Source organism: Streptococcus sp. 10F2, assembly GCF_054331515.2.
Map to the genome: position 1 here is coordinate 1 of NZ_JBTGGE020000010.1, position 41,779 is coordinate 41,779.

General features: G+C 41.7%; 38 protein-coding genes, 1 other RNA gene and 1 pseudogene. 35 read left to right on the forward strand and 5 right to left on the reverse strand.

The annotated features are described in order from the left end of the window. Positions 1–105 precede the first annotated feature (105 nt). Complete coding sequence (locus ACXM1Q_RS03425; protein WP_458516195.1) at positions 106–660, forward strand: transposase; 555 nt, start codon at positions 106–108, stop codon at positions 658–660. 180 nt (positions 661–840) lie between these two features. Here the strand turns inward: ACXM1Q_RS03425 and ACXM1Q_RS03430 are convergent, their stop codons facing one another. Continuing rightward, on the reverse strand, positions 841–1,293 hold the full coding sequence (locus ACXM1Q_RS03430) for a universal stress protein (protein WP_458516197.1): 453 nt from the start codon (positions 1,291–1,293) through the stop codon (positions 841–843). A gap of 350 nt (positions 1,294–1,643) precedes the next feature. Between ACXM1Q_RS03430 and ACXM1Q_RS03435 the strand changes: the two are divergent. From ACXM1Q_RS03435 to ACXM1Q_RS03455, 5 genes and pseudogenes are all read left to right on the forward strand, one after another. Then, positions 1,644–1,736: pseudogene (locus tag ACXM1Q_RS03435) on the forward strand (LPXTG cell wall anchor domain-containing protein); the annotation flags it as partial. Positions 1,737–2,108: 372 nt separating this feature from the next. After that, a complete protein-coding gene (glyQ, locus tag ACXM1Q_RS03440) occupies positions 2,109–3,023 on the forward strand; it encodes a glycine--tRNA ligase subunit alpha (RefSeq protein ID WP_135038759.1) in 915 nt (304 codons plus the stop codon). A gap of 1 nt (position 3,024) precedes the next feature. Continuing rightward, on the forward strand, positions 3,025–5,049 hold the full coding sequence (gene glyS / locus ACXM1Q_RS03445; RefSeq protein WP_458516200.1) for a glycine--tRNA ligase subunit beta: 2,025 nt from the start codon (positions 3,025–3,027) through the stop codon (positions 5,047–5,049). A gap of 8 nt (positions 5,050–5,057) precedes the next feature. After that, positions 5,058–5,309: a DUF896 family protein gene (locus tag ACXM1Q_RS03450; protein WP_458516202.1), complete on the forward strand. Its 252-nt coding sequence runs from the start codon at positions 5,058–5,060 to the stop codon at positions 5,307–5,309. A 121-nt stretch (positions 5,310–5,430) separates the two neighbouring features. After that, positions 5,431–6,273 carry an aldo/keto reductase gene (locus tag ACXM1Q_RS03455; RefSeq protein WP_458516204.1) on the forward strand — a complete coding sequence of 281 codons (843 nt, stop codon included), beginning with the start codon at positions 5,431–5,433 and terminating at the stop codon, positions 6,271–6,273. Between the two features lie 53 nt (positions 6,274–6,326). On the opposite strand, the gene ACXM1Q_RS03460 is transcribed toward ACXM1Q_RS03455, so the two are convergent. Both ACXM1Q_RS03460 and ACXM1Q_RS03465 read right to left on the reverse strand, forming a co-directional pair. Next, on the reverse strand, positions 6,327–6,998 hold the full coding sequence (locus ACXM1Q_RS03460) for an NAD-binding protein (protein WP_458516206.1): 672 nt from the start codon (positions 6,996–6,998) through the stop codon (positions 6,327–6,329). Positions 6,999–7,009: 11 nt separating this feature from the next. Continuing rightward, positions 7,010–8,365: a TrkH family potassium uptake protein gene (locus ACXM1Q_RS03465; protein WP_458516208.1), complete on the reverse strand. Its 1,356-nt coding sequence runs from the start codon at positions 8,363–8,365 to the stop codon at positions 7,010–7,012. A 129-nt stretch (positions 8,366–8,494) separates the two neighbouring features. Between ACXM1Q_RS03465 and rsmH the strand changes: the two genes are divergently transcribed. From rsmH to nadE, 11 genes are all read left to right on the forward strand, one after another. Beyond that, on the forward strand, positions 8,495–9,442 hold the full coding sequence (gene rsmH, locus ACXM1Q_RS03470; RefSeq protein WP_458516259.1) for a 16S rRNA (cytosine(1402)-N(4))-methyltransferase RsmH: 948 nt from the start codon (positions 8,495–8,497) through the stop codon (positions 9,440–9,442). A 10-nt stretch (positions 9,443–9,452) separates the two neighbouring features. After that, complete coding sequence (gene ftsL, locus ACXM1Q_RS03475) at positions 9,453–9,764, forward strand: cell division protein FtsL (protein WP_458516210.1); 312 nt, start codon at positions 9,453–9,455, stop codon at positions 9,762–9,764. After that, the gene (gene pbp2x, locus ACXM1Q_RS03480) at positions 9,761–12,028 is read left to right on the forward strand and encodes a penicillin-binding protein PBP2X (protein ID WP_458516212.1); all 2,268 of its coding nucleotides are present in this window, start codon (positions 9,761–9,763) and stop codon (positions 12,026–12,028) included. Before ftsL ends, pbp2x begins: the two co-directional genes overlap by 4 nt. 1 nt (position 12,029) lies before the next feature. Next, positions 12,030–13,022, forward strand: a complete 993-nt coding sequence (gene mraY, locus ACXM1Q_RS03485; RefSeq protein WP_458516214.1) for a phospho-N-acetylmuramoyl-pentapeptide-transferase — start codon at positions 12,030–12,032, stop codon at positions 13,020–13,022. A gap of 81 nt (positions 13,023–13,103) precedes the next feature. Continuing rightward, entirely contained in the window at positions 13,104–14,444 is a 1,341-nt protein-coding gene (locus tag ACXM1Q_RS03490) for a DEAD/DEAH box helicase (RefSeq protein ID WP_458516216.1), read from the forward strand. Between the two features lie 17 nt (positions 14,445–14,461). Beyond that, entirely contained in the window at positions 14,462–15,220 is a 759-nt protein-coding gene (locus tag ACXM1Q_RS03495) for an amino acid ABC transporter permease (RefSeq protein ID WP_458516218.1), read from the forward strand. Between the two features lie 10 nt (positions 15,221–15,230). Then, complete coding sequence (locus ACXM1Q_RS03500; RefSeq protein WP_458516220.1) at positions 15,231–15,977, forward strand: amino acid ABC transporter ATP-binding protein; 747 nt, start codon at positions 15,231–15,233, stop codon at positions 15,975–15,977. A 2-nt stretch (positions 15,978–15,979) separates the two neighbouring features. Further along, positions 15,980–16,183, forward strand: coding sequence for a DUF4059 family protein (locus tag ACXM1Q_RS03505; protein WP_135035958.1), 204 nt, complete (start codon positions 15,980–15,982; stop codon positions 16,181–16,183). A 69-nt stretch (positions 16,184–16,252) separates the two neighbouring features. After that, positions 16,253–17,164 carry a thioredoxin-disulfide reductase gene (gene trxB / locus ACXM1Q_RS03510; protein ID WP_458516223.1) on the forward strand — a complete coding sequence of 304 codons (912 nt, stop codon included), beginning with the start codon at positions 16,253–16,255 and terminating at the stop codon, positions 17,162–17,164. 118 nt (positions 17,165–17,282) lie between these two features. Beyond that, positions 17,283–18,743 (forward strand): nicotinate phosphoribosyltransferase, encoded by a 1,461-nt coding sequence (locus tag ACXM1Q_RS03515; RefSeq protein ID WP_135035952.1) that lies wholly within the window; start codon positions 17,283–17,285, stop codon positions 18,741–18,743. Next, on the forward strand, positions 18,740–19,564 hold the full coding sequence (gene nadE, locus ACXM1Q_RS03520) for an ammonia-dependent NAD(+) synthetase (RefSeq protein WP_458516225.1): 825 nt from the start codon (positions 18,740–18,742) through the stop codon (positions 19,562–19,564). The genes ACXM1Q_RS03515 and nadE overlap by 4 nt, the downstream gene beginning before the upstream one ends. Positions 19,565–19,613: 49 nt before the next feature. Here the strand turns inward: nadE and pbp1a are convergent, their stop codons facing one another. Next, the gene (gene pbp1a, locus ACXM1Q_RS03525) at positions 19,614–21,827 is read right to left on the reverse strand and encodes a penicillin-binding protein PBP1A (RefSeq protein WP_458516227.1); all 2,214 of its coding nucleotides are present in this window, start codon (positions 21,825–21,827) and stop codon (positions 19,614–19,616) included. Next, positions 21,824–22,420 carry a Holliday junction resolvase RecU gene (gene recU, locus ACXM1Q_RS03530; RefSeq protein WP_458516229.1) on the reverse strand — a complete coding sequence of 199 codons (597 nt, stop codon included), beginning with the start codon at positions 22,418–22,420 and terminating at the stop codon, positions 21,824–21,826. Before recU ends, pbp1a begins: the two co-directional genes overlap by 4 nt. Before the next feature lie 65 nt (positions 22,421–22,485). Between recU and ACXM1Q_RS03535 the strand changes: the two genes are divergently transcribed. From ACXM1Q_RS03535 to ACXM1Q_RS03620, 18 genes are all read left to right on the forward strand, one after another. Continuing rightward, complete coding sequence (locus ACXM1Q_RS03535; RefSeq protein ID WP_458516231.1) at positions 22,486–23,019, forward strand: SLOG family protein; 534 nt, start codon at positions 22,486–22,488, stop codon at positions 23,017–23,019. 62 nt (positions 23,020–23,081) lie between these two features. After that, positions 23,082–23,444: a cell division regulator GpsB gene (gene gpsB, locus ACXM1Q_RS03540; RefSeq protein WP_135035937.1), complete on the forward strand. Its 363-nt coding sequence runs from the start codon at positions 23,082–23,084 to the stop codon at positions 23,442–23,444. A gap of 17 nt (positions 23,445–23,461) precedes the next feature. Continuing rightward, an RNA gene (gene rnpB, locus ACXM1Q_RS03545) (RNase P RNA component class B) lies at positions 23,462–23,828 on the forward strand. A 51-nt stretch (positions 23,829–23,879) separates the two neighbouring features. Then, positions 23,880–25,046: a THUMP domain-containing class I SAM-dependent RNA methyltransferase gene (locus ACXM1Q_RS03550; protein WP_458516234.1), complete on the forward strand. Its 1,167-nt coding sequence runs from the start codon at positions 23,880–23,882 to the stop codon at positions 25,044–25,046. A 10-nt stretch (positions 25,047–25,056) separates the two neighbouring features. Beyond that, positions 25,057–26,634 (forward strand): cell division site-positioning protein MapZ family protein, encoded by a 1,578-nt coding sequence (locus ACXM1Q_RS03555; protein ID WP_458516236.1) that lies wholly within the window; start codon positions 25,057–25,059, stop codon positions 26,632–26,634. Between the two features lie 685 nt (positions 26,635–27,319). After that, positions 27,320–28,927 carry a ribonuclease Y gene (locus ACXM1Q_RS03560; protein ID WP_458516238.1) on the forward strand — a complete coding sequence of 536 codons (1,608 nt, stop codon included), beginning with the start codon at positions 27,320–27,322 and terminating at the stop codon, positions 28,925–28,927. A 120-nt stretch (positions 28,928–29,047) separates the two neighbouring features. Further along, positions 29,048–29,674 (forward strand): guanylate kinase, encoded by a 627-nt coding sequence (gene gmk / locus ACXM1Q_RS03565; RefSeq protein ID WP_135035925.1) that lies wholly within the window; start codon positions 29,048–29,050, stop codon positions 29,672–29,674. Between the two features lie 25 nt (positions 29,675–29,699). Continuing rightward, a complete protein-coding gene (gene rpoZ / locus ACXM1Q_RS03570; RefSeq protein ID WP_458516240.1) occupies positions 29,700–30,014 on the forward strand; it encodes a DNA-directed RNA polymerase subunit omega in 315 nt (104 codons plus the stop codon). 108 nt (positions 30,015–30,122) lie between these two features. Continuing rightward, the gene (locus ACXM1Q_RS03575; protein ID WP_458516242.1) at positions 30,123–32,501 is read left to right on the forward strand and encodes a primosomal protein N'; all 2,379 of its coding nucleotides are present in this window, start codon (positions 30,123–30,125) and stop codon (positions 32,499–32,501) included. A gap of 15 nt (positions 32,502–32,516) precedes the next feature. Then, complete coding sequence (gene fmt, locus ACXM1Q_RS03580; RefSeq protein WP_458516244.1) at positions 32,517–33,446, forward strand: methionyl-tRNA formyltransferase; 930 nt, start codon at positions 32,517–32,519, stop codon at positions 33,444–33,446. Beyond that, complete coding sequence (rsmB, locus tag ACXM1Q_RS03585; RefSeq protein ID WP_458516246.1) at positions 33,439–34,752, forward strand: 16S rRNA (cytosine(967)-C(5))-methyltransferase RsmB; 1,314 nt, start codon at positions 33,439–33,441, stop codon at positions 34,750–34,752. The genes fmt and rsmB overlap by 8 nt, the downstream gene beginning before the upstream one ends. A 22-nt stretch (positions 34,753–34,774) precedes the next feature. Continuing rightward, positions 34,775–35,515: a Stp1/IreP family PP2C-type Ser/Thr phosphatase gene (locus ACXM1Q_RS03590; RefSeq protein ID WP_458516248.1), complete on the forward strand. Its 741-nt coding sequence runs from the start codon at positions 34,775–34,777 to the stop codon at positions 35,513–35,515. Continuing rightward, positions 35,512–37,434 (forward strand): Stk1 family PASTA domain-containing Ser/Thr kinase, encoded by a 1,923-nt coding sequence (pknB, locus tag ACXM1Q_RS03595; RefSeq protein ID WP_458516250.1) that lies wholly within the window; start codon positions 35,512–35,514, stop codon positions 37,432–37,434. The genes ACXM1Q_RS03590 and pknB overlap by 4 nt, the downstream gene beginning before the upstream one ends. Positions 37,435–37,540: 106 nt before the next feature. Further along, positions 37,541–38,227 carry a cell wall-active antibiotics response protein LiaF gene (gene liaF / locus ACXM1Q_RS03600; RefSeq protein ID WP_458516252.1) on the forward strand — a complete coding sequence of 229 codons (687 nt, stop codon included), beginning with the start codon at positions 37,541–37,543 and terminating at the stop codon, positions 38,225–38,227. Next, positions 38,224–39,237, forward strand: a complete 1,014-nt coding sequence (locus tag ACXM1Q_RS03605; RefSeq protein ID WP_458516254.1) for a sensor histidine kinase — start codon at positions 38,224–38,226, stop codon at positions 39,235–39,237. The genes liaF and ACXM1Q_RS03605 overlap by 4 nt, the downstream gene beginning before the upstream one ends. Then, complete coding sequence (locus tag ACXM1Q_RS03610; RefSeq protein ID WP_135035901.1) at positions 39,215–39,853, forward strand: response regulator transcription factor; 639 nt, start codon at positions 39,215–39,217, stop codon at positions 39,851–39,853. Before ACXM1Q_RS03605 ends, ACXM1Q_RS03610 begins: the two co-directional genes overlap by 23 nt. Before the next feature lie 8 nt (positions 39,854–39,861). Further along, positions 39,862–41,262, forward strand: a complete 1,401-nt coding sequence (locus tag ACXM1Q_RS03615; protein WP_458516256.1) for a Cof-type HAD-IIB family hydrolase — start codon at positions 39,862–39,864, stop codon at positions 41,260–41,262. Further along, positions 41,259–41,621, forward strand: a complete 363-nt coding sequence (locus ACXM1Q_RS03620) for a S1 RNA-binding domain-containing protein (RefSeq protein ID WP_135035895.1) — start codon at positions 41,259–41,261, stop codon at positions 41,619–41,621. Before ACXM1Q_RS03615 ends, ACXM1Q_RS03620 begins: the two co-directional genes overlap by 4 nt. The last annotated feature ends 158 nt before the right edge of the window (positions 41,622–41,779 follow it).

The following is a 41,779-nucleotide window of genomic DNA, read 5'->3' on the forward strand; positions in this document are numbered from 1 at the left end:
CTAACGCTCAAGGCCTTGACACCAAATCCCCTTCTCTTAGCTTTACAACTAGGCTCAACAGGCACCACTCTGCCAAATAAATTGGCCCATTTTTAGAGAAGTTGGTTGACAAATGGTAGAAAATTCATCCCCTCTAATCAAAGATTTGATTACCTTTCAACCTCCTGGGATAGAAATAGCCCACCGGAATACTACAATCTTGCATTTAGAATTGTGCGTCTTGAAATTGAAGAGGGGCATTACGAAACTTTAGTAACAAATACAGACTATACGGTAAAAAAATTAAAAAGCCTCTATGCCGATCGTTGGGGCATAGAAACTTCGTTTAGGGATCTTAAATATAGTTTGGGCTTGATAAATTTTCATTCAAAGAAAATGGAAGGCATTTATCAAGAAATATTCGCACATTTAATCATGTATAATTTTTCAAAAGCCATAAGCTCTCAAATAACTGTCCCCAACAGGCAAAGAAAATATGACTATCAAATCAATTTTACGGACATGACTTACGCTTGTCGATTACTTCTCTGTCAAAAAATGTCTTCCACTGATTTAGAAGCCTATGTCCAACGACACCTTACACCGATACGTCCCCATCGGACCACGAAGAGGAGAAAAACAACTCGATATGTAAGGGGCTTCAACTATAGAATAGCATGATTATACGAAAAATGCCAATAAAAAAATGAGAGGATAGCAACCTCATCTTCAGTGTGCTCAAAGAATGAAAAAAACACAATTGATTCTTGGATTCTGCTCCAATCAGTCAATTGTGTTTCATTGAAGTCTTTATCAACCGCCCTAACTTAATGACATTGCCATTAAGGCGTCTTTTTTGAACTAAAAGAGATCTTCTTGTTCACGAACCACAAGGAAGTCGACCTTGGCATGACGAAGAATGTATTCAGATGAAGAACCAACTAAGAGACGTTCGAAGGCATTGAGACCAGTAGCCCCTACCATAATCAAATCAATCTCATGTTCATCTGGAATGTCAGTTGCTAATAATGTTTTTGGATTCCCAAACTCAACTACTTGATGCACATCGGTCAGACCAGCTGCATGGGCTTGTTCCTCATATTCTCCCAACATTTTCTGAGCTTCAAGTTTTAATTGTTCATAAACTTCAGAATCGAAAGGGGTTACACTTTGAATAGCACGGGTATCCACCACGTGAACAAGGAACAGTTGAGCTTGGTTTCGTAAAGCTACATGAATGGCCTTATGTAAGGCTAACTCTGCAGATTTTGAACCATCTAAAGCAACCATAATATGTTGATAATGTTGAGTCATAAGAGTGCCCTCCTTTATATAGTTCTATTGTAACTCTTTTCCTAAAATATTTCAATCTATTATTGGTGTAATTTTAGAAAACTCCCAGGATATTTTTTCAAGTGTTTATGAAAAAATGAAATTTATTTCACAAAGAGTGATAAAATAAGGAGTAAGAAGATTGATTTTCGAATTTGGGAGGTTTGTGCAGATTTCTTTTATTTTGAAACAGTTAAATTGGTTTTTCAAATACATTTCCATAAAATTTTTAGAAGTTATTGCTTTTTTTTAGCATGTTAAACTGAATTAGTAAATGAACGAAAGCCAACAATTGAAGAAATGCATACTGCAAAAATTAAACACTTCCAAATACTGGAGAAGCTGGTTCAGCTCTTACCCTCGCTGGAATTAGTTTAATGACAACTTTAGGTTTGGTATCTAGTAAAAAACGTAAAAAAGTTTAATCCAAGATACAGTTTTCAAATCTTTTGATACAGACAATTCCGTTCGACTCCTTGACTCCCCCTTCTCTTTTTGTTACAATAAACGCTGAAAAGATTGATTATTCTTATCGACTATCAGAGAGTTCGGGATGGTGGAAGCCGAATAGGAGAGGAATAAGTGGCCCTTTTTACCAGTGAAGAAAGAATGAAGGCTTAACAAGCAAAAATAGGGTGGAACCGCGTTTCGACGCCCCTTGTCTTTGGACAGGGGGGTGAAAGGTGGTTCTTTTTTATTCCCAAAGACTTTCTTGTAACTTTAGTGAAACAGCTTGTGTTCGAGTTTTTTCAGAAAGTCTGAACTGGTTAATGGAGAAAAATAGAAAGCAGGTCATTATGGCAGAGAAACTTACTTTTCAAGAAATTATTTTAACCTTACAGCAGTTTTGGAGTGACCAAGGCTGTTTGTTGATGCAGGCTTATGACAATGAAAAAGGGGCGGGGACGATGAGTCCTTATACCTTCTTGCGAGCGATTGGACCTGAGCCTTGGAATGCGGCTTATGTAGAGCCTTCTCGTCGTCCAGCGGATGGTCGTTACGGTGAGAATCCGAACCGTCTTTACCAACATCACCAATTCCAAGTAGTGATGAAACCAAGTCCAAGTAATATTCAAGAACTGTATTTGCAGTCCTTGGAGGTTTTGGGGATCAATCCTTTGGAACATGACATTCGCTTTGTTGAAGATAACTGGGAAAATCCTTCAACAGGATCTGCAGGTCTTGGCTGGGAAGTTTGGTTGGATGGGATGGAAATCACTCAGTTCACCTACTTCCAACAAGTCGGTGGTTTGGCGACTCAACCGGTGACTGCTGAGGTTACTTATGGTTTGGAGCGTTTGGCTTCTTATATCCAGGAAGTGGATTCCGTTTATGATATTGAATGGACAGCCGGCGTTAAGTATGGTGAAATCTTTAACCAACCTGAGTTTGAGCATTCCAAGTATAGTTTTGAGTTGAGTAATCAGGAGATGCTTTTGGACAACTTTAATAAGTTTGAAGCGGAAGCCCAAGCAGCTTTGGAAGCCGATTTGGTTCACCCTGCTTATGATTATGTGTTGAAGTGTTCCCACACCTTTAACCTTTTGGATGCGCGGGGAGCTGTTTCTGTAACGGAACGAGCTGGTTACATTGCGCGGATTCGGAATTTGGCACGGGAAGTTGCTAAGACATTTGTGGCGGAGCGCAAGCGTTTGGGCTATCCTTTGTTGGACGAAGCCAGCCGTCAAGAATTGCTAGCGGAGGAGGACTAAGATGACAAAGACAGTATTGCTTGAACTCGGTTTAGAGGAAATGCCGGCTTACCTTGTGACACGGAGCATGGATCAATTAGGTCAGCGCGTGGCAGACTTTTTGAAAGCTCATCGTTTGGATTTTGAAAAAATTGAAACATTTTCAACACCCCGCCGTTTGGCAGTACGGGTTAAAGGCTTGGCAGACCGCCAGACGGATCTGGTAGAAGATTTCAAGGGTCCAAGTAAGAAAATTGCCCTTGATGTAGATGGTCAGTTTACCAAAGCGGCAGAGGGATTTGTTCGAGGGAAAGGATTGACAACAGATGCCATTCGCTTTGAGGAAATCAAAGGTGAAGAGTATGTCTATGTCACTAAGGAAGAAAAAGGTCAAGCTGCTGAAGAAATTCTTCCTAACTTGACTGAGACTTTAGAAGCAATGACTTTCCCTGTTAGCATGCACTGGGCCAATTATACCTTTGAATACATTCGTCCAGTTCATACATTAACTCTCCTGGTAAATGACCAATTGCTAGAAGCTCGTTTCTTGAATTTGGAATCCGGCCACGTTAGCCGTGGTCATCGTTTCTTGGGACAAGAAGTGACTTTAGCTTCAGCAGATAGTTATGAGGAAGATTTACGACAAGCTTTTGTGATTGCGGATCCAGCAGAGCGGACGCAGATGATAATGGATCAAATAGCTGCCTTAGAGCAGGAGCATGGGGTACAGGTGGAAATTGATTCTTCCTTGTTGAATGAAGTTTTGAATCTGGTTGAGTATCCGACAGCTTTTCTAGGTTCTTTCGATCCCAAATACCTAGATTTACCGGAAGAAGTTCTAGTGACTTCTATGAAGGCTCATCAACGTTATTTTGTTGTTCGGGATCAAGCAGGGAAGCTCTTACCGCACTTTGTATCCGTTCGAAATGGAAATGCGGAGCACTTGGATAATGTCATCAAGGGAAATGAAAAAGTTTTGGTTGCTCGTCTAGAGGATGGGGGATTTTTCTGGAAAGAAGATCAGAAATTAGCCATTGAAGAGTTGTTGCCAAAATTAGCTAAAGTGACCTTCCATGAGAAAATTGGAAGTCTTGCTGAGCATATGGAGCGGACAGCTTCTATTGCAGCCTATTTGGCGACTCAAGTTGGTTTGACTGTGGAGGAACAGGAAGATCTAGCGCGTGCTGCTAAAATCTATAAGTTTGACCTCTTGACGGGTATGGTTGGAGAGTTTGATGAATTGCAAGGGATTATGGGGGAGAAATATGCCCTGTTAGCTGGTGAGAAGCCAGCAGTTGCCCAAGCTATTCGTGAACACTACTTGCCAAACTCTAGTGAAGGAGTTTTGCCGGAAAGTCGTGTTGGAGCGATCTTGGCTGTAGCAGATAAGATGGATACCTTGTTGTCCTTCTTTACAGCTGGTTTGATTCCAAGTGGTTCTAACGATCCTTATGCGCTGCGTAGAGCAACTCAAGGGATTGTCCGGATTTTGGATGCTTTTGGTTGGGATTTGGATTTGCAGGAATTGCAAGATGCCTTGTACCAAAATGAATGGTATCAACACAAAGCAGAAGTCTTAGAATTCTTCAATGCTCGGATTGAAAAAATGATGGATACAAAGATCAATAAGGACATTATTCGAGCAGTCCTTTCTAATACGCAATTTAAGGTATCGTCTCGTCTGTTGGCAGCCAAAGCTTTGGCAGAGGCAGCTAAAGGGGAAGGATTTAAAGAAGCTGTTGAAAATCTGTCTCGTGTTTTCAACCTAGCAGAGAAAGCCGATCAAGTTGAAGTGGATAGCAAGCTCTTAGAGTCTGACTCTGAAAAAGCGTTAGCAGAAGCAGTCAACAATTTATCTTGGTCTGAGGATATGAACATCAATATGCAGGAGCTCTTTGATTTGGCTCCGCTGATTGCAGATTTCTTTGAAAACAACATGGTAATGGCAGAGGATCTTGCTGTTCGTGCGAACCGGCTAGCCCTTTTGGCACTCTTACGTCAAAAAGCTAGTCGTCTAGCCCACTTCACCTTGCTACAAACAAAATAGGAGAAAACATGGAAGAATCAAAAATTGAACGTATCAATGAGTTGGCCAAAAAGAAAAAAGAAGTTGGTCTAACAGAGGCTGAATTGGAAGAGCAGGCAGCTCTTCGCAAGGAGTACATTGCTGGCTATCGTCGTAGTTTACAGGCCCATATTGAAGGGATTAAATTAGTGGACGAAGAAGGAAATGATGTGACTCCAGATAAGTTGAAACAAATTCAAAAAGAAAAAGGTCTGCATGGCCGGGATAAGGAAGAAGACTGAGCCTTCTGCCTTTTGAGGAGAGGTTGGATGAAAAATCCAACCTCTTTCTTTTTGGGTAATGTTTGGTAATTGTGTTTAGATTTTGCTATAGTGGATATAGGAAAACAAAGGAGGATTGAAGATGGAAGTGTATACTCTGGCAAATGGTTTGACGATTCCCAAGATTGGTTTTGGAACCTGGCAGATTCCAGAAGGGGAATTGGCTTTTCAGTCAGTATCTTATGCGCTAGAAGCAGGTTATCGGCATATTGATACAGCTCAGATTTACGGAAATGAAGCTAGTGTTGGGCGAGCGATTGCTCAAAGTGGACTTGAGCGTAAGGATATTTTTCTAACTACTAAGATTTGGAACGACAAAATTGGGTTTGAAGATAGTCGTGCATCGGTTATTGAATCGATGGAAAAATTAGGTGTTGATTACTTGGATCTAGTCCTTATCCATTGGCCGAATCCAGCTGCTAGTCGTGATTGCTTACCATGGCAAGAACGAAATGCTGCTGTTTATCGTGCCTTGGAGTCATTATATCGAGAAGGGAAAGTTAAGGCGATTGGTGTGTCGAATTTTATGATTCATCATTTAGAGGCCTTGATGGAGACGGCAGAGATTCGACCTCATGTCAATCAGATTATGTTAGCACCAGGGACACCTCAAAAGGATTTGGTTACTTATTGCCAGTCTAAGGATATTCTGTTGGAAGCTTATAGTCCTTTTGGAACAGGAACCCTGTTTGAGAATGAGGAAGCCGGACGCTTGGCGCGTGAAGCTGGTCTAACCTTAGCCCAGTTAGCCTTGGCTTGGTCATTAGATAAGGGCTTCCTTCCCCTACCGAAATCGACGAGTCCGGAAAATATTCAAGCTAATGTAGCAATCGAGAGTTTGAGTATCTCCTCTCAAGCAGTTGAGGTATTAGATCAACTTCAAGGAGTGAAAGGACAGATGGATCCTGACCAGGTTGATTTTTAGGAAAGAAAAAGAAGTCACTCAGAATCATAGGATTTTGAGTGACTTCTTTTAGATTAAAGGAGATTAATGATCTTTTCGAAATTATCGACAATCTTACTTTCAGTAACGGCCATGAGTAATTCTCTTTCCTTAAAAATATAGTGGGGAGTGAGATGGATGTTTAGGTCACTTTCTTGATGTTCCCGAAAGCCGATAATGTTGAGTTGGAAATGTTTGCGCAATTCCAGGTCAGCCAAAGATTTTCCAATCCACCGTTTAGGAGGGTAAAACTCAATAATAGAGACATCTTTATCCAATTGAATAATATCGGTGGTATCCCTATGCAGGATATGTTTGGCCAGGGATACACCAGTTTCTCTTTCAGGAGAAATAACACGATCGGCACCAATTTTTTCGAGGACTTGGCGCGTGGTTTTGCTTTTGACTTTAGCGATTACTTTTTCAACTCCGAGTGTCTTACAGTGCATAACCGCAAGAACACTGGATTCCAAATGTTGTCCGGTAGCTACGACGACTGTGTCACAAGTATCGATACCAGCAGCTTGTAAAAGGTCGAAATCGGTAAAATCACCGACAACCCCATGTGTGAGCAGGGGTTCGACGTGGTTAATGGCATCTTCATGGTCATCAACGGCAATAATATCACAGTCAAATTTACTGAGGGTATTGACAATACTGCGTCCAAAGACCCCAAGTCCTAGAACGCCGATAGTAGGTTTGGCCATACAATTCCTTTCTAGCCAACCAAAAGATTGGCCTTGGCATATTTTAGAGTTGATTTTCGGCTAGGTTTCCGATCCGCGAAAGAGATTAAAAGGGTGAGCGGACCGATCCGGCCCATAAACATGAGCAACATGATAATGGTTAGACAGGCATTATTCAAAGTCGATGTTAGATTAGCGCTAACACCAACGGTAGATAGTGCAGAAACCGCCTCCATCATGACATAGAGGAAACGATGGCTATCACCATCAAAATAAGATAGGAGAGCTAGGCTAGACATGAGGGAAACAAAGTAGACCATTAGAATGGTGAAAGATTTTTGAACAGTCTTGGGAGACACGCTTCGTTTCCAAAGATTGACATGGGGAAGTCCGAGAATTTCAGCTCGGGCATAGGCTAATAAAACTAAGAAAGTTGTAACCTTTAGTCCTCCCGCAGTTCCCCCAGGTGCCCCTCCGATAAACATTTGATGGACCAGGAAAATAATACTTGCTGGTCGCATCTGGGTGAAGTCAACGGTTGAAAAACCAGCTGTTCGAACAGTTACACTTTGGAAAAAGGCAACGAGGAAGCTATCCCAAAAATTCAGGTCTCCTAAGGTAGCTGGATTGTGATATTCCGTTATTAGGGTTGAAAGGGTTCCGAATGCCAGTAAGAAACCAGAAGCACCAAGAACGACTTTTGTGTGAAAACGAAGCCGTTTGAGAGGGTGCTTTTCTAATAAATTGGTCTGGAGGTCAAACCAAACGGAGAACCCTAAGCCTCCCGTTATAATGAGTAATGAGATGGTTAAGATAACCAAAGGATCTGTCTGGTATTGAATTAGACTAGACCGTCCTAAATTATCAAAACCTGCATTACAAAAGGCCGAAACTGAGAGAAAAATGGAGGTGAAGAGCCCATCGGCCCATCCTAATAGGGGTACGAAACGAAAACTTAAAAGGAAGGCCCCCACTCCCTCAATTAGAAAGGTAATCAAAAAAACGGATTTGAGAAAATTTTTCAAGGATTTTGGTTGGGTATAATTGGTGCTTTCTTGAATAGCTGCCCGATTTGAAAAACTTAATTTTTGTTGGAATCGTAGATAAAACAGTCCAATAAAGGTAATAAACCCAAGTCCACCAATTTGAATCAGAATCAAAGCGATCAGCTGTCCCCAAATGTTGTAGGTTTCTGAAAGAGGAACAACTGAAAGACCAGTAACACAGACCATGGAAACTGCCATGAAGAGATGGTCAAAATAAGTTGCTAAAGATGTTGGAGTCTGAGCAAAAGGCAGGCTCAAGGCAAGCGACCCAAGAAAACTGACCAGAGCAAAACTTATAAAAATTCGCCGGGCAGGGGGTTGCTTGGATAAAAAATGAAACATAGACTCGACAATCCTTTTGAAATGATGTGTTTATTCTACCATATTTTTGTAAAGGTGAAGCAAGTAAAATGGAGTCCTTGAAGGGTGATTTTTGAAAAAGGTCGGGCTTTAGGGTATAATGATTTGGATATGAAAAAAGAATTCCATCATGTAACGGTTTTATTAAAGGAAACAGTTGATTCCTTAAACATCAAGGCTGACGGTGTCTATGTGGACGCTACCCTAGGCGGTGCTGGTCATAGTGAATACCTTTTGTCACAATTGAGTGATGAGGGTCATTTGTATGCCTTTGATCAGGACGAAGAGGCGATTGCTCATGCGAAAGTCCGGCTGGCTCCCTATGTAGAGCGAGGAATGGTTACCTTTATTCAGGATAATTTTAGGAATTTGCAAACAGCACTAGCCCGTCAGGGAGTGACAGCCATTGATGGAATTTGTTATGACTTAGGAGTCTCCAGTCCTCAATTGGATCAGCGTTCTCGTGGTTTTTCCTATAAGCAGGACGCTCCTTTGGACATGCGGATGGATCAGTCAGCGGCTTTGACCGCCCATCAAGTGGTGAATACTTACGCGTATGAGGACTTGGTGCGTATCTTCTTTAAGTATGGGGAAGATAAATTTTCAAAACAAGTGGCTCGGAAAATCGAAAGTGCGCGGAAATTAGCACCAATCGATACCACTACGCAATTAGCGGATATGATTAAATCTGCCAAGCCGGCAAAGGAACTTAAGAAAAAAGGGCATCCTGCCAAGCAGATTTTTCAGGCTATTCGGATAGAGGTGAACGATGAGTTAGGGGCAGCGGAAGCCTCTCTTCAACAAGCCATGGAACTCCTCAAACCGGGTGGACGTATTTCGGTTATTACCTTTCATTCATTAGAAGATCGTTTGACGAAGGTCTTGTTCAAAGAGGCTTCAACTATTGAAATTCCCAAAGGTATTCCACTTTTACCAGAACAAATGGAAGCAGACTATCGTTTGGTGAATCGTAAGCCAATTCTTCCCAGTCAAGAGGAATTGGAAGTTAATAACCGGGCTCACTCAGCGAAATTGCGTGTATTAGAAAGAATAAAATAAGGAGCTCTTTATGGCCCAAGAAGCTAGAAATATTGGGATACTGAGACGTCCCTTAACCAGTCTAGAAAAAATTTTTTATGGAACAATTGTAGCGACGACAGTGATTGTCGCTATTGCAACGATTTTTTTACAGACCCAGATGCTTCAGGTGGAGCGAGATTTGGCTCATTTAAATGCACAAGTTGAGACCAAGGAAACGGAAATTACTGAAGTTAAGCAACAGATTAATGAATTAAGTCGTCAGGATCGTTTCCGGAAGATAGCGGAGGAGCAAGGGATGACTGTGAGAAATGATAATTTAGTAACGGCGGAAAAACCATGAAACGTTTTTGGCAACGAATTCGTCACTTTGTTTTGAAGGGACGCAAATCACCTAGTGAGAATCGGCAAAGGGTCGGAAAGCAGCTAAGTGTCTTAACTGTCTTTCTCTTTTTTGTCTTTTTGATAAACTTTGCTGTCATTATCGGTACAGATACCAAGTTTGGAGTAGACTTGTCTGAAGCAGCTAAACGAGTCCATCAAGAAATTCGTGTAAATCCCGCAAAACGTGGAACCATTTATGATCGTAATGGCATTCCTATTGCAGAAGATTCAACTACCTACAATGTGTTTGCTGTTATTGACAAGGAATACGTTTCGGCAAAAGGTGAGAAACTGTATGTGGATTCTGATCAATTTGCTCAGGTAGCTGAATTGTTCAAAGAATATCTCGATATGGAGCCAGATTATGTATTCAAACAGTTGGGACAAAAGGACTTGCGTCAAGTATCGTTTGGAACTAAAGGAAATAATCTTTCCTATGGCACTATGACGGAGATTAAAGATGCAGCTGAGAAAGCGGGTATTAAGGGAATTGATTTTTCCACAAGTCCCAGTCGTAGTTATCCAAATGGTAACTTTGCTTCTCAATTTATTGGCTTAGCTCAATTAACAGAGCATGAAGATGGAAGTAAGACACTTGTAGGAAATACTGGTTTGGAAGCTTCTATGAATAGTATTCTAGCTGGAACCGATGGTGTCATTACTTATGAAAAGAATCGACAAGGCAGTGTTATTCCTGGAACTGAAAAAGTAGAGAGTAAGCGTATAGATGGTCAGGATGTTTACACAACCCTATCTGCTAACTTACAAACCTATCTAGAAACAAAGATGGATGCCTTTCAGGAAAAAACGCAAGGTAAGTGGTCGACTGCCACACTTGTGTCTGCTAAAACAGGAGAAATACTAGCCCATACACAACGTCCAACCTTTAATCCAGATACGAAAGAAGGTTTGGATGATGAAGATTTCACTTGGTCGTCCTCCCTCTATCAAAGTAACTATGAGCCGGGTTCGACCTTAAAAGTCATGACTCTAGCTTCAGCGATTGATAACAACACTTTCCCACCTAATGAGCTTTTTGATAATACTCAGTTGAAGGTTATCGATGCGACCATTCGGGACTGGTCTGTCAATAATGGTACTTCTTCTGGTCAGGTTATGAGTTTTGCCCAAGGTTTTGCCTATTCCTCAAACGTTGGGATGACCTTATTGGAACAAAAAATGGGGGATGACAAGTGGTTGAACTACCTTTCTAAATTCCGGTTTGGAGTACCAACTCGCTTCGGAATGGGAAATGAATCGTCAGGTTTGTTACCGGCGGATAACCTTGTTTCCATCGCTATGTCATCCTTTGGACAGGGGATTTCCGTTACGCAGATTCAGTTGCTTAGAGCCTTTACTGCCATTGCCAATGATGGTGTCATGATTCAACCTAAATTTATTTCGGCTATCTATGATCAAAAAGAAGATGCAGCACGAAAAGCGAGTCTAGAAATTATGGGAAATCCTGTTTCTGAAAAGGCAGCTCGAGAGACTAGGGAATATATGGTCACGGTTGGTTCTGATCCCTTTTATGGAACGCTTTATGATAAGTGGTCCTCTGATCTAAGTCTGCAAGGCCCCATCATTCGTGCAGGCGGTAAGGATGTAGCGGTGAAGTCTGGTACTGCGGAGATTGCTAAAGAAGATGGAACGGGTTATTTGGAGGGGACTTATATGAACTCCGTTGTAGCCATGTCTTCAGCAGAGGATCCAGATTTTATTATGTATGTAGCGACGGCACAACCTGAACATTTTGATCCGTTGATGTGGCGTGATATTGTTAATCCTGTTTTAGAAGAAGCCCTAGCAATGAAAGATACTCTCAATTTGGTAGAGCCAAGTCCGATTTTGGACGATGTGTCGAAAGAGTTGGCCTATAAGATGCCGAATACTTCCGAAATATCTCCGGGGAATCTAGCGGATGTTCTACGTCAAAGTGTGGTACAACCGATTATATTGGGGACAGGAACCTCTATTCGTAAAGTTTCTGCTAATGCTGGAGACAAGTTGAAAGCCAATCAACAAGTGTTGATTCTTACTAATAGCTTTGAAGAAGTTCCAGATTTCTATGGTTGGAATAAGCAGATGATTAAACAATTTGGCGAGTGGATGGATATCGAAATGGACATTCGTGGTTCGGGCAGTCATGTTGTCAGTCAGAATGTGGATCCGAATACATCATTAAAGAAAATCAAAAAAATAAAAGTAACTCTGGGAGACTAATATGAATACCGTAATTTTTGTCAGTGTCATTTCCTTTGTACTGACAGTTCTATTGATGCCCATTTTCATTCAAACCTATAATAAGGCTAAGATTTCTGGTCAACAGATGCATGAAGATGTGAAGCAACACCAAGCCAAGGCTGGAACACCTACCATGGGAGGGATTGTTTTTCTTTTGGTAGGTAGCCTTGTAGCCTTGTTGAGTTTAATTTGGTCTGGGAACTGGACCGCTAGCGCTGGGATGATTTTGCTGATCCTAGTATTGTATGGCACGGTTGGTTTTTTGGATGATTTCCTGAAGGTTTTTCGTCGAATTAATGAGGGGCTAAATCCACGGCAGAAGTTAATTTTACAATTACTAGGAGGTTTCCTCTTCTTCTTGTTTGCGGATAATAATATGGGGACCTTGAATATCTTTGGGTATTTTTTGCCCTTAGGTTTTCTCTACCTTTTCTTTGTCCTTTTCTGGCTAGTTGGATTTTCCAATGCAGTGAATTTGACGGATGGGATTGATGGTTTGTCAAGTATCTCAGTTGTGATTTCGCTTGTGGCCTATGGTGTTATTGCGTTTATGCAAAGCCAATGGGACATTCTTTTGGTAATTGCTAGCATGATTGGTGCTCTACTTGGTTTCTTCCTTTATAATCGGAAGCCCGCTAAGGTCTTTATGGGGGATGTTGGAAGTTTGGCGCTTGGAGGTATGCTAGCAACCATTTCGATGGCTCTCCATCAGGAGTGGACTCTCTTATTAATCGGCTTGGTTTATGTCATTGAAACTACATCCGTTATGATGCAGGTGGCCTACTTCAAATACACCCGTAAAAAATATGGTGAAGGTCGTCGTATTTTCCGAATGACTCCTTTTCACCACCATTTGGAATTAGGTGGATTGACCGGCCGTGGCTCCGCTTGGTCGGAGTGGAAGGTGGATTTCTTCTTATGGGGGATTGGATTTGTCATGTCCTTGATAACTCTAGCCCTTTTATATCTCTAAATGATTAAGGTTGGATTCCCCAACCTTTTTTCCTTTGTCCAATATGGTATAATGAAAGGAAGTTAGAAAAGGAAGTGACGCATGAAATTTACTGATTTTCAATTAAAGGACTTTCTTCAGCAAGCCCTGAAGGAAATCAATTTCCACCAACCGACAGAAGTTCAGGAAAAATTAATTCCGGTTGTTTTAAGTGGAAAGGATTTGGTTGGAGAATCCAAGACTGGTTCGGGTAAAACCCACACCTTCTTATTACCGATTTTTCAGCAATTAGAGGATTCAGATGTTACTCAGGCGGTTATCACGGCACCAAGTCGAGAGTTGGCTGAGCAAATTTACCAAGCCTGTAAGCAGCTGGCGAGCCACGCACCCTTTTCTGTACGTTTAGCAAATTATGTGGGCGGGACGGATAAGGTACGCCAGATTGAGCGTCTTACGAAGAGTCAACCGCACATCGTAATCGGGACACCAGGTCGGATCTATGATTTGGTAGCAAGCGGTGATTTGGATATTCATAAAACGAAGACTTTGGTTGTGGACGAGGCCGATATGACCTTGGACATGGGATTCTTGGAGACAGTGGATCGTATTGCTTCACGATTACCAAAAGATGTTCAGATTTTAGTCTTCTCAGCAACTATCCCACAAAAACTCCAACCTTTCCTCAAGAAGTATCTACAGCAGCCTGTTATGGAGAAAATTGCTACCAAGACGGTTATCTCAGATACAATCGATAATTGGTTGGTTTCGACCAAAGGACGTGATCGGAATGCCCTAATTTATCAAATGTCTCAGATGATGCAACCTTATTTGGCCATGATTTTTGTCAATACTAAGGGACGGGCAGAAGAACTCTATCTGTATTTACAGGAGCAAGGATTAAAAGTTGCACGTATCCACGGGGATATCCCAGCCCGTGAACGGAAACGGACGATGAATCAGATTAAAAATCTGGATTATACTTTTGTGGTAGCCACAGATCTTGCAGCACGTGGAATTGATATTGAAGGGGTTAGTCATGTGATAAATGATGCGATTCCTCAAGACTTATCGTTCTTTATTCACCGAGTTGGAAGAACTGGGCGGAATGGTTTAGGTGGTATCGCCATTACTCTTTATTCGCCACAGGATGACACTGCTATTCGTGATTTGGAAAAAATGGGGATTCGCTTTACTCCCAAAGAAATCAAGAATGGTGAATTTGTTGAGACCTATGATCGAGATCGTCGGGCGCAACGTGAGAAAAAACGGGAAAAACTGGACACTGAGATGATTGGCTTGGTGAAAAAGAAGAAGAAGAAAATCAAACCAGGCTATAAGAAAAAAATCCAGTGGGCCGTGAATGAAAAACGAAGAAAAACTAAACGGGCTGAACGCAGAGCCCAAGGCCGTGCAGAACGGAAGGCTAAGCGTCAGACCTTTTAGGGATTAAGAGGTAGTATATGATTCCTAACCTAGGAGTAACTTTTTACGAAAATTTAATGAACAGTTTGCCAGATGGTCAATTGTTTAGTTTGAGAGCGGTGTTTGATGGACTTCCAAGAATTTTAGAACGTCTCCCGATTACTCTTGGATTAACGCTTGCAGGATCCATTTTTGGTTTATTTTTAGCGATTTTATTCGCACTGGTTAAGATTCGTCGGATTCGGATTTTGTACCCAATTCAAGCTGTTTTTGTTAGTTTTTTACGGGGAACGCCAATTTTGGTGCAACTCATGCTGACTTACTACGGGATTCCCCTTCTTTTGAAGGCTTTAAACCAGAATTTGGGAACAGACTGGAATATTAACGCAATCCCTGCAGCAGTCTTTGCGGTTGTAGCTTTTGCCTTTAATGAGGCCGCTTATGCCAGTGAGACCATTCGTGCAGCGATCTTAGCTGTAGATCCTGGTGAAATGGAGGCAGCACGTAGTTTAGGAATGACAGAACAGCAAGTTTATCGTCGAGTTGTCTTCCCCAACGCAGCTGTCATTGCTCTTCCGACCTTGATTAACAATTTAATCGGTTTGACGAAAGGAACATCTTTGGCATTTAATGCAGGAGTTGTTGAAATCTTTGCCCAGGCTCAAATTTTAGGTGGGGCGGATTATCGCTATTTTGAACGCTTTATTTCAGTCTCACTTGTTTATTGGGCTGTCAGCATTTTGATTGAGCAGTTCGGTCGTTGGTGGGAACGTCGTCTAGCAATTGGCGATGAGTAGGAGGTCTTAGATGATTACCATTAAAGGATTAAGTAAAAAATTCGGCAAACAGATTGTCTTGGACAAGCTAGATGTAGACATCCATCAAGGGGAAGTCATTGCTCTGATTGGTTCTTCAGGGGCGGGGAAGTCAACGTTTCTACGGAGCCTTAACTTTTTGGAAAATGCTGATGCCGGAACCATTCAAATTGATGATAAGTTGTTAGATGTTAAAACTGCTAGTAAGGAAGATATTTTGGCTCTTCGTCAGAGCTTATCGATGGTCTTTCAACAATTTAATCTTTTCTCGAGACGGACAGTTTTGGAAAATGTAATGGAAGGGTTAGTCCAGGTAAAAAAAATGCCCCTACCAAAGGCTAAGGATTTGGCTCTCAAGGAACTAACTAAGGTTGGATTGGCAGATAAGGTTGATCAGTATCCGAAACAACTTTCAGGCGGGCAAAAACAGCGAGTTGGTCTAGCTCGTGCCTTGGCTATGAAACCGAGTGTTCTTTTACTAGATGAACCGACTTCTGCTTTGGATCCAGAGTTGGTTCGTGAAGTAGAGAAGGCGATTAGCCAGGCTGCTCAGGACGGGCAAACAATGATTTTGGTTAGTCATGATATGGCCTTTGTTGAGCAAGTAGCTGATCGGGTTTTATTCTTAGAAAAAGGAAAAATTATCGAAGAGGGAACACCGGATCAGATTTTTCATCATCCTAAGCAGGAACGGACTAAAGATTTCTTGGCGAATTACCGTAGAGAAGAGGATGTCTAAGAATGCTGGCACAAATGTTGACTCTCTATTTTCAAAGTTTATTGCTGACAAGTGCAGCTACCTTTCTGATAGGATTGGTTTTCTATGTTCGTGGGGTGGCTAAGGGGAATACGAGGCGGCAAATGCGACATGAAGTTTTGATTACTTCTTGTTTAGTAGTTCCGATTTTTTCCTTTGCAGTTATGGCTCTCTTGATTGTCTTCTAGGTCGCTTTTCTTGAAATTGGAGACATAGGGGTCTATAATGACAGTAGAAGAATTCTAAGGAGTAAGTCTATGTACGATACGATTATTATTGGAGCTGGCCCAGCTGGAATGACAGCTGCTCTTTATGCAGCTAGGGGTAATCTCAAGGTTGGTCTCTTAGAGCGTGGGATTCCTGGAGGTCAGATGAATAATACCGCAGATATTGAAAACTATCCAGGTTTTGCCAAAATTTCTGGTCCGGAATTGGCAGATCAAATGTTCCAACCATTGGAAGGCTTCGGAGTGGAGTATATTTTTGGAATGGTTGAATCGATTGAGAATAAAGAGGATCATAAGGTGATTCATACAGATTCCGGTGATTTCCAAGCCAAAACGATTGTTGTGGCAACGGGATCTGCGCACCGTCACTTGGGAGTTCCTGGTGAAGCAGAGTACAATAGTCGCGGTGTTTCTTACTGTGCGGTCTGTGATGGAGCATTTTTCCGTGGTGAAGATATCCTAGTAGTCGGTGGTGGAGACTCAGCTGTGGAAGAGGCTTTGTTCTTAGCGCAAATGGGAAAAACAGTGACGATTGTTCACCGTCGCGATGAGCTTCGTGCTCAGAAAATTCTACAAGATCGAGCCTTTGCTAATGAAAAAATCCGTTTCATCTGGGATACAGTTGTCAAGGAAATCAAAGGTGATGATCGCAAAGTTCAAAGTGTTGTTTTGGAAAATGTCAAAACTGGCTTGGTGACCGAAGAAGCTTTTGGAGCTGTCTTTATTTATGTTGGTTTAGACGCGGTCAGTGATTTTGTAAAAGATTTAGGCATCACAGATGAAAATGGTTGGATTCCAACAGATAAGGAAATGAGAACGAGTGTAGAAGGTATCTATGCTATTGGTGATGTTCGTCAAAAAGATCTTCGTCAAATTACTACTGCCGTTGGAGATGGCGCTATAGCAGGACAGCAGGTCTATAAATATATTTCAGAACAGTAAGTTTGAAGGCTGGGTTTTCCAGCCTTTTTGTTTTTTCTGAAAATAAGCAGAAAATGATCATCTTTTTCCAGTTTCCGTCATATGGTATAATAGGACTAGTATTTTTGAAGGAGTCTATATGTATCCAGATGATAGCTTAACCTTGCACACGGATTTGTATCAAATTAATATGATGCAGGTCTACTTTGAACAAGGTATTCATAACAAACGGTCTGTGTTTGAGTTATATTTCCGTAAATTGCCTTTTAAAAATGGTTATGCGGTTTTTGCTGGTTTGGAGCGGGTGATTCAGTACCTAGAGAATTTACGTTTTACAGAGTCTGATTTAGATTATCTCCGAGCCCAAGGTTATAATGAAGATTTTCTCAGCTACCTTGCGGATTTCCGTCTAGCATTGACGGTACGCTCTGTTCAGGAGGGAGACTTGGTTTTTGCTAATGAGCCTCTAATGCAGATTGAAGGACCTTTAGCTCAATGCCAGTTGGTAGAAACGGCCTTGCTTAATATTATTAATTACCAGACGTTAATCGCAACGAAAGCGGCTCGTATTAAGTCCGTTATTGGAGACGAGCCCTTATTAGAGTTTGGAACTCGGCGAGCGCAGGAAATGGATGCGGCCATTTGGGGAACCCGAGCCGCCTTTATTGGGGGCGCTTCTGGAACCAGTAATGTTCGTGCTGGAAAACGGTTTGCCATTCCTGTTCTTGGAACGCATGCCCATTCACTTGTTCAAGTCTACGGCAATGATTATCAAGCTTTTAAAGCTTATGCCCAAACCCATCGCGACTGTGTTTTTTTAGTTGATACATACGATACGCTTCGGCTAGGTGTTCCTGCAGCTATTCGGGTAGCCAAGGAAATGGGAGATCAGATCAATTTCTTAGGAGTTCGGATTGATTCAGGGGATATTGCTTACATTTCAAAAAAAGTGCGCCAACAGCTAGATGATGCAGGTTATACTGAGGCGAAAATTTATGCCTCCAATGATTTAGATGAGACGACGATCCTCAATCTCAAGATGCAAAAGGCAAAAATTGATGTTTGGGGGGTCGGAACGAAACTTATTACAGCTTATGACCAGCCTGCTCTAGGTGCAGTTTATAAGATTGTCTCTATTGAAGATGAGATGGGACAAATGCATGATACTATCAAGCTTTCCAGTAATGCGGAAAAGGTATCAACCCCAGGTAAAAAGCAGGTATGGCGGATTACGAGTCGGGCTAAAGGCAAATCAGAAGGTGATTATATTAGCTTTGCAGACCAAGACGTCAATCAGTTGGAGGAATTGGATATGTTCCATCCAACTTATACTTATATTAATAAGAAGGTTCGGGATTTTGAAGCTGTTCCTATGTTGGTTACAATTTATGATGCTGGTCAGCTCAGCTATCAGTCTCCTAGTTTAGTGGACATCCAGCATCATGCACGTACAGCCTTTGACAATTTATGGGATGAGTATAAGCGGGTTTTAAATCCTCAAGATTATCCGGTAGATTTGGCACGTGATGTTTGGGAAAACAAGATGAACTTGATTGAAAAGGTCCGCCGTCAAGCTTTAGAAGAAGGAGTCGATGCATGACTTTACAAGAAAGGATTATCCAAGCACTAGGGGTGAAAGCAGAGATTGATCCCCAAGTAGAAATCCGTCGGAGTATGGATTTATTGAAAGAGTATCTCTTGAAGAATCCCTTCCTGAAATCCTATGTTTTAGGGATTTCTGGAGGTCAGGATTCTACTCTAGCTGGGCGTCTGGCTCAGATGGCGATTGAGGAATTGCGTGAGGAAACTGGAGACACTAGCTATCAATTTATCGCAGTCCGTCTGCCTTATGGCCAGCAATTAGATGAAGCTGATGCTCAAGCAGCTTTAGAATTTATCCAGGCTGATCAGGTCTTAACGGTCAATATTAAAGCGAGTGTTGATGCCTTAGTTTTGAGCTTACAAGAAGCAGGACAAAAGATTTCCGATTTCAATAAAGGGAATGTGAAAGCTAGAGCACGTATGCAGGTCCAGTATGCGATTGCTGGAGCTCAGAAGGGTGCTGTTATTGGGACGGATCATGCTGCTGAAAATTTGACGGGCTTCTTCACTAAGTTTGGCGATGGAGCGGCAGATATTCTACCCTTGTATCGTTTAAATAAACGTCAAGGCCGTCAGCTTTTGCAAGCTTTAAATGCCCCAGCACGACTTTATGAAAAGGTACCAACGGCTGATCTTGAAGAAGAAAAACCTCTTTTAGCAGACGAACAAGCGCTTGGTGTTTCCTATCAAGCTATTGATAATTACTTAGAAGGTAGAGTGGTCGCAGATTCAGTGCGAGCAAGGATCGAAGAACTGTGGTTTAAATCTGAGCACAAACGCCATTTGCCAATTACAGTTTTTGATGATTTCTGGAAATAATCAAAGAAAGTGAAAAATCCCTGAGTTAGAGAACTCAGGGATTTTCAGATTATTCAAATCCAAATTGATTTTGACTATTGGTTGTTGTTCCAGTATTCCCGTTGGAAGAAGGAAGAGTATTTGGATTTGGGAATACATCATTCACTGTAGTAGACGAGGAGGTTGTAGTATCATTTGAAGAAGAGGAACTTAAGATGTTTGAACTAGAATTTGAAGTAGTAAAATCATCTTCTTCATCTTCCCCATAGTTTGAATTGTAATTTGGTACCTGTCTTGTTCCACGTGCAGCGTTGGATGTGTCCGCACCATTTTTGAAGATGTAGCTTCCACTGCGGTATAACCCACTAGGCATTGGGAAGTCATCATTTCCATTTGGATGGAGGAAGGTCATCATATTACGATAAACACTTGTTGCCACATCGATTCCATCATCAAGGACTGGAGTAAAGCGATTGTTATAACCAGTCCAAACAGCCATTGCATATTGTGGTGAATAGCCTACAAATAATTCATCGGGAGCAGCAATGTAAGAACCAGCTGTTGAACGGGTAAGTTTGGCAACCTCATCGTCGCCATAGTTTGAAGTACCAGTTTTACCAGCTTGGTAGAGGCCTGCGATTGCAGCATTACGACCGGTATTATGAGTTAGAACGGTTTTTAACATATCTGTGATCATGTAGGCAGTTTGCTCAGACATGGCACGATTTCCTTTATCCGTTAGATCTTGAGAAGTTCCATCTTGATAAACGACTCGGTTAACGTACTGAGGTTTGTAGTAGGTTCCACCATTAGCAAAGGCAGCATAGGCTGCAGCCATTTTTTCAGAGCTTGCGCCATATTGACGATCGGAGATCGTTGTATTACTTGAGATAGCATTTGCGTAAACCATATCAGGATAATTGATGCCTAGACCGTTAAGGAATTGGAGGGAATCTTCTAATCCAACAGCTTCCAAAGCTCTAACGGCTGGGACATTTCGTGAATCTTGGATGGCATATTGCAAGGTAATGGTACCGAGGAAACGACGGTCATAGTCAAATACGGGTGTATTGCTACCAGGATAATCGTAAGGTGTATCATAGACATAGGCACCAGTGGAATCATAAATTCCATATTCAATAGCAGGTGCATAATCTGTGATAGGTTTCATAGAAGAACCGAAGTCACGGTTTGTTTCAACCGCTTGGTTGGTACCGAAGGAAACGTTGTTGGATTGATTTCGTCCACCTAATTGAGCCACAACTCTACCATTGCTTACATCGACAATAGTTGAAGCCACTTGCATCTCGTCATCTGGATAAGCAACGTAGTCGTATGTGTTGTAGATGTTCCAAAGTTGTTGTTGTGCTTCAATGTCAACATTGGTATACACTTCCATACCAGTTGTCAAAAGATTATTACCAGTCTCCTGTTCAACTTGTTCAATAACTTGTTTGAGGTAGTTGTCGAGATAAGCTGGGTAACTTTCTGTACGACGTAAACTTTGAAGTCCATCTGTGATTGGGGTATTGATCGCTTGTTCGTATTGTTCAGCAGAAATGTAATTCATTTCTTTCATTTCACTTAGAACAAGATTTCGCCGTTCCAAAGCAGCTTCTGGATTGGAATAAGGATCATATTGGTTTGGTGCTTGAGGCATACCAGCCAATAGAGCTAATTGAGGAAGACTCAGATCTTTTAATTCCTTACCATAATAACTTTGGGCTGCGGTTTTCATCCCGTAGTTTCCATTAGACATATAGACCTTATTAATGTAGTAGGTCAAAATTTCTTGCTTAGTTGCCTGTTGTTCTAACTGCATAGCCAACCAAGCTTCGCGAGCTTTACGACTAAGCGTTTGATCTGAGGCAGCAGTTGAAAAGTAGGTTAGTTTGATTAATTGTTGCGTCAAAGTTGAACCACCCTGCCGGCTGCTGGAAACTAGATTGTTTAAAGCGGCACCGCCAATCCGAATGGAATCTATTCCACGGTGATCAAAGAAGCGGTGGTCTTCAATCGCAACAATGGCATTAACTAGTTCAACAGGAATTTCTTCTGGTGAAGCATTTTCACGCTTCTCAGATCCTAAGTCCGCAATCAAGTTATTTTGATTGTCATAGATCTTGGACGAAGTTGTTGCAATCAGCTCTTCTTCTGAAAGGGTTGGAGAAGTAATTGCAAAATAAGCAAAAACGATTCCTCCAAGTGCAACAAGTGTTAAAAAGAGCGAGACCAGTCCGAGAGCAATCATTTTGCCCAATCTGGACCATGAAAAATTCTTCATTTAGAATTACCACCTATTAAATGTTCTTCAATAATTTCCAAATAGGGTACGCTGGGAAAGGCTCCTAAAGTAATGAGGTAACCTTTTTCCCGAATAAACTCTATAGGAAGGGATTTCCAATGTTCTTGGAAACTTTGAATGAGGGCTTCTGCTGGTAGCAGATATGTCTCTTGCAATGTTGAAAAGTGTAAGAGTGCAAAACAAATTCCGTCCTGCTCAAGTACCTGTCCCATATGCTCTATTTGATGGGGATGGAAGTTTTTAAGAGGCATTGCTGTTTTTTGTCGAGTTTCTTTGGCCTCAAAATCAATGTAATGACCCTTATAAACACCAGAGTAGTCTGTTGTAGAAGCCTGTCTAAAATAGGCTTCTACAATTTTAGCGCGACTCCTTTGTGGATAGTCAACTTTTACAATTTGAACAGGAGTTGGCTTTTTATGAATGACTGCCATGCCTTTTATGAGATAATAGGAATTAGTCTCGTTGAGCATTTTTTCGAAGGACATTCCACGGTTGGCAAAATTCGTTTTGCCTTGCGACTGGCTTCTATGAGCGAGACGATGTCCTGCGAGCTTAGATGGGTATTGTACCATATATCTTCCTTTACAACATTACACCCATCCATTATACCACACTTTAGAAAGAGAGACGGTTAAAAATGGCGACACTCTTAGCAGCAGGATATACTAGTTTTGATTTAGGTTTATTTGCTCCCAAAGATCCCCGTATCCCCATTATCAAGAGTCTTCTCAAACGTACTTATCAACGTTATCTAGACCAAGGCATTGATTATATTGTTTTTCGTGGACAATTAGGTTTTGATGCGTGGTCCTTAGATGTTTTGGAGGAGCTTCGGCAAGAAGGATATGATTTTCAGATGGCGTGTGTATTTTGCTTTCAAGATCAAGGAAAAAATTGGAACGAAGCTAATCAAGAGGTCTTAATGCGGTTTAAACAGCTAGATTATGTAGCCACCGCTTATGAACATTATGAAAACCCAGGACAGTTGAAAGCTTATCAAGATTTACTTCTGAGACATGCCCAAGAAGTAGTATTACTCTATGATGAAGAAAAGCCAACAAATTTAAAATATCTAAAAGAAGCTGTGCAAGAAAAAGGAATCCCCTTACAAATGTTAGGTTTTTACGAATTAAACGAAGAAGCAGAAAATTTTTCAAAAGATAAAGGCTAACCCTTGCTAAAAGAAACAAATATTTTATATAATTAGATTTATAAATCAGAACGGAGAGAGAGATGGCCAGTATTAAGTATACCTCGAAAGATATTTTTGACAAAGATTTCAAGACAGCTGTAAGAGGTTATAATAAAGAAGAAGTTGATGAATTTTTAGATGATATTATAAAAGACTATGAAACCTATGCAGCTCTTGTTAAGGAATTGCAGCAAGAGAATCAGAAATTGAAAAAAAATACTGCAAAACCAGTAGAGCAACCTCAGATTCAAGCGCAGGTTCAACCGCAAGTTCAACCGTCCTATGCACAGACAGCCTTACCTAAAGAACAGGCTATGTCTGTGTCTAATTATGATATTTTACGTCGTTTGAATCGTTTGGAGAAGGAAGTATTCGGCAAGCAAATTGCTGAAAGAGGTTTATAATCGAAGAGAACAGTGTAGTTTTCGGATAATCGCATATCTGCTTGTCAGGTATGAGGAAAGTCCATGCTAGCACCAGCTGTGATGCTGGTAGTGTTTGTGCTAGGCGAATCCATAAGCCTAGGGACGAGAAATCGTTACGGCGATCGAAAGAGCTAAGTCTTTGGATATGTTTGAATAGATCTGAAAGTGCCACAGTGACGTAGTTTTTCTGGAAACAGAAAAAGTGGAACGCGGTAAACCCCTCAAGCTAGCAACCCAAATTTTGGTCGGGGCATGGGATGCCTGGAATCCGAACGGAGCATCCTGACCGGTATTCCGGTAGACAGATGATTATCGAAGGAAATAAGACCTAGTTATTTCCGGAACAGAACATGGCTTATAGAGAATTACACATAGGTAGCTAGCGTATGCTAGCTTTTTGTATAGAGGAATAAGATGAAAAAAGAATTTCAAATGGTTGCAACTGCAGCTGCAGGTTTGGAGGCCTTAGTTGGCCGAGAACTTCGGGACTTAGGGATGGAGTGTCAGGTTGAAAACGGAAAAGTTCGTTTTCAAGGAAAGCAAGAAGAACTTATGAAAGCAAATCTTTGGTTGCGGACTGCTGATCGCGTAAAATTAGTGTTAGGGCAGTTTCCAGCAAAGACTTTCGAAGAACTTTATCAAGGAGTTTTTGCTATTGACTGGCAAGACTACCTACCTCTCGGTGTCCAGTTTCCTGTTTCTAAGGCTCGATGTGTACGTTCCAAGTTGCACAATGAACCTAGTGTGCAGGCCATCACCAAAAAAGCGGTAGTTCGTAAAATGCAGAAAGTTTATGCCCGACCAGATGGTGTTCCTTTGCCGGAATCTGGTCCTGTTTTTTCAATTGAGGTCTCTATCCGAAAGGATCAAGTGACAATCATGTTGGACACTAGCGGAGATAGTCTCTTTAAGCGGGGCTACCGTACAGATAAAGGAGGGGCACCTCTGAAAGAAAATATGGCGGCAGCTTTGGTGAATTTATCAAACTGGTTTCCAGATAAGCCTCTTTTAGATCCTACTTGTGGATCAGGGACTATTGTCATTGAGGCAGCTATGAAAGCCTTAAATATAGCTCCGGGTTTGCGTCGTTCTTTTGCTTTTGAAAGCTGGCCATGGATTGATCAAGAACTTTGGCGCCAATTAAAAGAGGCGGCGTTAGCAGCTCAGAAAGATGATGTAGAGCTAAGCATTATGGCTTCTGATATTGATGGCAGAATGGTGGAGTTAGCTCGAGAAAATGCCAAAAGAGCGGGTGTCCTTTCCCATATAACTTTTAAACAAATGCGATTGCAAGACTTTCAGACAGATCTTATCAATGGAGTGGTTATCTCCAATCCGCCTTACGGAGAGCGTCTAATGGATGATGAGGGCGTATCTCGTTTGTACCAGGAGATGGGGGAGACTTTTGCACTACTTAGAACTTGGAGTAAGTTCATTCTAACCAGTGATGGTCAGTTCGAAGAGAAGTATGGAAGCCTAGCGGATAAGAAGAGAAAATTGTATAATGGAACTCTAAGAGTTGATTATTACCAATATTATGGGGAACGTGTGAGACGATCGGATAGTGGTTCCCAAGCGTGAGGAGGTAGAGATGTCGAAGAAAGATGGAATTCCGACAAATTCAGATAATGAGAGCATTTTGGATTTAGAGCAAGCTCGTGATATGACAGTTGCTGAAGCAGCGAGAAGGAATGCAGAGACGAAAGCTGGTATTGTTCCGACTGATAACGCACTTGATAAGTACATCAAGCAAAATAAAGCGAAAATCCAAGAAGCAAAATTTGATACTCAAACCATTGATCTGTCTGAAGCGGCAAAGGTAGTTAATGAAGCCATTGTTTCTGAATCTTTGATTAAGGTGGCAACGACCTTTGATAGTCAAGCTATCCCTACGGGAAATATGGATTCAGCAGATTTGGAGAAGACAGCTGTCTTTGATGAGATTCCGATGGTTGTTGCAGAGGAAGAAGCGCTTGCTAGTGCTTCTGCTGATGCTGGGGTAATTCCAGAAGCAGATGCGGTAAGCGCAGAGAGTCAGCTGGCTAAGGACGAAGATTCCGAGATTGCTGCTAAAGTTCCGTTTTATAAGAAAAAATTGTTTATTTATTCATCTGCTGCTGCCTTAGCAATTCTGGTTTTAGGTGGAACTAGTTATGCGCTTTTGCAACAATCGCAGCAAACTTCACAGAAAACAGTTTCTTCTTCCTCTTCTTCTACTAAAAAATCCTCTTCCAGTTCAAGTCAGGATGAAAAAACGGTGGAGGAGAACTTAAAGTCCTTTAATACACTGTTGGATAGTTTTTATCTTTCAACTGAAAAGACTGCTTTAAAAAACAGTTCCTTTGGTGATTTACCTAAATTGCAAGAAGCCTTAAATAAATTAAAAGGTACTAAGGAATATGATAAGGCTAAGGAAGCCTATGATAAGTTGTCAAAAGAAATCTCTGCTATTCAGGATCTAAATGCGCAGTTTGAATCTCCAGTCTTAGTAGATGGTGAGATTAAAACAGATGCTAAGCCTAAGGCAAATGCGACTTTCGGGGATATCGATAGTGGTAATGAAAAACTGAATGAATTGATTAAGCAAGGTTTGGAAAAAGGACGGCAGGAAGCAGTAGCAGCTCTAGCGCCTCAGACTGCCAATAACAGTGCTGCTGGAGCAGTCACACCTGAAGTTGCAGCACCTGCAGTTGTAGCACCTGAAGTTACGACACCGACAGTACCAGCTCCTACTGCACCAGTAGATTCTGCCCAGGTTGTTGCACCTGCTACAACGACCATTTCACCAGGAGGTCAGTCTTATCCAGCTATGGTCGTAGCTCCGGCGGAAGCGACCCCAGTGGTACCAGCAGGAGGGGGATATATTGATTGGGGAATTAAGATTCAGCGGGAGCTAAGTCGAGTTCCTTATGATCCTACAAAATTAGTGGATACTGAAAACCCTGCTTGGTTCTTTACTCCAGGTATTCTTGAGCGGATTTTGGATGACGCTAGACGAGATGGCCATATTGTAGGGAATCAATATATTCTCGAACGTGTAAATATTATTAATGGAAATGGTTATTTTAACCTCTTTAAACCGGATGGAACCTATCTCTTTAGTATCAATGCTAAGACAGGATATTATGTGGGAAATGCACCTGGTGGAGCTGATAACCTAGATTATTAAGGGAAATGAGGCTGGGAAAAATCCCGGTCTTTTTCTATATATAGAAATTGTTTTGACATAGTGGTTGATTGGCTTAAATAAAAAGGGTTTGCATTTCATAAGAATGTCTCACATTTTTTGATTCAATCACTTAAAGAATTCATTTTGAACTATAGACTTATAGGGAACAAGATTGTACAGAAAAGTTCTTATACGAAAATGAACAGCTCCCGTAAGGATTTTAAGCAAAATTCGGAGTTATCTCAAACCATTGCTGCCCATGCTTTGAGCGAGTGCTGGTGAATGATCCATGTAAAATACAAATGGCAATCATGGCTTGATAGCTATTAATAGCTGCACAAGATTTAGAAGTAATCTCTACCTCGCCCCTATGATAAAAGTGTATCCTATTGGAGTATTTGTAGCTAGCATTTGTTTTTTTAAGAACATTCAGAGTCAGTAATTCATCGCTCACAAAGAGACTGGGTAAAAATAAAACGTGTATTTCTGGGTTTTCATTGCTTAGTTTTCATGCGTTTGTGAGCGAGGACGGAAGGTCCTCATGAATCTCTGTTCCAGTACCATTTTTCTATTGGTGGAACTCCGCAATGGTATTTTTCACAAATTTTCACAATAAAAAAGCCATTTGTGATAAAATAATAAAGAATGTAACGAAACATTCACGATAAAAATATGAGGTGAAAACATGGTAACAATTGGATTGTTTGTTTTTGCCGTCATCATTGGTTTAGGAGTTGGAAGTGTGATTGCTCTAAAAGCAGCTGCTAAAAAGCAGGAGGCGGCAGAGTTAGCACTTTTAAATGCTGAGCAAGAAGCGACAACTGTTCGTGGTCAGGCGGAACGAGAAGCTAAATCCCTTGTGAAAGAGGCAAATCGTGAAGTCAAGGCCCTTAGAAAAGAAGCTTTGCTAGAGGCAAAAGAAGAAGCTCGGAAATATCGAGAAGATGTAGCCGCGGAATTCAAAACGGAACGTCAAGAGCTTAAAGAAACCGAGAGCCGCTTGGCTCAACGTGAAGGCAACTTAGATCGGAAAGACGAAAAGTTGACTCGAAAAGAAGAGTTGTTGGATCAAAAGGAACAATCTCTTGATGAACAATCTAAACAAATTGATGCACGTCAGGAACGTGTTGCTGCCCTTGAAGAAGAAGGGCGAGCAGAGTTGGAGCGTATTGCAAGTTTGACGCCGGAACAGGCTAAAATGATTATTTTAGAGGAGACTGAAGTGAAGTTAACTTCTGAAATTGCCAATCGCGTACGAGAAGCTGAGTGGGAAATCAAGGAGCGCTCGAACAAGGTCGCTAAGGACATCTTAGCTCAGGCTATGCAGCGAATGGCTGGAGAATTTGTTTCAGATCAGACCAATGCAATCGTTCATTTACCCGATGACAATATGAAGGGACGTATTATTGGTCGTGAAGGTCGCAATATTCGTACTTTTGAAAGTTTGACAGGGATTGATGTTTTAATTGATGATACTCCAGAAGTCGTAGTGCTTTCAGGATTTGATCCGATTCGCCGTGAAATTGCTCGGATGACTATGGAGGCTTTGATTAAGGATGGACGTATTCATCCCGCTCGTATTGAGGAATTAGTTGAGAAGAATCGTTTGGAAATGGATCAACGAATTCGTGAATATGGTGAGAATGCGGCCTATGAAATTGGCGCACCTAATTTGCACCCAGATTTGATGAAAATGATGGGACGTTTGCAATTTAGAACATCTTATGGACAGAATGTCTTACGTCATTCCATTGAAGTGGCTAAGCTATCGGGGATTATTGCTAGTGAGCTAGGAGAAAATCCAACTCTAGCTCGTCGCGCTGGCTTCCTACATGACCTAGGAAAAGCGATTGACCGTGAAATTGAAGGTAGCCACGTAGAGATTGGAACCGAATTAGCTCGTAAGTATAAAGAACATCCGGTTGTTATTAATACGATTGCCAGTCACCATGGTGATGTGGAACCGACTTCTGTTATCGCTGTTATTGTTGCTGCTGCAGATGCCTTGAGTGCTGCTCGACCAGGAGCTCGTAGTGAGTCCTTAGAGAACTATATCCAACGCTTGCGTGATTTAGAAGACATTGCTACTGAATTTGAAGGTGTTCAATCGAGCTTTGCCTTGCAAGCAGGTCGGGAAATCCGAGTGATGGTCAACCCAACTAGACTCAAAGATGATCAGATGACGGTATTGGCTCACAAGATTCGTGAAAAAATCGAAAATAACTTGGAGTACCCTGGTAATATCAAGGTTACCGTTATTCGCGAAACACGTGCAATCGAGTTTGCAAAATGATTTTTAAAAAGTCCTTGCTTCGAAAAGAAGCGGGGCTTTTCCCTTTCCTAGCGAGAAAATTGGTTGAAAAAGGAAGTCTTTTTTGGTAGACTAGACTCTAAAGACAATGAAGGAGAATTCATGGCTGATCGTGGCTTATTAATAGTTTTTTCAGGCCCATCCGGTGTAGGAAAAGGGACTGTTAGACGAGAGATTTTTGAAAGTTCAGAGAATCAATTTCAGTATTCTGTATCCATGACCACCAGAGAGCAGAGACCCGGAGAGGTCGATGGTGTGGACTACTTTTTCCGAACTCGTGAAGAGTTTGAGGAATTAATCCGTCAAGGTCAGATGTTGGAATATGCAGAGTATGTCGGTAATTATTACGGAACACCCCTTAACTATGTAAATGAGACCTTAGATAAAGGAATTGATGTTTTCCTAGAAATTGAGGTACAAGGGGCTCTCCAAGTTAAACAAAAAGTGCCTGATGCGGTCTTTATCTTCTTGACTCCGCCTGATCTCGATGAATTGCAGGGACGCCTAGTTGGTCGTGGAACAGATTCGGCTGATGTGATTGCGCAACGCATTGAAAAGGCGAAGGAAGAAATTGCACTGATGCGAGAGTATGATTATGCGATCGTAAATGATGAAGTTTCTTTAGCGGCAGAGCGCGTTAAAAGAGTTATCGAAGCAGAGCATTTTCGTGTAGATCGGGTGATTGGTCACTACCAGGATATGGTTTGTGAGACTGCAACCGTTCGTTAATTCATTAGAAAAAGGTATCTAAATTATGATGTTGAAACCCTCTATTGACACCCTGCTTGACAAGGTGCCATCTAAATATTCACTTGTTATTCTTGAAGCTAAAAGAGCTCATGAATTAGAGGCAGGTGCAGAAGCAACCCAGGATTTTAAATCTGTTAAGTCAACCCTTCGTGCTTTGGAAGAAATTGAAGCAGGCAATGTGATTATTCATCCTGATCCAGAAGCTAAGCGAGAATTGGTTCGCGTTAAGGCAGAAATTGAACGCCAACGTCAGGAAGAAGAAGAAAAGAAAATCAAAGAACAAATTGCCAAAGAAAAAGAAGAAGGTGGCAAAATCTAAGCTTGCAGGTGTGCTACTTGTCTTAGAGTCTACAAATGAGGGAGCCTATGGGAAGATTAAATGATGAAGATCCCATGGTCTCCCTTTTTAAGTTTTTAAGGAGGAAATATGTGGATCCATGTCATTGTTGATGTTCCAACAGGTCAAACAGATTATCCTTTCACCTATGCTGTACCAAAGGATTTACAAGCAAAAATACAGGTCGGTGTGCGGGTCCATGTGCCATTTGGATTAGGGAATCGTTTAATCCAAGGAGTGGTGATTGCCAAGGATGTACCAGCAACGCAAGAGTATGAAATCAAGGATATTGTAGAGGTACTGGATGAGGAACCGGTATTGACAGAGGAACAGCTATGGCTGGTCGAACAACTGCGCCATCAGGTTTTTTCTTTTAAAATTCAACTTCTAAAAACCATGATGCCCAGCTTACTCCAATCTCAGTATGATAAGTACTATCAGCCAATAGAGGGGCTAGCTCCAGACATTAGGGAGCGTTTGTTTCCAAATGGAGAAGGAAAGCGGGCATCCAAAATGAGCCGAGAGGAACTGGGTGAGGTCCAATTATTAGTTGCTCAAAAACAAGTCGAGGTGAAGTATTTAGCACTAGATCAAGCGACTCTCAAATATGAAAAATGGTATCGACCTGTGCCAGAGGTTTTAGAAAATTTAGAAATCACAAAACAGGCCAAACGGCGCCTAGCGGCAAGAGACTATTTGTTACAGAATCCTGAAGAAGGACGACTTACGGATTTTAATAAAGAATTTTCTAGTGCTATTAGTAAGTATTTAGGCGAAGTTGGGGCTATTGAGATAATTGAGAAAAGTATTTCCCGTTCAGCCAGCTTTTTTGAAGGTGTTCAGCCAACAGAACCACCAGTGCTAAATGCCCAACAAGATGAAGCTAAAAGAAAGATTTTATCCCATGTCGGAGAAGCTAAAACACAACCGGTTCTTTTAGAGGGGATAACGGGGAGTGGGAAAACAGAAGTTTATCTACAAGTTATTGAACAAGTATTAGAAAAAGGCAAAAATGCCATTGTGCTGGTGCCTGAAATTTCTCTAACCCCGCAGATGACTAAGGGATTTATTGGGAGATTTGGACAGGAAGTAGCTATTCTTCATTCGGGCTTGTCTGCAGGTGAGAAGTATGATGAGTGGTGGAAGATTACTCATGGTCAGGCAAGAGTTGTTATTGGTGCTCGCTCGGCAATCTTTGCTCCTCTAAAGAATATTGGTGTTATCATTGTTGATGAGGAACATGAAGCCAGCTACAAGCAGGATAATAATCCGCGCTACCATGCACGGGATGTAGCTATTTTGAGAGCTCAGTATCATCAAGCGGCACTAGTTTTAGGTTCTGCGACTCCGAGTTTGGAGTCACGAGCGCGAGCTTCTAAAGGCGTGTATGATTTTGTAGCTTTGACACAGAGGGCTAATCCGGATGCACAGATACCAACAGTAGAAATCATCGATCTTCGGGAATATCGTACGGCTAAAGAAGATAAAAATATCAGCCCTCCATTGTTAGAAGCATTGCAGCAAACCTTGAATCGAGGAGAGCAGGCTGTGCTGATGTTGAATCGTCGTGGCTTCTCTAGCTTTATGATGTGTCGAGTTTGTGGCGAAGTTGATACGTGTCCCAATTGCGATATTTCTTTAACTCTTCATATGTCTACACGGACTATGAATTGCCATTACTGTGATTTTCGAAAAGGGATTCCTCAAGTCTGTCCAAGTTGTCAAAGTCAAGAGATTCATTATTACGGAACTGGTACAGAGAAAGCGGAGAAAGAGCTGTTAGAGGTTTTACCCGAGGCACGGGTACTTCGTATGGATGTGGATACAACCCGTAAAAAAGGGAGTCATGAGAAGCTTCTTGCTCAGTTTGGCAGAGGAGAAGCTGATATTTTATTGGGAACTCAAATGATTGCCAAGGGCTTGGATTTTCCAAATGTTACCTTGGTAGGGGTGTTAAATGCAGACACTGGTATTCACTTACCGAATTTTCGGGCAGCAGAACGGACCTTTCAGTTGTTAACGCAGGTGGCAGGACGAGCAGGAAGGGCAACCAAGCCGGGACGTGTTTTTTTACAAACGTTTAATCCGGAACATTATGCTATCCAGTATGCTTCTAATCAGGATTACGAAGGCTTCTACCGAGAGGAAATGGGGATTCGTAAGATGGCGGGTTATCCACCATATTTTTATACAGTGGCTCTTCATTTTTCACACAAGGATCCTAAAATTGTTGAAAAAATTGCCTATCAAGCTTTGGGGACCCTTCAACAGGTACTTAGCCCCAGTGCTATTATACTAGGGCCAACCCCCTCCACGATTAGTCGCACACATAACCTCTACCATTATCAATTAATGTTAAAATATCGCCAAGAGCCAGCTCTTGAGGGTGTTTTAAATCGGATTTTAGAGATTAGTCAAACCAAGGAATTTCAACAAGTTCGGCTGACAATCGATCATGAACCACAGTAAGAAAAGGATTTAGATATGAAAGTAATTTTTATGGGAACTCCAGCCTTTGCGGCAACGGTCTTAGAAGGGCTATTAGGAGATCAGCGTTTTCAAATACAAGCGGTTGTAACCCAGCCCGATCGGCTCGTTGGTCGGAAAAAGGAATTAAAACAAACACCTGTAAAAGAGCTAGCTCTAGCTCACAATCTTCCGATTTATCAACCTGAGAAACTTTCAGGTTCTCCTGAAATGGAGGAATTGATGAATCTTGATGCAGATGGGATTGTGACAGCTGCTTTTGGACAATTCTTGCCGACTAGACTCTTAGATACTTATGACTTTGCAGTGAATGTTCACGCTTCTCTTCTTCCGAAATATCGGGGTGGGGCTCCTATCCACTATGCTTTAATCAATGGGGATGAAAAAGCAGGCGTTACCTTGATGGAAATGGTTAAGGAAATGGACGCGGGTGATATGATTGCACAAGCTTCTCTTTCGATTGAGGAACAGGATAATGTTGGAACACTGTTTGAGAAGTTGGCGATTTTGGGACGTGATTTGCTCCTAGAAAAACTGGAAGCTTATGTTAAGGGGGAGATCCAGCCTCAAGCACAAGATTCTGCACAAGTGACTTTTTCACCAAATATTAAACCGGAGGAAGAGCGTTTGGATTGGAATAAATCGGCTACTGCCTTATTTAATCAGGTAAGGGGAATGTATCCGTGGCCAGTTGCTCATGTTTATTGGCAAGGCAAACGTATGAAAATTCAGCAAGTGACAGTCGTTGAAGGGAGCGGTCCGGCAGGTCAGGTGATTCATCGAGATAAAAAATCTTTGCATGTAGGAACAGGAGAAGGAGTTCTGTCCTTGGAACAGGTACAGCCGTTTGGAAAGGCAGCCATGCCCATTCAAGATTTTCTGAATGGAGTTGGTCGAGAAGTCAAAGTAGGAGATCAATTTGAGTAAACAGATTTCAGCACGTTCTCTAAGTTTAGATATTTTACAATCCGTTCTTGAAAATGAGGCGTATGCGAACCTTGCCTTGCACAAGGCTTTACAGAAGAGTTCTTTGTCGCAAGCGGATAAGTCTCTGGTAACAGAACTTGTCTATGGTACTTTGACACGGAAAATTACACTTGAATGGTATCTATCGTTCTTTATAGAAGACCGTGATCAATTGGATTCCCCTATCTATCCAATCTTATTAATGACTCTTTATCAGATGATTTATTTGGATAAAATACCAAATCGGGCAGCTATCCACCAAGCAGTGGAACTTGTTAAGAAACGGCTACATCCTGCTGCAGGTGGGTATGTTAATGCTATTTTAAGACGGATAGAGAAGGAGGGTTTACCAAATCCAGATACCATTAAACGGCTGAATAAACGCTTATCTGTTCGTTATTCTCTCCCTGTTTGGTTAGTTCGTAGCCTCATCGATGAGTATGGGTTAGAACGTGGGGAAGCCATTATGCAAAGCTTACTTTGGAAGAATAGGGCAAGTTTACGTGTGCAAGATCCATCTGAAAAAGAGGACCTAAAAGAGTTATTGAGTGCTAAGGATTCAGCTATTTCCCCAGTTGGGCTTGTGAAAGAAAGCGGACAATTTGCAGCCACTCAAGCTTTTCGCGAAGGCCGTGTGACCATTCAGGATGAATCTAGCCAATTGGTAGCTCCTACCCTAGGAATTGAAGGTTGGGAAAGGATTTTAGATGCTTGTAGTGCCCCAGGAGGGAAGACCACTCATATAGCTAGTTATTTAGAGAGTGGCCAAGTTATTGCTTTAGATCTTTACGATCATAAGTTGGCCCTTATCCAAGAAAATGCAGAACGTTTGGGGCTATCTGAACGTATTCAGACAAAGCGGTTGGATGCACGTGAGGTTCACAAGGTCTTTCCTAAAGATAGTTTTGACAAAATCTTAGTAGATGCCCCTTGTTCTGGAATCGGTCTTCTGCGTCGGAAACCCGATATTCGTTATCGAAAGAGTCACGAAGATCTTGAGAGTCTCCAAGAAATCCAATTGCAGATTTTGGATAGTGTTTGTCAAACCTTGGCGGAAGGTGGTATAATAACGTATAGTACTTGTACAATTTTTTCAAAAGAAAACCAACAAGTTATCCAAAAGTTTTTAGAAGGGCATCCTGATTTTGAACAGGTTTCCTTAGTTCATCCTAAGACAGAGATGATGGTAGATGGCTGTCTTCTAATCACACCCGAGTTATTTGGGACGGATGGATTCTTTATCAGCCAACTAAGAAAGAAATCCTGATTGAAGGAGGAAATAACAAGACATGGAGATTGCATTGTTGACAGATGTAGGGCAGAGACGCTCTAACAATCAAGATTTTGTCAATCAATTTCGAAACCAAGCAGGAAATCCTTTAATTGTATTAGCGGATGGAATGGGTGGTCATCGAGCAGGGAATATTGCTAGTGAGATGGCCGTTACGGATTTGGGAGCAGCATGGGTTCATTCAGATATTAATTCTATAGATCAGATGCGTTCCTGGTTTGAAACCCAATTGGAAGCGGAAAATCAGAAAATACATGCCATGGGGCAAGAAGATGAATTTCGAGGTATGGGGACAACGCTAGAAGCGGTTGTTCTTATTGGAAATCAAGCTGTCTTCGCACATGTAGGGGATTCCCGTGTGAGTATCTGGGATCAGCGAGAGTATATTCAGTTAACCAGTGATCACTCTTTGGTCAACGAATTATTGAAAGCTGGACAAATTACTGAGGAGGAAGCTATGAATCATCCTCAGAAAAATATTATTACTCAATCTATTGGTCAACAAGACCCTGTTAAGCCAGATATTGGATTAGCAGTGTTGCAAGACGGAGATTATCTGATTATCAGTAGCGATGGTTTGACCAATATGGTTACCAATGTTCAAATCCAAGAAGTTCTGGCGACTGATTTAAGTCTTCAAGAAAAAGCAGCAACACTAGTACACATGGCGAATGTTGCTGGAGGAATAGATAATATTTCTGTGGCTCTTGTTCATTATAAACAGGAGGACCAGCTATGATTCAAATCGGAAAAATCTTTGCTGGACGCTACAAGATCATGGAGCAAATTGGTCGAGGCGGAATGGCGGATGTCTATCTAGCAAAAGATTTAATTTTAGATGGTGAAGAAGTCGCTGTTAAGGTTCTCCGTACCAATTACCAAACTGATCCTGTTGCGGTAGCCCGTTTTCAAAGGGAAGCCAAGGCTATGGCCGAGTTGGATCATCCAAATATCGTTCGAATTACAGATATTGGAGAAGAGGATGGCCAACAATACCTGGCTATGGAATATGTTTCAGGCCTAGATTTAAAACGCTATATCAAGGATAAGGCTCCTCTGGGTAATGAAGAGGCGGTTCGTATCATGGGCGAGATTCTCTTAGCTATGCGTTTGGCACATATGCGGGGAATTGTCCATCGGGATTTGAAGCCTCAGAACATTCTTTTGACTAAAGGGGGAACCGTTAAGGTTACGGATTTTGGGATTGCAGTGGCTTTTGCGGAAACCAGTTTAACGCAGACCAATTCCATGTTAGGTAGTGTTCATTACCTATCTCCTGAACAAGCGCGTGGTTCAAAAGCGACGATTCAGTCAGATATCTATGCTATGGGGATTATTTTTTATGAAATGCTAACAGGGCATATTCCTTATGATGGGGATAGTGCTGTTACGATTGCCCTTCAGCATTTTCAAAAACCGCTCCCATCTATTCGTGAAGAGAATGCTCGCGTAGTGACTCCAGTGGAGAATGTGGTAATCAAGGCAACTGCTAAGAAATTAGAAGATCGCTACAAAACGGTCGCGGAGATGTATCTGGATCTTTCAACGAGTTTATCCTATGAGCGACGCAATGAACCGATTTTGCATTTTACCGAGAAGGAATCTGAAGTTAAGACGCTCCCTAAATCGAATCCGGCTCCAAAGGTTGCACCTGCTCCAGTCAGGGAAGCTGATCAGGTCACCAAGAGCGAGGAGAGGATTGAGCCGCGTCCTCGTCCACAGCAGAGTAATAAAAGTAAGATTGTTAATAAGGTAGCTAGTCCTAAAAAGAAACATGGTCGGCGTATTCGAATGCGGTACAAGGTCGTTTTGGGGGCCTTTGTGTTAGTTGTATTGGCTGTCCTATCCTTGATCTTTCTCAGTCCATCTTCAGCTGTGATTCCACAGGTTGAAAATTTGCCCTTAGCAGAGGCACGGACGCAAATTGAGGAAGCAGGTCTAGTGGTGGGGAATGTTTCTGAAGAGACTTCGACAGAGGTTGAGCCTGGGAACGTCATCCGAACCAATCCTAAATCTGGGACACAAAGACGTGAAGGTTCTACGGTTGATTTGATTGTTTCGGCGGAAGGCACACGTTTTAAGATGGAAAGCTTAGTTGGAAAATCTTTGAGTGAGGCTGAGCGAATCCTGAGGGAAGAACACCAGGTTCCAGAACGATTGATTAAAATTGAAGAAGTTGATGATACGTATGAGGAATCAGGAATCGTTCTATCGCAGACACCAGAGGCCGGTGAAGAGTTTGATCCAACGGGCAATACGAAGATTGTCCTTCAAGTAGCACGTCAAGCTACTTCTATTGAGATGCCAGATTTCACCAGTATGACCTATCGTGATGCCCGTGATACTTTGATTAATCTTGGGGTTCCGGTTAGCCGTATTAGTCGTCGAGTTACAAATGAGGTGACAGCTGTGCAATCCGATATTATTGTGAGACAGAATCCTTTGGCTGGGAATATTATTGATGTCAAGTCTGCTAATATCGAATTAACAGTTGCGGCAGTTGTTCAAAATCAATCCGTTTATCCTTCGAGTTCGTCTGTGTCCATACCATCTGTGACGGATGAAAGTGAAGAAGAAAGCGAGTCGTCATCATTGAATACGAGCACATCTTCTAGCAGTCGAACGGAAGCGAGTTCTAGTAGTTCTTTAGAGGAATAAAATGGAAGAGGTTGGGGATTCCCAACTTCTTTTTTCTTTCAACAGAGTTGTGACTGTTCATGAGTCAGGCTATTTGATACAATAATAAGGTACAAGGAGCATTGTGATGAGAAAAATCCATTTTTTTGTATTGATTGAGCTGATTTTATTAACATTGGCTTTTCTAACCATGTTTTCTGATGATGTCACGCGTGGGATTTGGTTTCTGATTCTTTGTTTGTTGCTTTACCATTATTATCGAGTAGACAGTCAATCCAATTTATTAGTTGTGGCTCTTTTTCTGTTTTTATTTTTAGCCATGAGTATCAATCCATTTGGAATGGCAGCGATTGTGTTCGCCATTGTCTATGGTTTTTCTGCCATGCTTCCTTATTTGTATCGGGAACATCGCTCACAGTCGATTCTACTAGAAATGCCAGGTGATAAAACTAGGAATACTTGGATAGGTGATTTATCTTATTTTCTAGGTGAGGGTCAGGCTTTTGAGGATTTGAATCTGACCCGATTTAGTGGAAATGATACGATCTATTTGGATGAGGTTGTTTTGGGCTTCGATTCGAATCTCATTATTATTCAAAAGGCAGTGGGGAATACAACGGTCTACATTCCGATTGATGTAGCGGTAGATTTATCTGTTAATACTCTTTATGGAGATGTTCGTTTTTTTGAGGATTATTACAATCTTCGCAATGAGCGCCTCCGGATTAAGAGTCCTGATTTAGACAAGGCTAATCGCTCTGTGAAATTAGTCTTTACGAATCTGCTTGGGAATGTGGAGGTTATTCGCCGATGAGGAAGGGAATCTATCTCTTTATCTTTAGTGCAACCTTTGGACTTCTCTTTTTTTTAGTGACAAAATTTTTAGGGGTTTTGGATGTTAGCTGGAACGATCTCTGGTTAAAGGATTGGATGGCTCTGCAAATTTTAGGGATGCTGTTTGCCCTGTCGTTAGCAGCAGTAGCTCTAGCATTTTTAGCACAAGTTTGGAGAGCGCAGACTATTCGTGCTCGTTTACATCCTGCTTTGGAACAGATTCGAAAGGGGCAGTCTTATAGTAGCTTGGATGATCCGATTCTCGATGCGGATTTACGAGCTTTGGGGCAATCCATTCATAATCTGCAACTGATACGTCAGGAAAGTGAGAATCAAGAGCTGGTAGAGAAAGCCCATATTGTTAGCCAAGAGCGGCAACGGATTGCGCGTGATTTACATGATACGGTTAGTCAAGAGCTTTTTGCGGCAAGCATGATGGTTTCAGGCTTACGACAGTCAAATTTTGATGCGGCTAGGATTCAACAAGAGCTTCAAGGAGTAGAGGGGATTCTTAATACTGCTCAAAATGATTTACGGATTCTTCTCTTACATCTTCGACCGCGGGAATTAGAGGGACGAGACTTGGTATCAGCTTTGAAAACCTTACTTGCAGAAGTTGAGGAGAAAAGTTTAATCAAGACTCGGTTAGAAGTCTCTGTGGAACAATTACCGCCGGAAATTGAAAATCATTGCTATCGTATTGTCCAAGAATTTATTAGCAATACACTTCGCCATGCGCAAGCCACCAATCTAGAAGTCTATTTTAAACAGACTGTAGGACAGTTACAATTGAAAATGGTAGACGATGGCTGTGGTTTTAATCAGGATCAAGCCAAGGACTTTCATTACGGATTAGCCAATATGGAAGAGAGGGTTGAAGATATGGCAGGTAGAATGATCCTTAGAACTGCTCCTTATCAAGGAGTCGCGATTGATATTCGCATACCAATTTTAAAGGGAGAACTAGATGAAAATTCTATTAGTGGATGATCATGAAATGGTCCGTTTAGGATTAAAGAGTTACCTTAATTTACAAGTGGATACCTTGGTTATTGGGGAAGCCAACAATGGAAAAGAAGGATTGGAATTAGCACTGGAACTTCGCCCAGATGTGATTGTCATGGATTTGCTGATGCCGGATATGGATGGTATTCAAGCGACACTTGAGATTTTAGAATCTTGGCCAGAGGCTAGAATTTTAATTTTGACCTCTTATTTGGACAATGAAAAAATATATCCTGTACTCGATGCAGGAGCTAAGGGCTATATTCTAAAAACTTCCTCGGCAGATGAAATTTTTAGTGCCATTCGTCGTGTATCTTTGGGAGAGATGGCTATTCAGACAGAGGTCTCTCAGAAATTCGAACATCATCGTCTCAATCGTCCCTTGCACGAAGATTTAACTCCTCGTGAACGGGATATCTTAGCCCTTTTGGCGAAAGGCTATGAGAATCAGCGAATCGCAGACGAACTTTTTATTTCATTAAAAACGGTTAAAACACATGTATCAAATATCCTCTCAAAGTTGGCGGTGAGTGATCGAACACAGGCAGTTATCTATGCCTTTCAACATCACTTAGTCCAATCGGATGAGGAATGGTTATAGGAGTAATGATGAATACTAAAACAAAGTACAAGGCTAAAAAAATCAAAATTGTTTTCTTTGATATTGACGACACTTTACGAGTGAAGGATACAGGTTTTATTCCAGCATCCATCGAACGTGTTTTTAGAGATTTGAAGAAAGCTGGGATTAAGGTCGGAATTGCCACAGGCCGTTCCCCACTTGGTGTTGTCCCAGAATTACGAGCTTTAAAGCCTGATTATTTAGTCACAATTAATGGTGCCTATGTGGAAAATGCAAAAGGAGAAGCTGTCTATAGTCACCCCATTCCGGAAGCACAAGTTCAAGCCTATAAGGATTGGGCTGAAAAAGAAGCCATTGCTTATGGGTTGGTTGGAAAAGAGCAAGCCAGTCTTTCGACTCGTTCTCCCCTGATCAATGAAGCTATTGATATTATTTACCCAGGGCTTGAGGTTAATCCGGATCTGGACCAGAGCGAAGCTATTTACCAAATGTGGACCTTCGAGGAAGAAGGACAGGATTTGATGTTGCCAGAAGAGCTAGCGCAAGATCTCCGATTGGTTCGTTGGCATCCCAATTCCTGTGATGTTGTCATTAAAGAGATGTCAAAAGCTGTTGGTGTTGAAAAAGTCTTGGACAGCTTAAATCTTAAGCCTGAAAATCTCCTGGTCTTTGGGGATGGTCTTAATGACTTGGAGTTGTTTGATTTTGCGGGCTTGGCGGTTGCTATGGGAGCAGCCATTGATTCCGTCAAGGATAAGGCTGATTATGTAACCAAATCCGTTGAGGAGGATGGTATTGAACACGCGTTAGTGGAGATGGGCTTGATTTCTAAATTGTTACATTTCCCACAATTGGATTTAGACACAGTCGAGGGGCCAGTGGTTACCTTGGAAACAAACCAAGGTTCCATGAAGATTAAGCTCTTCCCTGAGCATGCTCCGAAAACAGTTGCGAATTTCCTTGGCTTAGCCAAGGAGGGTTACTATGAAGGAGTTACTTTCCATCGTATTATCGAAGATTTTATGATTCAAGGTGGTGATCCTAGCGGTACTGGTATGGGAGGCGAGTCTATTTATGGAGGCGAGTTTGAAGATGAATTTCATGAAGAACTCTATAATCTCCGCGGAGCTTTATCTATGGCTAACGCAGGCTCTAATACGAATGGTAGTCAATTCTTTATTGTTCAAAATACAGGTGGTAGCTATAATAAAAAAGAACTGGTTCGAGGTGGCTGGCCAGCACCAATTGCAGCATATTATGCAAAAACAGGAGGAACTCCCCACTTAGATCGTCGACATACAGTCTTCGGTCAGCTAATGGATTCCACTTCATTTGAAGTTCTTGATAAAATTGCTCATGTTGAAGTAGATATGATGGATAAACCCATAGAACCTGTAGTCATTCTGAAAATTGAGGTGGAGGAATGAGGATTGGTGAAAAGTATAAAGGAATTGTTAGTGGTATCCAACCTTACGGTGCCTTCGTAGAACTTGAGAATGGAACTACAGGTTTAATCCATATTTCTGAAATTCGGACAGGATTTATTGAAAATATTAGCGATATCTTGAAAGTTGGGCAAAGTATTACCGTCCAAGTTGTCGATTACGACGAATATTCTGGTAAGGCAAGTCTATCTATGCGCACGTTAGAAGAAGAAAAACATCGTTTTCCTCGGCGTCGCCGTTTTACGAATGATCGCTATAAATCTGGATTTCGTCCGTTAGGGAAGAATCTTTCTCACTGGACAAAAGAAACCTTGGCTTATCTTAAGAGTCATGAAGAATAGAAAAAGAGCTTGCTTTCATTTTAAAGCAAGCTCTTTTTCTAGTACGACGGGCATGTCGTACATCTGAGGTGTAAGTCCTCTGTGGGCACCTGCTACCGGTGAACCCAATAGCGACTCCCAAGCCTGACTATCGTGAGGTAGCGGGGAGAGGAAGGGAT

What these genes read in the sequence shown, in the direction of transcription:
- rpoZ (WP_458516240.1), top strand. Translation starts at nt 29,700, where the DNA reads ATGATGTTGAAACCCTCTATTGACACCCTGCTTGACAAGGTGCCATCT.
- ftsL (WP_458516210.1), top strand. Translation starts at nt 9,453, where the DNA reads ATGGCCCAAGAAGCTAGAAATATTGGGATACTGAGACGTCCCTTAACC.
- ACXM1Q_RS03560 (WP_458516238.1), top strand. Translation starts at nt 27,320, where the DNA reads ATGGTAACAATTGGATTGTTTGTTTTTGCCGTCATCATTGGTTTAGGA.
- ACXM1Q_RS03515 (WP_135035952.1), top strand. Translation starts at nt 17,283, where the DNA reads ATGTATCCAGATGATAGCTTAACCTTGCACACGGATTTGTATCAAATT.
- ACXM1Q_RS03620 (WP_135035895.1), top strand. Translation starts at nt 41,259, where the DNA reads ATGAGGATTGGTGAAAAGTATAAAGGAATTGTTAGTGGTATCCAACCT.
- gmk (WP_135035925.1), top strand. Translation starts at nt 29,048, where the DNA reads ATGGCTGATCGTGGCTTATTAATAGTTTTTTCAGGCCCATCCGGTGTA.
- nadE (WP_458516225.1), top strand. Translation starts at nt 18,740, where the DNA reads ATGACTTTACAAGAAAGGATTATCCAAGCACTAGGGGTGAAAGCAGAG.
- ACXM1Q_RS03590 (WP_458516248.1), top strand. Translation starts at nt 34,775, where the DNA reads ATGGAGATTGCATTGTTGACAGATGTAGGGCAGAGACGCTCTAACAAT.
- gpsB (WP_135035937.1), top strand. Translation starts at nt 23,082, where the DNA reads ATGGCCAGTATTAAGTATACCTCGAAAGATATTTTTGACAAAGATTTC.
- rsmH (WP_458516259.1), top strand. Translation starts at nt 8,495, where the DNA reads ATGAAAAAAGAATTCCATCATGTAACGGTTTTATTAAAGGAAACAGTT.
- ACXM1Q_RS03555 (WP_458516236.1), top strand. Translation starts at nt 25,057, where the DNA reads ATGTCGAAGAAAGATGGAATTCCGACAAATTCAGATAATGAGAGCATT.
- ACXM1Q_RS03615 (WP_458516256.1), top strand. Translation starts at nt 39,862, where the DNA reads ATGAATACTAAAACAAAGTACAAGGCTAAAAAAATCAAAATTGTTTTC.
- ACXM1Q_RS03495 (WP_458516218.1), top strand. Translation starts at nt 14,462, where the DNA reads ATGATTCCTAACCTAGGAGTAACTTTTTACGAAAATTTAATGAACAGT.
- pbp1a (WP_458516227.1), bottom strand. Translation starts at nt 21,827, where the DNA reads ATGAAGAATTTTTCATGGTCCAGATTGGGCAAAATGATTGCTCTCGGA.
- ACXM1Q_RS03505 (WP_135035958.1), top strand. Translation starts at nt 15,980, where the DNA reads ATGCTGGCACAAATGTTGACTCTCTATTTTCAAAGTTTATTGCTGACA.
- liaF (WP_458516252.1), top strand. Translation starts at nt 37,541, where the DNA reads ATGAGAAAAATCCATTTTTTTGTATTGATTGAGCTGATTTTATTAACA.
- trxB (WP_458516223.1), top strand. Translation starts at nt 16,253, where the DNA reads ATGTACGATACGATTATTATTGGAGCTGGCCCAGCTGGAATGACAGCT.
- ACXM1Q_RS03460 (WP_458516206.1), bottom strand. Translation starts at nt 6,998, where the DNA reads ATGGCCAAACCTACTATCGGCGTTCTAGGACTTGGGGTCTTTGGACGC.
- mraY (WP_458516214.1), top strand. Translation starts at nt 12,030, where the DNA reads ATGAATACCGTAATTTTTGTCAGTGTCATTTCCTTTGTACTGACAGTT.
- fmt (WP_458516244.1), top strand. Translation starts at nt 32,517, where the DNA reads ATGAAAGTAATTTTTATGGGAACTCCAGCCTTTGCGGCAACGGTCTTA.
- ACXM1Q_RS03430 (WP_458516197.1), bottom strand. Translation starts at nt 1,293, where the DNA reads ATGACTCAACATTATCAACATATTATGGTTGCTTTAGATGGTTCAAAA.
- pknB (WP_458516250.1), top strand. Translation starts at nt 35,512, where the DNA reads ATGATTCAAATCGGAAAAATCTTTGCTGGACGCTACAAGATCATGGAG.
- ACXM1Q_RS03605 (WP_458516254.1), top strand. Translation starts at nt 38,224, where the DNA reads ATGAGGAAGGGAATCTATCTCTTTATCTTTAGTGCAACCTTTGGACTT.
- ACXM1Q_RS03455 (WP_458516204.1), top strand. Translation starts at nt 5,431, where the DNA reads ATGGAAGTGTATACTCTGGCAAATGGTTTGACGATTCCCAAGATTGGT.
- glyQ (WP_135038759.1), top strand. Translation starts at nt 2,109, where the DNA reads ATGGCAGAGAAACTTACTTTTCAAGAAATTATTTTAACCTTACAGCAG.
- pbp2x (WP_458516212.1), top strand. Translation starts at nt 9,761, where the DNA reads ATGAAACGTTTTTGGCAACGAATTCGTCACTTTGTTTTGAAGGGACGC.
- ACXM1Q_RS03465 (WP_458516208.1), bottom strand. Translation starts at nt 8,365, where the DNA reads ATGTTTCATTTTTTATCCAAGCAACCCCCTGCCCGGCGAATTTTTATA.
- ACXM1Q_RS03575 (WP_458516242.1), top strand. Translation starts at nt 30,123, where the DNA reads ATGTGGATCCATGTCATTGTTGATGTTCCAACAGGTCAAACAGATTAT.
- ACXM1Q_RS03500 (WP_458516220.1), top strand. Translation starts at nt 15,231, where the DNA reads ATGATTACCATTAAAGGATTAAGTAAAAAATTCGGCAAACAGATTGTC.
- recU (WP_458516229.1), bottom strand. Translation starts at nt 22,420, where the DNA reads ATGGTACAATACCCATCTAAGCTCGCAGGACATCGTCTCGCTCATAGA.
- ACXM1Q_RS03535 (WP_458516231.1), top strand. Translation starts at nt 22,486, where the DNA reads ATGGCGACACTCTTAGCAGCAGGATATACTAGTTTTGATTTAGGTTTA.
- glyS (WP_458516200.1), top strand. Translation starts at nt 3,025, where the DNA reads ATGACAAAGACAGTATTGCTTGAACTCGGTTTAGAGGAAATGCCGGCT.
- ACXM1Q_RS03450 (WP_458516202.1), top strand. Translation starts at nt 5,058, where the DNA reads ATGGAAGAATCAAAAATTGAACGTATCAATGAGTTGGCCAAAAAGAAA.
- ACXM1Q_RS03610 (WP_135035901.1), top strand. Translation starts at nt 39,215, where the DNA reads ATGAAAATTCTATTAGTGGATGATCATGAAATGGTCCGTTTAGGATTA.
- ACXM1Q_RS03490 (WP_458516216.1), top strand. Translation starts at nt 13,104, where the DNA reads ATGAAATTTACTGATTTTCAATTAAAGGACTTTCTTCAGCAAGCCCTG.
- ACXM1Q_RS03550 (WP_458516234.1), top strand. Translation starts at nt 23,880, where the DNA reads ATGAAAAAAGAATTTCAAATGGTTGCAACTGCAGCTGCAGGTTTGGAG.